General features: G+C 62.0%; 56 protein-coding genes and 1 tRNA gene (1 of these 57 cut by a window edge). 28 read left to right on the plus strand and 29 right to left on the minus strand.

Features of this window, described 5'->3' with window-relative positions; translation table 11 throughout:
* Positions 1–289 precede the first annotated feature (289 nt).
* The 12 genes from KUG85_RS04895 (at position 290) to KUG85_RS04950 (ending at position 8472) form a co-directional block, all read left to right on the plus strand.
* Entirely contained in the window at positions 290–1144 is an 855-nt protein-coding gene (locus KUG85_RS04895; RefSeq protein ID WP_223004333.1) for a S24 family peptidase, read from the plus strand.
* A gap of 1014 nt (positions 1145–2158) precedes the next feature.
* Complete coding sequence (locus KUG85_RS04900; protein ID WP_223004334.1) at positions 2159–2473, plus strand: hypothetical protein; 315 nt, start codon at positions 2159–2161, stop codon at positions 2471–2473.
* Entirely contained in the window at positions 2473–2655 is a 183-nt protein-coding gene (locus KUG85_RS04905; protein ID WP_223004335.1) for a hypothetical protein, read from the plus strand. Before KUG85_RS04900 ends, KUG85_RS04905 begins: the two co-directional genes overlap by 1 nt.
* A complete protein-coding gene (locus KUG85_RS04910; protein ID WP_223004336.1) occupies positions 2655–2870 on the plus strand; it encodes a hypothetical protein in 216 nt (71 codons plus the stop codon). Before KUG85_RS04905 ends, KUG85_RS04910 begins: the two co-directional genes overlap by 1 nt.
* Positions 2867–3268 carry a zinc-finger-containing protein gene (locus KUG85_RS04915; RefSeq protein WP_223004337.1) on the plus strand — a complete coding sequence of 134 codons (402 nt, stop codon included), beginning with the start codon at positions 2867–2869 and terminating at the stop codon, positions 3266–3268. The genes KUG85_RS04910 and KUG85_RS04915 overlap by 4 nt, the downstream gene beginning before the upstream one ends.
* Before the next feature lie 116 nt (positions 3269–3384).
* Positions 3385–4434 carry a PD-(D/E)XK nuclease-like domain-containing protein gene (locus KUG85_RS04920; RefSeq protein ID WP_223004338.1) on the plus strand — a complete coding sequence of 350 codons (1050 nt, stop codon included), beginning with the start codon at positions 3385–3387 and terminating at the stop codon, positions 4432–4434.
* Positions 4434–5552, plus strand: coding sequence for a recombinase family protein (locus tag KUG85_RS04925; protein WP_223004339.1), 1119 nt, complete (start codon positions 4434–4436; stop codon positions 5550–5552). The genes KUG85_RS04920 and KUG85_RS04925 overlap by 1 nt, the downstream gene beginning before the upstream one ends.
* On the plus strand, positions 5549–5737 hold the full coding sequence (locus KUG85_RS04930; protein WP_223004340.1) for a hypothetical protein: 189 nt from the start codon (positions 5549–5551) through the stop codon (positions 5735–5737). Before KUG85_RS04925 ends, KUG85_RS04930 begins: the two co-directional genes overlap by 4 nt.
* Complete coding sequence (locus KUG85_RS04935) at positions 5737–6204, plus strand: hypothetical protein (RefSeq protein ID WP_223004341.1); 468 nt, start codon at positions 5737–5739, stop codon at positions 6202–6204. The genes KUG85_RS04930 and KUG85_RS04935 overlap by 1 nt, the downstream gene beginning before the upstream one ends.
* 11 nt (positions 6205–6215) lie before the next feature.
* Positions 6216–6743, plus strand: a complete 528-nt coding sequence (locus KUG85_RS21220; RefSeq protein WP_223004342.1) for an HNH endonuclease signature motif containing protein — start codon at positions 6216–6218, stop codon at positions 6741–6743.
* Entirely contained in the window at positions 6740–7051 is a 312-nt protein-coding gene (locus tag KUG85_RS04945; RefSeq protein WP_223004343.1) for an HNH endonuclease, read from the plus strand. The genes KUG85_RS21220 and KUG85_RS04945 overlap by 4 nt, the downstream gene beginning before the upstream one ends.
* 383 nt (positions 7052–7434) lie before the next feature.
* Positions 7435–8472: a tyrosine-type recombinase/integrase gene (locus tag KUG85_RS04950; protein ID WP_223004344.1), complete on the plus strand. Its 1038-nt coding sequence runs from the start codon at positions 7435–7437 to the stop codon at positions 8470–8472.
* A 79-nt stretch (positions 8473–8551) separates the two neighbouring features.
* Here KUG85_RS04950 and KUG85_RS04955 read toward each other — a convergent pair.
* The 7 genes from KUG85_RS04955 to KUG85_RS04985 form a co-directional block, all read right to left on the minus strand.
* Positions 8552–8628, minus strand: a tRNA-Pro gene (locus tag KUG85_RS04955).
* A 122-nt stretch (positions 8629–8750) separates the two neighbouring features.
* Positions 8751–9272, minus strand: coding sequence for a MerR family transcriptional regulator (locus KUG85_RS04960; protein ID WP_007007937.1), 522 nt, complete (start codon positions 9270–9272; stop codon positions 8751–8753).
* 266 nt (positions 9273–9538) lie between these two features.
* Entirely contained in the window at positions 9539–9862 is a 324-nt protein-coding gene (locus KUG85_RS04965; protein ID WP_065817701.1) for an integration host factor subunit alpha, read from the minus strand.
* Between the two features lie 108 nt (positions 9863–9970).
* Entirely contained in the window at positions 9971–10942 is a 972-nt protein-coding gene (locus KUG85_RS04970; protein ID WP_223004345.1) for a beta-ketoacyl-ACP synthase III, read from the minus strand.
* A 9-nt stretch (positions 10943–10951) separates the two neighbouring features.
* Entirely contained in the window at positions 10952–12007 is a 1056-nt protein-coding gene (gene plsX, locus KUG85_RS04975; RefSeq protein ID WP_065817703.1) for a phosphate acyltransferase PlsX, read from the minus strand.
* A gap of 110 nt (positions 12008–12117) precedes the next feature.
* The gene (locus KUG85_RS04980) at positions 12118–12669 is read right to left on the minus strand and encodes a YceD family protein (RefSeq protein ID WP_223004346.1); all 552 of its coding nucleotides are present in this window, start codon (positions 12667–12669) and stop codon (positions 12118–12120) included.
* Between the two features lie 3 nt (positions 12670–12672).
* Positions 12673–13221 carry a ubiquinol-cytochrome C chaperone family protein gene (locus tag KUG85_RS04985; protein ID WP_223004347.1) on the minus strand — a complete coding sequence of 183 codons (549 nt, stop codon included), beginning with the start codon at positions 13219–13221 and terminating at the stop codon, positions 12673–12675.
* A gap of 125 nt (positions 13222–13346) precedes the next feature.
* On the opposite strand from KUG85_RS04985, the gene KUG85_RS04990 reads away from it, so the two are divergent.
* Complete coding sequence (locus tag KUG85_RS04990; protein ID WP_223004348.1) at positions 13347–13868, plus strand: outer membrane protein assembly factor BamE; 522 nt, start codon at positions 13347–13349, stop codon at positions 13866–13868.
* A 105-nt stretch (positions 13869–13973) separates the two neighbouring features.
* Here the strand turns inward: KUG85_RS04990 and KUG85_RS04995 are convergent, their stop codons facing one another.
* From KUG85_RS04995 to KUG85_RS05050, 12 genes are all read right to left on the minus strand, one after another.
* A complete protein-coding gene (locus KUG85_RS04995; protein ID WP_223004349.1) occupies positions 13974–16106 on the minus strand; it encodes a sodium-translocating pyrophosphatase in 2133 nt (710 codons plus the stop codon).
* A gap of 204 nt (positions 16107–16310) precedes the next feature.
* Positions 16311–17528, minus strand: a complete 1218-nt coding sequence (locus KUG85_RS05000) for an MFS transporter (RefSeq protein WP_223004350.1) — start codon at positions 17526–17528, stop codon at positions 16311–16313.
* The gene (nusB, locus tag KUG85_RS05005) at positions 17525–18016 is read right to left on the minus strand and encodes a transcription antitermination factor NusB (RefSeq protein ID WP_065817708.1); all 492 of its coding nucleotides are present in this window, start codon (positions 18014–18016) and stop codon (positions 17525–17527) included. Before nusB ends, KUG85_RS05000 begins: the two co-directional genes overlap by 4 nt.
* 1 nt (position 18017) lies before the next feature.
* Positions 18018–18485, minus strand: coding sequence for a 6,7-dimethyl-8-ribityllumazine synthase (gene ribH / locus KUG85_RS05010; RefSeq protein WP_223004351.1), 468 nt, complete (start codon positions 18483–18485; stop codon positions 18018–18020).
* A gap of 44 nt (positions 18486–18529) precedes the next feature.
* Positions 18530–19144, minus strand: coding sequence for a riboflavin synthase (locus tag KUG85_RS05015; protein ID WP_223004352.1), 615 nt, complete (start codon positions 19142–19144; stop codon positions 18530–18532).
* A complete protein-coding gene (gene ribD / locus KUG85_RS05020; RefSeq protein ID WP_065817710.1) occupies positions 19144–20247 on the minus strand; it encodes a bifunctional diaminohydroxyphosphoribosylaminopyrimidine deaminase/5-amino-6-(5-phosphoribosylamino)uracil reductase RibD in 1104 nt (367 codons plus the stop codon). Before ribD ends, KUG85_RS05015 begins: the two co-directional genes overlap by 1 nt.
* 2 nt (positions 20248–20249) lie before the next feature.
* Positions 20250–20708, minus strand: coding sequence for a transcriptional regulator NrdR (gene nrdR / locus KUG85_RS05025; RefSeq protein WP_025031595.1), 459 nt, complete (start codon positions 20706–20708; stop codon positions 20250–20252).
* Positions 20709–20743: 35 nt separating this feature from the next.
* Positions 20744–22060: a serine hydroxymethyltransferase gene (gene glyA, locus KUG85_RS05030; protein WP_223004353.1), complete on the minus strand. Its 1317-nt coding sequence runs from the start codon at positions 22058–22060 to the stop codon at positions 20744–20746.
* A gap of 158 nt (positions 22061–22218) precedes the next feature.
* Positions 22219–23472: a L,D-transpeptidase family protein gene (locus KUG85_RS05035; protein WP_223004354.1), complete on the minus strand. Its 1254-nt coding sequence runs from the start codon at positions 23470–23472 to the stop codon at positions 22219–22221.
* Positions 23473–23754: 282 nt separating this feature from the next.
* Positions 23755–24270 carry a transcriptional regulator LdtR gene (gene ldtR, locus KUG85_RS05040; protein ID WP_007007954.1) on the minus strand — a complete coding sequence of 172 codons (516 nt, stop codon included), beginning with the start codon at positions 24268–24270 and terminating at the stop codon, positions 23755–23757.
* A 218-nt stretch (positions 24271–24488) separates the two neighbouring features.
* Positions 24489–24914 carry a DUF6163 family protein gene (locus tag KUG85_RS05045; RefSeq protein WP_088941568.1) on the minus strand — a complete coding sequence of 142 codons (426 nt, stop codon included), beginning with the start codon at positions 24912–24914 and terminating at the stop codon, positions 24489–24491.
* Positions 24911–25960: an enoyl-CoA hydratase/isomerase family protein gene (locus tag KUG85_RS05050; protein WP_223004355.1), complete on the minus strand. Its 1050-nt coding sequence runs from the start codon at positions 25958–25960 to the stop codon at positions 24911–24913. The genes KUG85_RS05045 and KUG85_RS05050 overlap by 4 nt, the downstream gene beginning before the upstream one ends.
* Positions 25961–26118: 158 nt before the next feature.
* On the opposite strand from KUG85_RS05050, the gene hemB reads away from it, so the two are divergent.
* From hemB to KUG85_RS05080, 6 genes are all read left to right on the plus strand, one after another.
* Positions 26119–27150 carry a porphobilinogen synthase gene (gene hemB, locus KUG85_RS05055; protein ID WP_223004356.1) on the plus strand — a complete coding sequence of 344 codons (1032 nt, stop codon included), beginning with the start codon at positions 26119–26121 and terminating at the stop codon, positions 27148–27150.
* Positions 27151–27224: 74 nt separating this feature from the next.
* Positions 27225–27692 carry an RDD family protein gene (locus tag KUG85_RS05060; RefSeq protein WP_065817716.1) on the plus strand — a complete coding sequence of 156 codons (468 nt, stop codon included), beginning with the start codon at positions 27225–27227 and terminating at the stop codon, positions 27690–27692.
* 112 nt (positions 27693–27804) lie between these two features.
* Positions 27805–28383, plus strand: coding sequence for an RDD family protein (locus KUG85_RS05065; protein WP_065817717.1), 579 nt, complete (start codon positions 27805–27807; stop codon positions 28381–28383).
* 190 nt (positions 28384–28573) lie between these two features.
* Positions 28574–30370 (plus strand): SLC13 family permease, encoded by a 1797-nt coding sequence (locus KUG85_RS05070; RefSeq protein ID WP_223004357.1) that lies wholly within the window; start codon positions 28574–28576, stop codon positions 30368–30370.
* Positions 30371–30394: 24 nt separating this feature from the next.
* The gene (locus KUG85_RS05075; protein ID WP_223004358.1) at positions 30395–31141 is read left to right on the plus strand and encodes an arginyltransferase; all 747 of its coding nucleotides are present in this window, start codon (positions 30395–30397) and stop codon (positions 31139–31141) included.
* A gap of 56 nt (positions 31142–31197) precedes the next feature.
* Positions 31198–32103: a DMT family transporter gene (locus KUG85_RS05080; RefSeq protein ID WP_223004359.1), complete on the plus strand. Its 906-nt coding sequence runs from the start codon at positions 31198–31200 to the stop codon at positions 32101–32103.
* Between the two features lie 21 nt (positions 32104–32124).
* Here KUG85_RS05080 and KUG85_RS05085 read toward each other — a convergent pair whose 3' ends face one another.
* From KUG85_RS05085 to KUG85_RS05100, 4 genes are all read right to left on the minus strand, one after another.
* A complete protein-coding gene (locus KUG85_RS05085; protein WP_223004360.1) occupies positions 32125–34461 on the minus strand; it encodes a Tex family protein in 2337 nt (778 codons plus the stop codon).
* A gap of 509 nt (positions 34462–34970) precedes the next feature.
* Positions 34971–36125 (minus strand): D-alanyl-D-alanine-carboxypeptidase/endopeptidase AmpH, encoded by a 1155-nt coding sequence (ampH, locus tag KUG85_RS05090; RefSeq protein WP_223004361.1) that lies wholly within the window; start codon positions 36123–36125, stop codon positions 34971–34973.
* Between the two features lie 50 nt (positions 36126–36175).
* Positions 36176–38434 carry a DNA topoisomerase IV subunit A gene (parC, locus tag KUG85_RS05095; RefSeq protein ID WP_223004362.1) on the minus strand — a complete coding sequence of 753 codons (2259 nt, stop codon included), beginning with the start codon at positions 38432–38434 and terminating at the stop codon, positions 36176–36178.
* A gap of 197 nt (positions 38435–38631) precedes the next feature.
* Entirely contained in the window at positions 38632–39498 is an 867-nt protein-coding gene (locus KUG85_RS05100; protein WP_025030817.1) for an alpha/beta hydrolase, read from the minus strand.
* Between the two features lie 155 nt (positions 39499–39653).
* Between KUG85_RS05100 and KUG85_RS05105 the strand changes: the two genes are divergently transcribed.
* Complete coding sequence (locus KUG85_RS05105; protein WP_223004363.1) at positions 39654–40844, plus strand: hypothetical protein; 1191 nt, start codon at positions 39654–39656, stop codon at positions 40842–40844.
* Positions 40845–40993: 149 nt separating this feature from the next.
* Here KUG85_RS05105 and aspS read toward each other — a convergent pair whose 3' ends face one another.
* A complete protein-coding gene (gene aspS / locus KUG85_RS05110; RefSeq protein WP_223004364.1) occupies positions 40994–42781 on the minus strand; it encodes an aspartate--tRNA ligase in 1788 nt (595 codons plus the stop codon).
* A 134-nt stretch (positions 42782–42915) separates the two neighbouring features.
* Positions 42916–43257 (minus strand): winged helix-turn-helix transcriptional regulator, encoded by a 342-nt coding sequence (locus KUG85_RS05115; RefSeq protein ID WP_223004365.1) that lies wholly within the window; start codon positions 43255–43257, stop codon positions 42916–42918.
* A gap of 115 nt (positions 43258–43372) precedes the next feature.
* On the opposite strand from KUG85_RS05115, the gene KUG85_RS05120 reads away from it, so the two are divergent.
* On the plus strand, positions 43373–44077 hold the full coding sequence (locus tag KUG85_RS05120) for a glutathione S-transferase family protein (RefSeq protein ID WP_223004366.1): 705 nt from the start codon (positions 43373–43375) through the stop codon (positions 44075–44077).
* Positions 44078–44125: 48 nt separating this feature from the next.
* Here the strand turns inward: KUG85_RS05120 and KUG85_RS05125 are convergent, their stop codons facing one another.
* Positions 44126–44830 carry a TetR/AcrR family transcriptional regulator gene (locus tag KUG85_RS05125; RefSeq protein ID WP_223004367.1) on the minus strand — a complete coding sequence of 235 codons (705 nt, stop codon included), beginning with the start codon at positions 44828–44830 and terminating at the stop codon, positions 44126–44128.
* A gap of 110 nt (positions 44831–44940) precedes the next feature.
* Between KUG85_RS05125 and KUG85_RS05130 the strand changes: the two genes are divergently transcribed.
* The 5 genes from KUG85_RS05130 to rnd all read left to right on the plus strand — a co-directional run bounded on the left by KUG85_RS05130 (position 44941) and on the right by rnd (position 50582).
* A complete protein-coding gene (locus KUG85_RS05130; RefSeq protein ID WP_255612939.1) occupies positions 44941–45942 on the plus strand; it encodes an efflux RND transporter periplasmic adaptor subunit in 1002 nt (333 codons plus the stop codon).
* A 1-nt stretch (position 45943) separates the two neighbouring features.
* Entirely contained in the window at positions 45944–47185 is a 1242-nt protein-coding gene (locus KUG85_RS05135) for an ABC transporter permease (protein WP_223004369.1), read from the plus strand.
* A complete protein-coding gene (locus KUG85_RS05140; protein WP_025030812.1) occupies positions 47182–47868 on the plus strand; it encodes an ABC transporter ATP-binding protein in 687 nt (228 codons plus the stop codon). The genes KUG85_RS05135 and KUG85_RS05140 overlap by 4 nt, the downstream gene beginning before the upstream one ends.
* Before the next feature lie 234 nt (positions 47869–48102).
* Positions 48103–49347 carry an MFS transporter gene (locus tag KUG85_RS05145; protein WP_007010388.1) on the plus strand — a complete coding sequence of 415 codons (1245 nt, stop codon included), beginning with the start codon at positions 48103–48105 and terminating at the stop codon, positions 49345–49347.
* 56 nt (positions 49348–49403) lie between these two features.
* Positions 49404–50582, plus strand: coding sequence for a ribonuclease D (gene rnd / locus KUG85_RS05150; RefSeq protein ID WP_065817730.1), 1179 nt, complete (start codon positions 49404–49406; stop codon positions 50580–50582).
* 98 nt (positions 50583–50680) lie between these two features.
* On the opposite strand, the gene ppx is transcribed toward rnd, so the two are convergent.
* Entirely contained in the window at positions 50681–52198 is a 1518-nt protein-coding gene (gene ppx, locus KUG85_RS05155) for an exopolyphosphatase (RefSeq protein ID WP_065817731.1), read from the minus strand.
* A 12-nt stretch (positions 52199–52210) separates the two neighbouring features.
* Complete coding sequence (locus tag KUG85_RS05160) at positions 52211–54430, minus strand: RNA degradosome polyphosphate kinase (protein ID WP_223004370.1); 2220 nt, start codon at positions 54428–54430, stop codon at positions 52211–52213.
* 159 nt (positions 54431–54589) lie between these two features.
* On the opposite strand from KUG85_RS05160, the gene KUG85_RS05165 reads away from it, so the two are divergent.
* Positions 54590–54832 carry a zinc-finger domain-containing protein gene (locus KUG85_RS05165; RefSeq protein ID WP_025030809.1) on the plus strand — a complete coding sequence of 81 codons (243 nt, stop codon included), beginning with the start codon at positions 54590–54592 and terminating at the stop codon, positions 54830–54832.
* 16 nt (positions 54833–54848) lie between these two features.
* Positions 54849–56072 (plus strand): FAD-dependent monooxygenase, encoded by a 1224-nt coding sequence (locus KUG85_RS05170; protein WP_223004371.1) that lies wholly within the window; start codon positions 54849–54851, stop codon positions 56070–56072.
* A gap of 90 nt (positions 56073–56162) precedes the next feature.
* On the opposite strand, the gene KUG85_RS05175 is transcribed toward KUG85_RS05170, so the two are convergent.
* On the minus strand, positions 56163–56739 hold the 3' portion of the coding sequence (locus KUG85_RS05175) for an amino acid ABC transporter ATP-binding protein (RefSeq protein WP_272491819.1). 227 nt of this gene lie beyond the right edge of the window; 577 of the gene's 804 nt are visible here — the last part of the coding sequence; the start codon falls outside the window, past its right edge — the gene reads right to left on this strand; it ends in the stop codon at positions 56163–56165.

Here is a 56739-nt window from a genome sequence, read left to right on the forward strand (position 1 = left end):
CCAAACTGATCCATGAAGGCCGCCGGAGAGGATGCGGGAGGAGTTGCACCCTCCCCGGCATTCGCCGCGCGGGGGTGGGAGGGGACGCGGCGTTCTGGTGTCTGGTGGGAGGTCATGCGGCACCCCGCGCAGGAGTATCGGTAGATGGGAGCGCGAAAAAATCAGCCGGAGTAAGCTCGATGCCCTTTTTCTGTGCGTGCCGCAGGAGCAGCGGCGCATCTCCTTGTGGGATGTGCCCACCGGTCCCACCCCGTTGTTTCGGATACATCCAGCGGTACACGCGGGAGACGTGCTTCCCGGTGATCTTCGCAACGGCATCCACACCGCCAAGTTTGGCGATAACGGTACGGGCTGGTTCAAGGTGATCTTCACTCATGGCGACAATGTTTGCGATTATCGCGAGTTTCTGTCAAGTGATTTTTGCGAACTTCGCGATAGGAAATTTTGCGAAAGTCGCGATCATGCCGCTATGAGCGATCCGCAGCATGAAATCCGGCTCTGGATGCAAGAGCAGTTAAACCAGAGCCCACACGGCACCAAAGGCCGCTTGGCAAAGCACCTGGGCGTTCGCCCAGACGCTATTACGCGTATGGCAAATACCGACCCCAAGAAAGAAACCCGAGAGATCAGAGCTCATGAGCTGGATCTAATGCGGGCATTCTTTTCGCAAGCCGAAGGCGCACCGCAGGATGATGACGGCATGGAAGTGCCCGTTATGGGCCATGTCGGCGCAGGATCGGAGGTCATGCCAGACTTTGAGCAGGTGCCGCCGGAAGGCATCGACCAGGTTCATGTACCGTTTCATGTTCCGGATGATCTGATCGCCTTCACAGTCCGGGGCACTTCGATGCTCCCCTACATGCGCGAAGGCACGATCATCATCGTCTACCGGGAGCAGCAGAAGCCAATCGAGGCGTTTTACGGCCTTCAGGCAGCCGTAAGGACGGCAGACGGGAAACGGTTCATCAAAACCATTACACGCGGCAGCAACGGCGGCGTGAACCTGATCTCATGGAATGCCGAAGAGATGTACGACGTGCACCTCGAATGGATCGGAGAAATCTTCGCAATCCTACCGCCTTCCGCTACCCGAAAGGTCGAGCGCCAAGGAGGCATTCAGGGGCAGTTGAAGCTTAGGGCATAGAGGGGGAACTGATGCGCCAGAGGATTGCAGCAATCATCCTGACCGGGGCTCTTGCTGGGTGCAACACCACTTCTGACGATTGGGAGCGCTCGGGCAGCGGCAACAGCGCCGCGTTCGAGCGCGCCAAACAGATATGCCAAGGTAGAGCGGCCGGGAACTTCGGACAGACCCGGGGCGGACTACTTGTCCGAGCCGTGACGTCTGATGCAGTGTTTAAAGGGTGCATGGCCGAGCAGGGCTACATTGGAAAGGCTCCCTAGTTCCAAGGGGCATCATGCAGCACTCTTCCCTCCTGCGCTTGAGAGGTAGATACACCCCTCCCCTTTCAAGACGGTCCTTCACCACCACGCTAGGCGACTCTCCATCTAGAACCGGCGGCCATATGTCGGGCCGGTGAACACCATCAAGTCTCAATATCCGCAGGTGCCTTTGTTCTACCGGGGCCATCCGGTCTCCACCCCACATCCCATACTTGGCTGGTCAGGCCGGGAACTCTGTGGTCACCATTCAATCGGCGGCGGTGCTTCGATCCCTGCGTTTACTCCTCAAGCCATGTTCAAGCCATTCGGACGGCGTCTACCCGTCGAGACAATCCGATTCAGCCTGGGAACCGGCAACCGCTTGGTTTCATGGGCCGGATGATCGGCAGACAGCGGGACAAACCGTCGAAAGACCGCCGCTTCATGCGCTCCATCCACTCCATCTTGGCGGGAACCTCCGGGCAGACCCAAGATATTGCGAATTTCTGCGCCTTCGAGCGGCGATGACGGTTGCATAATCATTCCTTATCGTGCATAACCGTTGCGATAAATCAGCCTTCTCGAAGCCCCGGTCGGATCACCCCGCCGGGGCTTTTCTTTTCGCGCAATCGCAAAAGCCTGTCAAATAATTTTGCGATTATCGCGATTTGTTACTTGACAGATTTTGCGATTATCGCGAATATCCTCTCGCACACCGAGCACGAAGAAGCGCTTCCGCGCCGATCTGCCGGACACGATGGAGAGGAAGATAACGATGAGCCGATACGACTTCTGCCATACGATCCAAGACGAGAAGCTTGGCATTGGCGTCGTCTACGATCTGGAATGCGAAGTTGAGCTTTCCGTCGAACTGGATGCGGGCGTCCCGATGATCTCGGTGGATGCCGTCTATGTGGGCGGAAAGAACCTGTTTGACGGCTCCGCTTTGACGAAGTCCATCGCTGCCGAAATTGCGAACGCGGCCGAGAACGACGAGGCTTTGAAGGCGCTCGCAGTTTCCGACGAGGGGTTCACCTACCGCGGCCTCGGCGGAAACGACCCTGACGGCCGGTTTGTGAGGGCGCTCTGATGCCCTCCTTCGAATTCTTCCGCCAGCGAGCCGATCTGGAGCACGAATACCGCAAGGCCATGCGCCGCGCCCTCGTGCTGATCGATGCCGGCGAACTCTCCCATGCAGAAGGGCAGATCAAGGCCGCGAACGACTTCCGGGCAGCGATCAATGCGCTTGAAACCGAAAGGAAGGCCGCGTGATGGACCCCCGCGAATTTCACAACGCCCTGCGGATCATGTGGAACCTCGACCGTCACGAACTGGTCGAAGCCGGAGTGATCGACGCTGATCAAGAGGGTCACTGGCTGGCCTTCCGGGATCACCCTCACGCAACTGCAGTCCGAATGAACGACAAGCGCTTCGACCGGCTCTGCAAGCTGGTCGAGAGCCGCCAGCCGAAAAGGAGCGCGGCATGAGCAAGAAGCGGGACATCTTTTGTTGCGGCTGTGGCGAAACGGTTTCCGCGCGCTTTACGGATGGTGGTGAGGTCTACCCTCACAGGAAAGACCTGAAAGCCCTTCCGTTCTGGAAGTGCGATGCTTGCGGCAATTTCGTGGGGTGCCACCACAAGACCAAGAACCGCACCAAGCCGCTTGGCGTCATTCCCACACCGGAACTTAAGAAGGCGCGCCAGCATATTCACCGCATCCTTGACCCGCTTTGGAAGAGCGGGCGGTTCGATCGTCGCGAACTCTATTCAATGATCGCCCATGCCCTCGACATTGAGGAATACCACACTGCCGATATTCGCAGCATCGAGGAAGCCCGCAACGTGTACCGCACAGTCAAGGAACTGGAGGCCTCGCATGCATAGCGCCCTCCACTTCCACCTCCCATTCCAAAACCACCCGACCACCCGCGTGGCAATCATGATCGTCATCGGCGCGGTGTTCATCGGTTTTTTTGAAACGCCCCACTGAGGATTGAACCATGACCGATCTCGACACAGACGCAATGCAGTCCATCGGTGACCTTGCCTCGCGGATCGTTGGGAGCCTTTCCCAGGAAAGACAGTGGAACGGCAAGACGATCACCGAACCGGGCGTTTATTCCGGCATCACGCTCGACCAGTATCACCAGAAGCGCGATTTGCTGGATGGACCGTCGGTCTCAAAGTCAGCGTTGAAATGGCTTTTGCCAGCTTACGGTGGGTCTCCCAAAGCATTCTGGGGCCGCTGGGCATGGAACCCCGGCCACATCGAGCAGGAAGCCACGACAGCGCTCGACTTCGGCAAGGCCGCACATGCGCTTCTGCTTGGCGACGAGGTGTTTTCAGAGAAGTTCGCCGTTCGGCCGGATTACCGGCCCGAAGATGGCGAGTTACCACCCGTAGAGCGCAGGAAGTGGAGCGGCAACGCGAACGACTGCAAGGCATGGCTGGAGAATGCGTCCGAGAACAATCTGACGGTCATCACCGCTGAACAGATCGAGCGCATCAAGCGCATTGCCGAAGATGCATCGACATACCCGCTCATTCAAATGGGTGTCCTCAACGGCCGCGTTGAGCGCTCGATGTTCTGGAAGGACGAGGAAACCGGCATCTGGCTGCGTAGTCGCCCCGATGCGATGCCGAACGCAGATGGTGTGTTCGCGGACCTAAAGACCGCATCAAAATTCGATGAGGACTTTCTGGAGCGCCAGATCTTCGACGCAGGCTATTTTCTCCAGGCAGCCATGACGCGGATGATCTGCCGTTCGCTCGGTATCCCCTTTGAGACGTTCGTCCTGGTCTATGTGCTGAACGACGACGTTCCGGACACGGCACATGTCGAAATCTCAGCCCATGACATCGACCGTGGCGAGCGCGTCATCCGTTGGTGCCTGAACACTATCCGTCATTGCCTTGATGCCGATGACTGGCCGGGCGCGCGTCCGTTCTCAGGCGGCGAGCGGCATATCCAGATGAAGCCGTGGGCAAAATCCCGGCTCGACGACTTCCTCGACCATCAAGACCAGATCGCCCAGCAGGAGGCCGCATAATGAACCAGCTTGTCTCGCAGCAGAATACCTCAATCAACCAGGTTGGCATCGCTTCTGGGAATGGCTCTAAGATCGCCCCGCAGACACTCGGCGAGGTCGTCCGCTTCGCAGAGGTCATGTGCAAAGCAGACATTGCACTGCCGAAACACCTACGAGGTAACGCCGGGGCGTGCATGGCCGTGGCGCTTCAAGCTCTTGAATGGGAGATGAGCCCGTTCGCTGTTGCTTCGAAGTCCTATTCGGTCAACGGCCAGATTGCATATGAAGCCCAGCTCATCATGGCTGTTATCAACACACGATCCGGCATCGAAGGACGCTTGAAGTTCCGCTTTGAGGGCGAAGGTCCGGAACGGGTCTGCATCGCCTTTGGTAAAATTGATGGCGAAGAGCTCGAGGTTCGGTCTCCGAAGTTCAAGGACATCACCCCGAAGAACTCCCCGCTCTGGAAGTCCGATCCCGATCAGCAGCACTGCTACTACACCGCTCGGGCGTGGGGCCGGCGACACACGCCAGAGGTGATCCTTGGCGTCTACGACCGGGACGAAGCAGAGCAGTTCCGCGGGCCTGGCAACGCCAAGGACGTAACGCCTCCGTCGCTCATGTCACGCTTGCAGGCTCAGAAACCGTCTGGGGACATGCAGGAGGCGCGCGAAGGTTTCGACATGGCCAACGTGACGCGCGAGACCGAAGGGTTCTTCAGCGGTCAGGAAATCCACCAGGAATACAGTTCACCGGCAGAAAGCCCCACCGGTGACGGCAGTGGACCACTCGCCGCCTCTCCATCAGAGCGGTCCACTGCCGACAATTCACCCGCCACGGCGGATGAGGCCGGCTCGCAAGACATGGGAGAGAGCGAAAGCGGGCCGGCTTCCGTCGATCCGGATTGGCTCAAGACGTTCGCCAAAGCGATCATCGGCGCCATCGGTGAGGATGAGGTTGTCGTCGTCAATCAATCCAAGGGGCTCTTTGTCGAAGGCCTGAGCGACGAGGTTCGGGCCAAGGCGAAGTCGATCACCAATTACGCCCGCGCCTGCTGCCGGAATGAAATTGAGCTTGATGACTGCCGGGCAACGATTGCCGGCGTTGTCGGGTGCGAGGAGAAGGATCTGGTGGCATGACCATCTCAGCCGACACCCTCGCCGAGGTTGCGCGCTCATTTCCGAAGGGCAGCCGTGGCGCTCGGGCTATTGCCAGAAAGACGCTCGACCTGCGCACCGATGAGCTTCGCATTGACGTGATGTGCCTCGAACTGGCGCGTCTGGTTGAAGCAGAGGTCTCGGAGCATCAACGGAGGGCGCGCTGATGTCCTACGCATCAACGACAAACGTCTCGGTCAGCAAGACCAAGGGCGAGATCGACGGTCTGCTGAGGAAACACAAGGCCGCAGGCTTCGGCGTGTTCGAGGAACAGACACGCGCGATGCTGGTCTTTGAGATGTCAGAGCGCAGGATTGTCTTTCACCTTCCGCTCCCCGACCAGCTCGATAAGGAATTCGTCTTAACCGCCCGTGGCAAAGCCCGGTCTGCCGACGCTGCCCTTGCAGCATGGGAACAGGCCTGCCGCTCCAGGTGGCGGGCATTGTTCCTCTGTATCAAAGCGAAGCTCGAAAGCATCGAAAGCGACATTGAGAGCTTCGAGGATGCGTTTCTCGCACAAATCCAGATGCCGGACGGCCATTCGGTGTCTGAGCATGTCAAACCGCGGATCGCTCAGGCCTATGAGACCGGCACAATGCAGCCGCTCTTACCGGCGCCGAAAGGTGGTGCGTGATGGCAGTGCCCATGATCGACAATCCACTTGGCGGCCGCAGTGTCGAGGAATACCGTCAAGAGAGACGGTCGGCAGGCGCACCGATTACTCTTGCCTATTTTGAAGAGCGTTCGATCCCTGAGCCGAATTCTGGATGTTGGATATGGCTTGGTGCTCTACATAAGCGGCATGGCTATGGTGCTGTCAGGGCCTACGGCTCAACGACTCGCGCTCATCGACTTTGCTTCGAGGTCACATCGGGGCAGAAATTACCGTCGTCTATAGACGTTTGCCACACATGCGATGTGCGATGCTGTGTCAATCCAGATCATCTTTTTATGGGAACGCGAACCGACAACATGCAGGACTGCTCTGCGAAGGGTCGCATTGTTGTTCCTGAACTTCGCGGTGAAAGCTGTCCCGCAGCGAAACTGACCGAAGCACAGGTGCTTGCAATTCGTGCCGACCCCAGGTCGCAGCGCGCCATTGCTATCGCCTATGGGGTCGATAAAGGGACCATTGCTCACATTAAGCACAGGAAGACATGGAGGCACATATGAGCCGCTATGAATTCACTCGAAGGCAGCGCCTTGAAATCTGGCAGCGCGCCGACGGTCACTGCGAGAAGTGCAGGGCCAAGCTCAAGGTTGGCGAAGGCGAATACGATCACGTCATTGCGCAGGGCTACGGAGGTGAAAATACCGTCGAGAACGGTCAGCTTCTATGCCGCCCATGCCACAAGGGCAAGACAGCGGTTGACAAAGGTATCACCGAAAAAACGAAACGCATCAGGGACAAGCACTTGGGCGTGTATCCGAAGTCCAAGGCGAAGATCGCCGGGCGCGGCTTCCAGAAGACGCGAGGATGAGATGACACGCGAACAAATCAACAAGGCGCTGGAATGCGAAGGCGTTGACGACCCCGAAGAGCGTTGCCCACGCCATCCGAGCAAATGCGTTTGCTGGAGGCGAGAAGTGCAGATGGCTTACAGGGTCCGTGTTCTCACGGCAGTTTACGAGCGCGAGGGGATATTCGACAACCAGGCAAGGAGGCGCTGAAGGATGACAAAGCCCCTCCGTCACCGTCGATGCGAGATCGAGAACGCCGGTCGCGTAGCCCGCGATATGGGCCTGACCGTGCGCCTTGAGGTCGATGGAGCGATCACGCTTATCCCCGATACTCACAATGACCGATTTGACAGCGCGCCTCTGAATGGCGGCAATTCCCTCCGCGCATGGAGGGACAGACACAGTGCGGGTAAATCTCGTGGGCGTTCATAGCGTCAAAAAGCGACTGGCCGACGGATCGGTCAAAACCTACCACTATGCGTGGCGAGGCGGCCCGGCCATCAAGGCCGACCCAGAAACCGAGCATCGAAAATTCACCGAGGAATACCTGCGGCTGACGCGCGACAGAGAAGATGCGCCGTATCAGGGCTGCATGGCCGAAATCGTTCGCGGCTATCTCAAATCCCCACACTACAAAGACCTGAAACCCAGCACCCGCGAAGGCTATGATCTGGCGATCCGTGCCATTGAAGGCGAGTTCTACGACATGACGGCCGAGCGCATTTCCGGGGCCGGCAGTCGAACCCTTTTTCTCGAATGGCGCGACGAGATGGCGGAGACGCATCCCCGCAAGGCCGATCTCTACATGAGCGTTCTGCAGCGTCTGTTCTGGTTCGCCTTAGACCGGGAGATGATTGAGCGACACCCGTTGGAGCGGATCACCAAGGTAAGCGATGGCACCAGACGGGACATCATCTGGACAGATGCCGATATGAAGGCTTTCACGGAGAACGCGCGCGAGCCGCTTGTGCGAGCGATGATGCTCGCCGCATGGACCGGACAACGGCAAGGTGATCTACTCTCCCTCACCTGGTCAGCCTACGACGGGAACGCTATCAGGCTCCGGCAGTCCAAGACCGGCGCCCATGTCGCCGTGAAGGTGTCTGCCGAGCTTCGCGCCATTCTGGATGCAGCCAGGGCCGAGAACGCCAAACGAGAAACACCTGCAGCGACGATCCTCACGAATCGCAGCGGCAAGCCTTGGACCTCCGGTTTCAAGTCTTCGTGGAGGAAAGCGGTTGCGGCTGCCGGCATCAAGGGAAAGACATTTCACGATCTGCGCGGGACGTTTGTCACCCTCGCTTATCGAAATGGCGCTTCGATTCGTGAGATTGCCGAGATCACCGGTCATGCGGAAAAGGACGCTGAAGGCATCATTCGCAAGCACTATCTGGTGTCGAGCGCGGCTGTGGAAAAGATCGAAACAGGAACGCGCCCGTAAACTAGCCGGAAATCTGTAAACCGATAGGCCACGGCTCCAAATAGAGAGCCGTCCAAACAACTGAAATAAAAGAGAAAAATGGTCGGAGCGGCGGGATTCGAACCCACGACCCCTTGACCCCCAGTCAAGTGCGCTACCGGGCTGCGCTACGCTCCGAACCGGCGCAAGGGATATAGTTTCCGCATCGCACGCGCAAGGCCTAAAAACAATTCAATGGTAAAAAGCCGGCACGAGCGCTGACTTTCAACAAGCCCCTCTTCCGACCCGGCAAGAACGGCTTAACGCACCTGGTCGAGCAGCCTCTTGCATTCCAGAAGATCGAACAGCGCCTCCTGCAGAAGCGCCCTGTTGTCGCGTGAAAGGCTTGCCGCATCGGCGGTGACAGGCCCCTCCTGCTCGCCACGGCCGAGGCCGAAAAAGCGCTTGCTTGGCCTCGCCTTCGGCGTTCCCACCAGAACCTCCTCTTCGGAGGCAGTCTTCTCGGCCTCAGCCTGGTGGCTCTGCGCAATGGCCTCAACGGCGGCCACATCGCCCCGGCCGATCGCCACGACGAACTGGTTGCCATTCTCACGCAGGAGTTTCTGCACGCCTTTGATCGTGTATCCCTGGTCATAGAGCATGTGGCGGATGCCCTTGATCAGGTCGATGTCCTGCGGCCGGTAATAGCGGCGGCCGCCGCCCCGTTTCAGCGGCTTGATCTGCGAAAACCGGGTCTCCCAGAAGCGCAGCACATGCTGCGGCAGGTCCAGCTCTTCAGCCGCTTCGCTGATTGTGCGGAAGGCGTCGGGGCTCTTGTCCATGATCGTGCATCTCCTGCAGGCCGGCGCACTACGCCGTCACCCGTTCGAACCGGGCGACCTGCGCACGGCATAAGCCGCGTGAGGCAACGCCCATCGATTCGTGAGTGTAAACCACTTCGCGGTTCAGAAAAAACCGTTCAGCCCTGCTCCAGACCTCCAGAGTGCTTCACCGTTTCACGGAAACGCCGCTCCGCTCTATCTGCCTGACTTCCTGCATTTGTGCTGACGTCAGGTGATTCCACCTGACTGCAAAATGCGCTGGGCGTTCAGGCGCTCTTGCGCATGCGCCTTGCCTGGTGCGCCTTGAGAATGCGGTCCTTGAGAACGTTCGAGGCCTTGAAGGTCATCACCCGGCGCGGAGAGATCGGCACTTCCTCGCCGGTCTTGGGGTTGCGGCCGATGCGCTCGTTCTTGTCGCGCACCTGGAAGGTGGCAAAAGAGGAAAGCTTCACCGTTTCGCCGCGAACCACCGCGTCGCAGACTTCCTGCAGAACCATTTCGACAAGCTGAGCGGATTCGGTTCGTGACAGTCCGACCTTCCGATAGACGGCCTCAGCCAGCTCGGCACGCGTCAGTGTCTTTCCCCCCATAGGGCTACCCATCCAGATCTTGAAAATGCTTGTGATTTCAATACGCGGCGCTGACGTTACAAAAAATGCTTTGCAACGGTCAAGGACGATACACGTGATTTGCTTCCACTACCAGCGCACCAGCACCGCGCCCCAGGTAAAACCGCCGCCCATGGCCTCGAGAAGCACCAGGTCGCCCTTCTTGATCTGGCCACGCTCGACAGCCACCGACAGCGCCAGCGGCACCGAGGCGGCAGACGTGTTGCCATGCAGGTCCACCGTCACCACGACCTTCTCCTCGGCAATGCCGAGTTTTTTGGCCGAAGCGTCGATAATGCGCCGGTTGGCCTGGTGGGGGACAAACCAGTCGATGTCCTCGGCGGTGATGCCGGCCTTGGCGAAAACGTCCTCGATCACGTCGGTGATCATGCCGACGGCATGTTTGAAGACTTCACGCCCCTGCATGCGCAGGTGCCCCACCGTGCAGGTGGTCGACGGGCCGCCATCGACGTAGAGCTTGTCGCGCTGGCTGCCGTCGGAACGCAGCGACGAGGCGATGACACCGCGCTGATCCAGCGCCGCTTCGCCATCCTGCGCCTCCAGAACCACCGCGCCGGCCCCGTCGCCGAAGAGCACGCAGGTGGTGCGGTCGGTCCAGTCGAGAATGCGCGAAAAGGTTTCGGAGCCGATCACCAGCATCCGCTTTGCCTGACCGCCGCGAATATAGAGATCGGCGGTGGTGACGGCGTAGACGAAGCCGCTGCACACGGCCTGCATATCGAAGGCGAAGCCACCGGACATGCCGAGCCGCTCCTGGATTTCGACTGCGGTCGCAGGAAAGGTGTTGTTGGGCGTCGAAGTCGCCAGAATGATCATGTCGATATCCGCCGGCGTCAGGCCGGCGCTGTCGAGAGCCGCGCGTGCTGCCGCCTCACCCAGCGATGCCGTCGTCTCGTCCTCCGAGGCGATGTGGCGCTGGCGAATGCCGGTCCGCTGAACGATCCACTCGTCGGTTGTATCGACCAGTTTCTCGAACTCCGCGTTCTTCATGATGCGGCGCGGCAGAGCAGAGCCAATGCCACGCACGACGGATCTAGTCATTACAGCGTCCTATTCATTCACGGCTGCAGCGCCGGCAGCCACCTGCGGCTTGCGGGCGTGATAAAGGTCCAGGGTAGCACGCGTCCTGTCGAGCAGGTGACTGCGCGCCATTTCATATCCAAGCTCGACGGCGGCAGCAAAACCTTCCGCATCCGCCCCGCCATGGCTTTTGACAACGATGCCGTTGAGGCCGAGAAAGACGCCGCCATTCGCCTTGCGCACGTCCATCTTCTCGCCAAGGCGCTGGAATGCGCCGCGTGCGAAGAGATAGCCGATGCGCGCCATCAGCGTACGGCTCATGGCTTCGCGGAGATAGCCGGCAATCTGTCGCGCCGTGCCCTCGGCGGTTTTCAGCGCGATGTTGCCGGCAAAGCCCTCCGAGACCACCACGTCGACGGTGCCCTTGCCGATGTCGTCGCCCTCCACGAACCCCTCATAGCGCATCGTGTTGAGCGCGGCCTCGCGCAGCATGCGCCCGGCCTCCTTGACCTCTTCCTGGCCCTTGATTTCCTCGACCCCCACATTCAGAAGGCCGACCGTCGGTCGGTCGAGATCGAACAGCGCATTGGCCATGGCGGCGCCAAGGATGGCGAAATCAACAAGCTGCTGGGCGTCGGCGCCGATCGTCGCGCCCACATCCAGAACGATGCTTTCGCTGCGCAGGGTCGGCCAGATCGCGGCGATCGCCGGCCGCTCGATATCGGCCATGGTGCGCAGGCAGAATTTCGACATCGCCATCAGCGCGCCGGTGTTGCCGGCGGAGACGCAGGCATCCGCCTCGCCGTTTTTCACCGCTTCAATGGCTTTCCACATGGACGACTTCCAGCGGCCCTGGCGCAGGGCCTGGCTCGGCTTGTCGTCCATCCGCACTGCAACCTCGCAATGCGTGAACTCGCTCACATCCCTGAGGACGGGTAAGCCGTCGAGCACCGGCAGAACGGTGTCTTCACGGCCATAGATCAGGAAACGGGCGTCAGGACGCCGTTCGATGACCTTGGTCAGGCCACGCAGCGTGACCTCGGGACCATGATCCCCACCCATAGCGTCAATCGAAATGCGTACCACGCGTGATGTGCCTCAATGGTTGATCGGGCGCCGGTATCGGCTCAAATGTGCGGCGAAAATAGCGTTTTTGGCCGGTGGCACAACCTCGTTTCGCGCCTTCTTCGTGCAATTCAGGACTTTTGTCCGAGCTTTCGCAGGCCCTCATAGAGGGGCCCGGCCTCTTTTGGGGCATCCTCGTGCTGTTCGGCAGCCTCCATAACAGCCCCGGGCCTGCGCGGATAGGGGTCAATGCCGAGCGTGAAGAACTCCACCGCCAGCACACCGACGTCGATGATGCTGCCATGAAACGTGTCCGGCATATCCGGGCCTTCCGCGTCCAGCACGAACTCGCCGCCCTCCACCTCGTTGCGCGCAAGCCGCGACCCTTCCGGCACCAGCGTCGCCGACACATCTTCCTCGATGTGGCTTGAGACCGGCTCCAGCGTCACCACACAGGACTGGGTGATGTCGGCCTCAACCGTGCCGGTGATGCGCACGCCATCGGCTTTCCAGGGCCGCACCGTGAGCTCCGCCGCAAAACGCTCGACGGAAAGGAGATCGTGCTCTTCCGCCAGCGCCCTGCGCTCGGCCTCGTCTGCCTTGATGGAGACCGTCATTCCCTTGCGCGCAAGACGATGGACGTTCACCTCGTGCGAGATCGGCGTTTTCTTCTTTTCAGGCATGGCTCAATTCTCCCTTTCCGCATCAGGGAATGCAATATCGGCCGCGATCAGGCGCTCCGTCTGCTGGCTTTCGAGCCAGGTCGCAGCGGCAAGCGCGTATCGCGCAATCGGTTCGGCACCCGTCCAGCCCTCGGCGTCCGGGCGGATGTTGCGGCGCAGGGCTGCAGCCAGCGCTTCCACATCGCCCGCGTCAATCGCTTCGCCATAGGCGGCAGCGCGGCCGTAAAACATGCGCGCCAGCTTCTTGATCCGCTTGGGCACACCCAGATCGCCGATCCCCAGCTCGCGAATCGCATGCTCCACATCGGCGAAGAACACATCGGTGACCTCCTGCGCCACCTCGCGGACGACTGCGCTCTCCTCGTCGCGCACCCGGCGCAGAAACAGAATCATGTTGAGGGCGATCATCTCGAAGCGACCGAGCGGCGTGTCGGGCACCTCCCAGCGTGCATAAAAGACAGGCTGCCGCGAGGCCGCCACGATTCGTTCATACAAGCCGTCGATGACCACACGGCGCGAACGCTGCCCAAAGCCAAACAGCTTCTGGAACATGAGAAATGCCCTCCCTCGGGGCTGGTTTGGGACAGGATCAGGTTGCATCGGCGCTTAAGCTGGTTTACCCGTTTTGCCGGCGGGGACAAGGGCTTTCGCTCGAAAGCCTTCGCGCCGGGGACGCTATGGAGATGTCGTTGCAGGTGAAGAAAATCAACAGTTATCCTGTCGGACGCACAATTTTGGCTGCCGGTCTTGCCGGCGCAGCGGCTGTGTTGTCCGGCTGCAATGTCGCCAACACGCTCGATGCGCGCGAAACGCTCACCCAGGGTTACGTCATCGACGAGCAGGCGCTGGAACTCGTTCCCGTCGGGTCGAGCCGTGAACAGGTGCTTCTGGCACTTGGTTCGCCGTCGACAACGGCGACCTTCGACAACGAAGCCTTCTATTACATCTCCCAGAAACGTGTGCGCGGGGCCGCCTTCATGCGTCCGCGTCTCGTCGAGCAGCAGGTTCTCGCCGTCTATTTCGGCGATGACGAGCGTGTCTCGAAGATCGCCCATTACGGGATGGAAGACGGCAAGGTGTTCGATTTCATTTCACGCACCACGCCGACAGGCGGCAAGGAACAGACCTTTATCGGCCAGATTCTCGCCGGCGCCTCGAAGGGTGGCCCACCCTCGGGCCTCTTTGGCGGCGGCGGCTGACCGATCACAAATCTCAGGCAACACCTAAAAGCCCGCGAGCGATGCTCGCGGGCTTTTTTCATTGCTGATATGACGGAGCCGCTATGGCAGGCAAAGCCTGCCCTGTCAGTGCGCCAGAACGGCCAGAAGCAGAAGCGCGATGATGTTGGTGATCTTGATCATCGGGTTCACCGCCGGGCCGGCCGTGTCCTTGTAGGGATCGCCCACCGTATCACCAGTCACGGAAGCCTTGTGCGCCTCCGAACCCTTTTCGTGCTTCGTGCCGTCTGCGTCCACAAAACCATCCTCGAACGATTTCTTGGCATTGTCCCAGGCGCCGCCACCGGCGGTCATGGAGATTGCCACGAACAGACCTGTCACGATGACACCGAGGAGCATCGCACCGAGGGCCGAGAAGGCCTCGCTCTTTCCGGCAATGGCGTAGACGACCGCAAACGCCACCAGCGGCGATAGCACCGGCAGGAGCGAAGGCACGATCATTTCCTTGATCGCCGCCTTGGTCAGAAGATCGACCGCAGTGCCGTAGTCGGGCTTTTCCTTGCCTTCCATGATGCCCGGCTTCTCGCGGAACTGCCGGCGCACTTCCTGCACGATCGCACCGCCTGCGCGGCCGACCGCCGTCATGGAGAGCCCGCCAAACAGGAACGGCAACAGACCACCGAAGAGAAGACCGACAACCACATAGGGGTTGGAGAGCGAGAAATCGACGCTCACGCCTTCAAAGAAGGTGCCCGGCTCCGCATTCGCGGCAAAGAACTTCAGGTCTTCGGTATAGGCAGCAAAGAGCACCAACGCGCCGAGACCGGCAGACCCGATGGCATAGCCCTTGGTCACTGCCTTGGTAGTGTTGCCGACCGCATCGAGCGCATCGGTCGTCTGGCGCACCTCGCTCGGCAGATCCGACATTTCGGCGATGCCGCCGGCATTGTCCGTCACCGGACCGAACGCATCGAGCGCCACCACCATGCCGGCCAGTGCCAGCATGGTCGTCACCGCGATGGCGATGCCGAACAGGCCTGCCAGATTGAACGACAGGATGATGCCGGCGATGATGACGATGGCTGGAAGCGCCGTCGCCTCAAGCGAGACGGCAAGGCCCTGGATGACATTGGTGCCATGACCGGTCACCGATGCCTGGCTGATGGAACGCACCGGCCGGTAGCCGACACCGGTATAATATTCGGTGATCCAGATGATAAGGCCGGTCACGCCGAGCCCCACAACGCCGCACCAGAAGAGCGACGTTCCGGTAAACTCGGAACCATTGCTTGCCGAGAAGGCGGTCGAACCGCCGAGCCAGCCCCAGACAATGCCGCCAAGTGCGACGACCGAAAGTGCGGCAGTTGCCCAAAACCCCTTGTAGAGCGCGCCCATGATGGAGTTGTTGGAGCCGAGCTTGACGAAAAACGTCCCGATGATCGACGTCACCACGCAGGCAGCGCCGATGACCAGCGGGAAGAGCATGAGCGTCAACGCCACCTCGCCGGTGAAGAAGATCGAGGCGAGCACCATGGTGGCGACGACGGTCACCACATAGGTTTCGAACAGATCGGCGGCCATGCCAGCGCAATCGCCGACATTGTCGCCCACATTGTCGGCGATGGTGGCCGGGTTGCGCGGATCGTCCTCGGGGATGCCCGCCTCCACCTTGCCCACCAGATCGCCGCCGACATCCGCACCCTTGGTGAAAATGCCGCCGCCCAGACGCGCGAAGATGGAAATCAGCGAGGCGCCGAAGCCGAGCGCCACCAGTGCGTCGATGACGATGCGGTCCGTTGGCGCATGGCCGAGCGGCCCGGTGAGAATCCAGAAATAGACTGACACGCCCAGCAGCGCGAGCCCCGCCACCAGCAAGCCGGTGATCGCACCGGACTTGAAGGCGATGTCGAGGCCGGCGGCGAGGCTGTTGGATGCCGCCTGCGCCGTGCGCACATTGGCGCGCACCGAAACGTGCATGCCGATGAAGCCGGCAGCAGCCGATAGCACCGCACCGATGAGGAAGCCGATGGCCGCCACGGAGGTCAGAAGCCACCATGCGAGAATGAAGACCACGACGCCAACAATGGCGACAGTGGTGTACTGCCTTGTCAAATAAGCCTGCGCCCCCTCCCGGATGGCACCGGCGATTTCCTGCATGCGTGCATTGCCCTGATCGGCGGCCAGCACCGACCGGGTTGCCCAGATGGCATAGAGTATGGAAAGCACACCGCAGGCGATGACCACGTAAAGCATGTTCATTGCCAATCTATCCCTTGATTTCGACCCGCGACTGGAACCCCCTCCCGGGTCACGCTGAAAAGGCCGGCGGCATTCGCGCCCCTCCCGGCCCAATGCGCGCAGCTTGGGCGAAGCCGCGCGGACACGTCAAGCTTGTGCAGGGATAATTTGTCGCAGGGATGCGCCGGCACGGCCGCCGACGCCCTGTTCTCAAGGGGTTGCGTGTCAGGCTGCCTGCCTGGACCGGCGGCTGAGTGCCATGACACCCAGCGCAAGAAGGCATGAACCGGCGACGGGAATCACGATCCAGGCGAGCATGTTCCAGCCGAACGCATTGTAGATCTGGCCCGACATCAGCGAGGCAAAGGCCGTGGTCGAGAAAAGCAGAAAATCGTGCACACCCTGCACACTGTTCTTTTCCGATGGCCGGTAGCACTCGGCCACCATCGCCGTTGCGCCGATAAAGCCAAAGTTCCAGCCGATGCCAAGCAGGATCAGCGCTGTCCAGAACTGCCATAGCTCGATGCCCGATAACGCCACGATGGCGCAGGCAATGAGCGTCACAAGCCCCGTAGCCACAATGGTTTCCTTGCCGAAGCGCGCGATCAGCCGGCCGGTGATGAAACTCGGCGCGAACATCGCCATCACATGCCAGGAAATGCCGAGCGTCGCCTCGTCAGGCGTGAATCCGCAACCCACCATGGCGAGTGGCGCACCCGTCATGACGAAGCTCATCAGGGCGTAGGAGGCGACGCCGCAAAAGAGCGAAACCAGAAAACGCGGCTGCAGGAGAATCTGAGACAGCGGCCGGGCCGGCTCGTGACTGTCGAGCGCTGCTGAGGGGGCTTCCTTTGGCAGGCGAAGGAAGGAGAGGATGAAAGACCCCAACAGGCCGAGCACCACCAGAGCGGCGAAAGCCCCGGCAAACTGGATCGGTGCGAACAGGTCACGCGTGTAGATCACGGTCTGCGGGCCAATGATCGCGGCGAAGACGCCGCCGCCCAGCACCCAGGATATGGCTCTGGGCTTGAAATCGGAGGGTGCATTGTCGGCTGCCGCAAAACGGTATTGCTGCAGGAACGCATTGCCGATGCCTGCCAGCAGGAGACCAAAGGCGAAAAGCCAGAAACTGTTCTGGAAAAGGGCTGACGCAGCAACGAAACCGCCGCTCGCCGTCACCAGACCGCCGGCCATGAAGCCGTTGCGGCGGCCGACAGCCCGCATCAGGGCGGCAGCGGGAAGCGCGCCAAGCGCGATGCCGACATTGAAACCCGTTACGGGTGCCGTTGCGAGCGACTTGTCGCTGCCGAGCAGATAGAAACCGGCGAGACCGCCCATGGAGATGGCGATCGGGGCAGCGGAGCCGACGATGGCCTGTGCGGAGGCAAGAATCAGAGCGGTGCGTTTTGCCTCGCGGTACAGGTCATCGCGCGTTCCGGTCATTCGGGGTCTTTCCCCCTGCCCTCATTGCGGCTGCGCCGGGCAACCCGGTCGAGCACGGCATTGACGAGCTTCGGCTCGTCCTCGGTGTAGAACGCCTTGGCGATGTCCACATATTCCGAAACGATCACGGCCACCGGCACATCCTTGCGCCGTGTAAGCTCGTAGACACCGGCGCGCAGGATGGCACGCAGCGTCGAATCGAGACGCGAGAGCGGCCAGTCCTCCGTCAGCGCCTTGCGGATCACCGGGTCGATCGTCTTCTGGTCTTCGACAACGCCAGACAGAATGGCACGGAACCACTGCGGATCGGCATCGCGGTAAAGCTCGCCGTCGATCTCCTTGCCAAGGCGGAAAAGCTCGTATTCCGCCGTGGTCTCGAGCAGGCCGGTGCCTGCAACGTCCATCTGATAAAGCGCCTGAACGGCTGCAAGGCGGGCTGAACCCCGTTTGTTGGCCGGGCGAAAGCCGTCTGCGGTCGGTTCGGTCACATCAAGCTCCCATGCGCTGTTTGAGCGCAATCATCGTCAGTGCCGCTTCTGCGGCGAAATATCCCTTGCCCATGCTTTCGCCGCTGGTGCCCTCGCTCTTCTCGATGCGGGCAAGCGCCTGGGCTTCGTTCTCGACGGTCAGGATGCCATTGCCGATGGCGAGATTCTTCTGCACGGCGAGGTCCATCAGCGCGCGGCTCGATTCATTGGCCACCACATCGAAATGATAGGTCTCGCCGCGGATAACGCAGCCGAGCGCCACGTAACCATGATAAAGCGGACCGCCATTGCCCGACGCCGCAAAGGCAATCGCTGCGGGCACTTCGAGCGCTCCGGGAACCGTTACCACATCATAGGCAGCCCCGGCGGCATCCAGTGCTGCCTTTGCACCTTCAAGAAGACCATCGGCCAGATGGTCGTAAAAACGGGCTTCGACGATCAGCAGCCTCAGGGGGCGCGCATCGGCCATGGACATTCTCCACACGGCATAAACTCTAAAATGAGAGCGCTGCCTTAAGCCTCTTTGGCGGCATCCGCAAGACGTGCGGCGTATCGCGCCATCGTATCGACCTCGATATTCACCCGGTCGCCCACCTTTCGCTCTCCCCAGGTGGTGACGGAAAGCGAGTGGTGAATGAGCAGAACATCGAACCGCGCGCCGTCAACGCGGTTGACCGTGAGCGACGTGCCGTCCAGCGCCACCGAGCCTTTCGGCGCAATGAACTTCGTCAGTTCCTTCGGCGCTTCGAGCACGAAGCGAACGGCCTCGCCTTCATCCCTGCGCTCGACGATTTCCGCCATGCCGTCCACGTGACCCGAGACGATATGTCCCCCCAGTTCGTCGCCCACCTTTAGCGCGCGTTCCAGATTGATGCGCTGTCCCTGCTGCCAGTCGGAAACCGTGGTCAGCCGCAGGGCCTCTTCCCACGCCTCCACCTCGAACCAGCGCGTATTCGCGCCCGCTTCTGGCAGTTTCACCACGGTGAGGCACACACCCGAACAGGCAATGGACGCACCGATATCGATGGTCTCGGGATCGAAATTGGTCTCGATGCGCAACAGCACCCCTTCGTCGCGCGGGGTGACGGACTGCACCACGCCTATGTCCGTGACAATGCCGGTGAACATCAGTCGCCTTTCACATATTCCAGGTACACATCGTCGCCGAACCGCGCCTCGCGCAGCAGGCGAAAACCCTCCGGGATATGGTCGCAATCGACCGGTGCGGCAATCCCGCCAGGGCCGATTTTCGATGGCCCAGTAAAGAGTGCGAGCCGGTCAACCAGCCCTTCCTCAAGGAACATGCGGGCGGTGAAGGCTCCCCCCTCCACCATCAGGGTGAGGACTCCGCGCGCCGCCAGATCTTCCAGGAACTCCGGCAGCGCAATCTCGCCGTCATGGAGCTCGACACCGAGAAAGTCGACGCCCGCCTCGGCCAGTGCCTTTCGGCGCTCCGGCTGGCAGTCTTCCGCCGCTGTCACCAGAACCGGCACATCGCGTGCTGTCCGTGCCAGAACGGACTGCACGGGCAGTCTGGTCGCCCGGTCGAGCACGACGCGCAGCGGCGAGCGATGTTCAAGCCCCGGCAGCCGGCAGGTCAGCGACGGATCGTCCGCCAGCGCCGTCCCGATACCGACGAGAATCGCGTCGCTCTCGGCGCGCATCATGTGCACCTGCCGGCGCGACGCGGGGCCGGTGATCGCGACCTGCCCCTCGCCTGTCCGCCCGATCATGCCATCGGCGGATATGGCAAGCTTGAGAATCACTTCTGGCCGTTTCTTCTCGGATCGCGTGAGATATCCACGCAGCATGTCGGCCGCCTCTTGGGCCAGCACACCCTCGACCACCTCGATGCCCGCTTCGCGCAGGATGGCGTAGCCCCTGCCGCTCACGCGCGGATCGGGATCGCTCGCCGCCCCCACCACACGGGTAACGCCGGCGGACACCAGCGCATTGGCGCAAGGGGGTGTGCGGCCGTGATGGGCGCAGGGTTCGAGCGTCACATAGGCCGTTGCGCCACGCGCCGCCTCGCCGGCTTCCGCCAGCGCCTGCGGCTCGGCGTGCGGGCGCCCGCCAATCGCGGTGACGCCCCTGCCGACGATGCGTCCATCGCGCACGATCAGCGTTCCAACGGAGGGATTGGTGCCGGTCAGACCGAGATTGCGGCGCGACAGCCGGATCGCAGCCGCCATGAACCGCCGGTCGAGCTCGCTTGCCGGCCCGCTCTCCATCCTCAGTCCTCTTTGCCCTTCAGCTCGCCCAGCACGTCCTGAAAATCCTTGGCTTCGCGGAAATTGCGGTAGACCGAGGCAAAACGCACATAGGCCACGTCATCCAGCGCCTTCAGCGCATCGATGACAAGCAGGCCGATGTCGTCGGAGGGGATCTCCGTCTCGCCCGAGCTTTCCAGCTGGCGCACGATGCCGGTGACCGCGCGTTCCACGCGCTCCGGCTCCACATTGCGCTTTCTAAGTGCGATGTCGAAGGAGCGCATCAGCTTGTCGCGGTCGAACGGCACCTTGCGGCCCGACCGCTTGACCACCACCAGATCGCGCAGCTGAATGCGCTCAAAAGTGGTGAAACGCCCGCCGCAATCGGGACAGGCACGCCGTCGCCGGATCGCCGCCCCGTCTTCGGCGGGGCGGGAATCCTTCACCTGTGTGTCTTCCGACTGACAGTACGGACAGCGCATATCGGGCCCTTGTTCACGAATCCATTCGTGACTGCTTACCCCAGATAGGGGTAGAGCGGGAAGCGCTCGGTCAGTGCGATCACCTTGTCCTTCACAGCCTGCTCGACCTGGGCGTTGCCCTCATCCGAGTTCGCCGCCTTGAGACCGTCGAGCACCTCGGCAATCAGATGGCCGATTTCGCGGAACTCGGCCGTGCCGAAGCCGCGCGTGGTGCCCGCCGGCGTGCCGAGACGGATGCCCGACGTCACGAAAGGCTTTTCGGGATCGAACGGAATGCCGTTCTTGTTGCAGGTGATGTTGGCGCGGCCAAGGGCAGCCTCGGCGCGCTTTCCGGTGGCGTTCTTGGGGCGCAGGTCCACGAGCATCAAATGGTTGTCGGTGCCGCCCGACACGATGTCGAGGCCGGTTTCCTTCAGGCTCTCGGCCAGTGCGCGGGCATTCGCCACCACATCGCGCGCATAGGTCTTGAATTCCGGCTGAAGCGCCTCGCCCAGCGCAACCGCCTTGGCGGCAATCACATGCATGAGCGGACCGCCCTGAAGACCGGGGAACACGGCCGAATTGAACTTTTTCGCCAATGCTTCGTCATTGGTCAGGATCATGCCGCCGCGCGGACCGCGCAGAGATTTGTGCGTCGTGGTGGTGACCACATGGGCGTGCGGCAGCGGCGACGGGTGCTGGCCACCGGCAACGAGACCGGCGATGTGGGCCATGTCGACCATCAGATAAGCGCCGATCTCGTCGGCGATCTCGCGGAAACGCTTCCAGTCCCACACCCGCGAATAGGCAGTGCCGCCAGCCAGAATAAGCTTCGGCCTGTGCTCCTTCGCCAAACGCTCCACCTCGTCCATGTCGAGAAGATGATCGTCCTCGCGCACGCCATAAGAGATGGGGTTGAACCACTTGCCGGACATGTTGACCGGCGAACCGTGCGTCAGATGACCGCCCGAATTCAGGTCAAGGCCCATGAAGCTGTCGCCGGGCTGAAGGAGCGCCAGGAACACGGCCTGGTTCATCTGCGAACCGGAATTGGGCTGCACATTGGCGAACTCGCAGCCGAACAGTTTCTTGGCGCGCTCGATGGCCAGTTCCTCGACAATGTCGACATACTGACAACCGCCATAATACCGCTTGCCCGGATACCCTTCCGCATATTTGTTGGTCAGGACCGTGCCCTGCGCCTCCATCACGGCGCGCGAGACGATGTTTTCCGAGGCGATCAGCTCAATCTCATGACGCTGGCGGCCAAGTTCCTGACGGATTGCGGAGAAGATGTCCTGGTCGCTGTCTTCGAGCGGTCGGGTGAAGAATGCGTCGGTCTCGCTGGAAGCGGCGGCGGTCGCAATTGCCATGGCGGTGTGTCCCCTTCGATGATGGATCAAATGCGGAAGTGGCGCATCTAGCATTTTTCCCCCGCCCTCACCACGCCTGACGGCGAAAATTTATCCTCCAGAAACGAAGCAGCCGCCCGTTTCCGGGCGGCTGCGGCAATTCACCATGGGTGGACGGATCAGAGCGCCGTCGAAATCTGCAATTCGCTCGCCCCGTCCCGTCCATAAATGTCGTCGCGCAGGTGCACGGCACCGTCGCCAGTCGACCAGGCGGAGATATAGGTGAAATACACTGGAACAGGATTGTTGAGCGAAACCCGGACATCCTCGTCGTTCTGGATCGTCTGCTCAATGCGCCGGCGGTCCCAGCCATCGGTCTCACGAAGGAGCCAGGTTACGAGGTCGCGCACGTTCTGAACGCGCACGCAGCCCGACGAATAAAACCGGTCGAGATCGCGGAACAGACCCTGCTGCGGTGTGTCGTGCATATAGACCGCATGCGGGTTCGGGAAATTGATCTTGATCGACGCCATGGCGTTGATCCGGCCCGGATCCTGGCGGAACCGGTATTTGGCCGCATCGTCCGTCGACCAGTCCACGGTCAGCGGATCCACTTCGCTGCCGTCCGGCGCGATCAGGCGGATATTGTTGTCGGTCAGGTAGTTCGGGTTCTTGCGCATCAGCGGGATGATGTCCTTGCGGACGATCGAAACGGGCGCATTCCAGTAGGGATTGATGATGATTTCGTTGATCTTGGAATTCAGGATCGGCGTCTGGCGGTCGACCTTGCCGACAATCGCCGTATGGCGCAGCATCACGCGGCCATTGTCCACCGCTTCGATTTCGGCAGCGGGAATGTTCACCACCACATAACGGTCGCCCAGGAAGCCGGACATGGAGCGCAGCCGAACGAGATTGGTTTCGAGCTGGCCAAGGCGGATTGCTGCAGGAACGTTGAGAGCGGCAAAGGTATGACGCCCCGTCACACCGTCGGCCGGCAGGCCGTGGCGGGCCTGAAAGCGCTTCACGGCAGCATCCACATAGGAATCGAACGATTGCGACATGCCCGCGCGCTGCGAAAGATCGCCCGAGATCATCAGCCGGCGGCGCAGGATCTCCACATTGGGATCGACCACGCCCAGCTCCAGCTTCTTGTCATCGGGAACGCGCGGCCAGCCACCCTGCGCGGCAATGCTGGAATACTCCATGATCGCGCGCTCGACATAGGACACCGTTTCCTGGCTGAAGATGGGGAGGTTGGACGCCACCTTGCCGCCACTGCTCGCCCGCGCATCGAACTGATCGTTCCAGGCGCCGCGCCGCGGCGAACGGATGATCGCCTCGATCAGGTCCTGGGCACTGGCGGCTCCGGTCATCGCTGCCGTTGCGGCTGCACCGGCAGCGGTTAAAAACATGCGGCGGTTCGTCTTCATACGCGTATCCGTGCTCTCTTGGCTCGTCAGCCCCTTCCAGGGTACTGCATGCAGTCCTGCAGCCATACATGTCGCGACTGCGTTAAGAATCCGCGAACCCTGATCAGAAATCGGCGCAAGACGCACCGCGCGGCCTCCATCAGGCTGCATCCCACCGGATTATGACCTTAACGTGACCGTGCGTCACTTTGAGCGCGATAACAAACGCGTGAAGGCCGGCGTCCCGCCACGCCGGCCTTCATTGGCTGCACACCGGCGCGCAGCCAGGTGATCAAGGTGAGACTACATACGGTATGCGATCGAGTCGTTCCAGAAGCGGTCCAGCCGCTGCAGGGCACGATTCATCTGGCTGAACTCGTCGGGGCTAATCCCGCCGACCTGCTCGATGGAGCCGATGTGGCGGTTGTAGAGCCCCTCGACCACCTTGGCGACCTGGGCGCCCTTGGGCGTCAGGCTGATGCGCACCGAACGACGGTCGACGCGCGAGCGCTGGTGGTTGACGAAGCCGAGATCAACCAGCTTCTTGAGGTTGTAGGAGACGTTGGAGCCGAGATAGTAGCCGCGCGAGCGCAGCTCGCCAGCCGTCAGTTCGGTGTCACCGATATTGAAGAGCAGCAATGCCTGGATGGCGTTGATGTCGCTGCGTCCGTTGCGCTCGAACTCGTCCTTGATCACGTCGAGCAGACGGCGGTGCAGTCGCTCCACGAGTTGAAGAGATTCAAGATAAAGAGAACGCAGTGCATCTTTGCGTTCGTCATTCGTAGCGGCAGGTTTCGCCGCGGGTCGCGAAGTATTCATAACTAAAGCCTCTCGTTTGACGCCGGTGATTTTTGTTTTTTGTCTCACCTTGGCCTGACCCTATCGAATGCTTCTAAAATTCGACTTAAACACTAGCCTTAACAACGCCTTACAAAAGCCGACCCTGCAAACACGGCTAACAGCCGGTAAACCGGGCTGCGGGCATTCGATGAAAGCTTGAGAGAAGCAGCGGCTGTGGGTGCGGAAACGAAACGGGGCTACTGCATTGCCCTGCGTCTGCTCCGGTAACGGGCGAAGCGCAGGACCGCATAGACAACGGCCACCACAAGATGAAAGCCGATCAGCGGGTAGTTGTGTCCGAAAAGATCAGGCAATACGCCAAACATCACCACTTCCGCGCCCGCGCACAAAAACCAGATGACCGCGCCCCACGGCGCGACCAGCCAGAGGCCAACCGAAGCAAAGGGATAGATGACCGCGAGAATGACGCTTGCGACCTGCCAGTGGACCGGCATGAGGTCGAACCGCCACATAAGACCGGGATAGAAGCCCAGAAGCCGGACCCAGTAGAAAAGCCCCATGATCAGGCAGGCGATCGCGATCAGCCGGTGAAACCCGAAATAGAGACTGTCGAGTTGAGACGGCCGGCTGGACGTTATGCCCGACAGGGTTTCACCATTCACAGCGTCAGTTCCCCGTCGGTCAGCGGTGCGAAATAGGCGTCGATGTCCTCTTCCCGAACGTCGCCCAGCTTTTCAGGCTTCCAGCGGGGCGTGCTGCCCTTTTCAACAAGGACGGCGCGAATGCCCTCATAAAAGTCATGCCCGGCGAGCATCCGGTTAAGGATGCGGAACTCCATCTTCATGCACTCGTCCATCTCCAGCATCGCGCCCGCACGCACCTGGCGGAACGCGACATGAAGGCTGGTGGGCGAGCGTTTTTCGATCGTGGCGAGAGTGTCTTGTGCCCATTCGTCCTGGTCGTCGGCAAGCGATTCCAGAATTTCGGGCAGGCTGCCAAAGGAGAAATGGCGCGCGATCGCATGCCCAGTGCCCTCGTCCATCTGCGGTTCTGCCGCACCATCGAACACGGAGAGCGTCCCATCCACGCTATCGCTCTCGCACAATGCCTGCATGAGCGCCGGCAGTTGCCCGGCATCGACCGAATGGGTCGCCAGCCCCGCCGCACAGGCATCACCACGGCGAATGCGATTGCCGGTCAGGGCCAGATACATGCCGAACTCGCCCGGCAGGCGCGACAGAAGATGGCTGCCGCCCACATCGGGAAAGAAACCGATCCCCACTTCGGGCATTGCGAAAACCGCATTCTCCGTCATCACGCGATGGGAGCCGTGACAGGAGACACCGACGCCGCCACCCATCACGATACCGTCGATCAGCGCGACATAGGGTTTTGGAAAACGGGCAATCGCGGCATTGAGCCGATATTCGTCGGCGAAGAAATCAGGACTGGCCCGGCCTTCGAGGCCGGCCCGGTAGACATCCAGAATGTCCCCCCCTGCCGAGAAGGCACGACCTTCTCCCCGGATAATGACACGCTCGACCGCGCTGTCCGCCTCCCAGGCAGAAAGCGCCCGCGCAAGCGCGCTGATCATGCGATGATTGATCGCATTCAACGATGCGGGCCGGGAAAGGGTCACGATGCCGGCACGCCCGACCTGTTCAAACAGGATATCTCCAGCGCCACCGAAATCGACGTCCACGGGCACCCCCCAAATCGTTGCAGAAACAGCAAGCCTCACTAGGTGATTATTCGCCGCTACCCGGGCCGTCAATGCTATAAGCGGATGCGACCACAGGACGCCGGACGTACACTTGGACCCGTTTCGCCTGCGTGATAGAGAGGCGCCACACTGGAGTCGAAGCCGTGAACAAGTTTTCCCGCACCATGAACAGCCCCGCCACACGCCGCAGCGTCGATGAGATTACCGGCAGCCGCCGCCTGCGTCGCACCCGCAAGGCCGACTGGTCGCGCCGGCTGGTGCGCGAGAACCATCTGACGGTTGATGACCTCATCTGGCCGCTGTTTCTCATGGAGGGAGAGAACCGGCAGGAACCGCTCGAGGCCATGCCCGGCGTCATGCGGCATACGGTCGATCACGCGGTGAGGCAGGCTGAGCGCGCGGCAAGGCTCGGCATTCCCGCGATCGCCACCTTCCCCAATATCGATCCTGCGCGCAGGGATGAAACCGGCTCCCACAGCCTCGATCCGGACAATCTGATCAACCGGGCTACCCGCGCCATCAAGGAGGCGGTGCCGGAGATCGGCATCATCACCGATGTTGCACTCGATCCCTTCACCAGCCACGGCCATGACGGCATCCTGCGCGATGGCGAGATCGTCAACGACGAGACGGTCGCCCAGATCGCGGTGGCCGCCGTCGGTCAGGCCGCGGCCGGTGCCGACATCATCGCGCCCTCCGACATGATGGACGGCCGTATCGGCGCGATCCGCGATGCACTCGACCAGAACGGCTTCCAGAACGTCGCGATCATGTCCTATGCGACCAAATTCGCTTCCGCCTTCTACGGCCCGTACCGCGAAGCCATCGGGACGGGCGGGCTGCTGAAGGGAGACAAGAAGACCTACTACATCGACCCCGCCAACAGTGACGAAGCGTTGCGGGAAGCCGAGCAGGATCTTCTGGAAGGGGCGGACATGCTGATCGTGAAGCCCGGGCTTCCCTATCTCGACATCGTCCACCGCCTGAAGGACACGTTCGCCGTTCCGACCTTCGCCTATCAGGTCTCCGGCGAGTATGCGATGATCAAGGCCGCGGCGGCCAATGGCTGGATCGACGGCGAGAGAGCGATGGTGGAAAGCCTCCTCGCCTTCAAACGCGCCGGTTGTGACGGAATTCTCACCTATTTCGCGCCCGAAATGGCTGAATTGTTGTGATTTCGCGCTGGAAAGCTTGAAGCGCGCGCCAGGTTCCCCATCTCTGTCATGAAACAATCGAAAGAGGATCGTTCATGACAGCCCGGCCACTCGACGGCGAAATTCTCGATAATGCACAGGACGACGGTTATCTTTACCGCGGTGTTCGTACGCGCCGTATCCTCGCGTTTTTCATAGACTATCTGCTGATCGGATTGATGATGATCCCCGTTGCGATCATCGTTGCGCTGCTCGGCGTCATGACGCTGGGACTCGGCTGGCTTCTGTTCGGCATTCTCGCGCCCTTGACCGCCCTCCTCTATGTCGCGGCGACGCTCGGCGGGCGCAGTCAGGCGACGCTTGGCATGCAGTTCATGGATATCCGGCTTGCGCGCCTTGATGGCGGGCGTGTCGATTCGCTGCTTGCGGTGGTTCACACGGTTCTTTTCTGGGCCGGCAACGCAATTCTGACCCCGCTTATCCTTCTGGCAAGCCTGTTTCTCGACCACAAGCGCACGGTCCACGACCTGCTCCTCGGCACCGTCGTCGTCCGTTCCAGCTAAATACATTTAAAAGTTGTATCGTTAACAGCGCTATCGACTTTAGATTTATCCGGTCGTGATATCCCGATATCGTGATGTCTTTCAGGGCATCAACGATATTGTGAGCGATTTCATGACCGACAGATTTGCAGAATACCATCCAGACGAAACGCTCCCTGACAGCCGGGCAATGGACATTTCCCTGCGTCAGGGACGATGGCTCCACGTCCGGCGCGTGCTGGCATTCTTCATCGACTACGCGCTTTACGCGGCGTTGGCCCTCATGTTGACCGTTGTCACGAGGATGCTGATGGAAAACCTGACCGGGATAGCGGGGCCCAATGGAGGCCTGGCGCACGGTTTTTCGCAGCAGAGCGTCGATGCGTTCTACACGCTTTCTACGGGCCTTGCCTCGCTGGCCACGCTGGCGATTGTCATCGTCTATGTGTTCGTGACGCTGGGCGGGCGCCGCCAGGCAACACTCGGCATGCGCGCGCTCGGGCTACGGCTTGAACGGCTCGACAACGGTAAAATCACCGGGCGTTACGGGATTGCTCATCTCCTTCTCTTCCTGGCGACCTTTACCGTGTTCACACCACTCATCCTGTTTGCCCCCTTTGTCCTGTCCAACCGGCAGATGCTCCACGACCGGCTGCTCGACATCGTCATACAGGGGTCAGCCGAAAACCTGCTTCCCGCCGCGAAACCCTGACTGCAAGCGGGCCGCATCCAGCAAGCAAAATTCTTTCGCTGGCGGTGTACCCTGCCCTTCTCATTTGCCCGCCTTTTGTCGGCGTGAGACAAATCCATGCTTGCGGCGCGCCTGCCCGTGCTTATTCTCCTCAACGATGAGCAGGCGCAGACCGTCGCCTGCGGGGACAGTCTCAAGCAGCGGGACCTGAATGGCCGATTTCCATCTCTGGGCGACCTACGCGATCATTCTCGCAACCGTCGCCGCCTATGTCAGCGAGCGCTTTACGCTGGAGATCGTCGCTCTTGGCAGTCTGGTCGCCTTTCTGGCACTCTTCGCTTTCATCCCCTATGAGGCGTCCGGAGGCCTGCCGCCCGAAGAGCTCCTGTCGGGCTTCGCCAATCCCGCGCTGGCAACGGTCCTGGCACTCCTGATTGTCGGGCAGGGCCTGTTTGCCACCGACGCGCTCGACAAGCCGGCCCGCATTCTCGCAAAATCCGCCGGCAGTTCGAGCACGCGAACCATCATCATCACACTCGTCACGGCGGCGATGCTGAGCGCGATCCTCAACAACACACCGGTGGTGGTCATCTTCATTCCGGTGCTGATCGTCTTCGCCGCGCAGCGCAACTTCCCGGTTTCCAAGGCGCTGATGCCGCTTTCCTTCATGACCATTCTGGGCGGCATGACGACGCTGATCGGCTCCTCGACCAATCTTCTGGTGGCCGGGGTCGCCGGCAAGGCGGGCCTGACGATCGGTTTCTTCGACATCACCATGCCCGGCCTGCTTCTGGCGGCGGCGGGTGCGCTCTATGTCTTTTTCGTCATGCCGCGCATCCTGCGCGATTCAAGCAGCGAAAAGACCTTCCGGCAGATGCAGTCCGGCACGCAGTTCATCGGTGAGATTCGCATCGTGCCGGGTCATCCCTTCATTGGTAAGGAATCGAAAGCCGGACTGTTCCAGGGGCTCGGCGACCTGACGCCGCGCCTTATCGTCCGGCGCGGGATGAGCTTTCACCCTCCCTTCGAGAATGTGGTTCTGTCGGAAGGCGACCGTCTCATGGTGACGGCCACCCGCCGCGCCTTCACGCAGGCGCTTTCGCACGGGGCGGCGGGACACATCGCCGAAGCGGAGACGGCAACGGTCGGTCCCGATTATCACATTGCCGAGGCCGTCATACCGCCAGGTTCGCGCCACGCCGGGCGCACGATCCGCAACGCCGGTATCGAGACCGAACACAGTGTCCACATGCTCGGTGTGCAGCGCAAAAGCCGGATGGGACGCACGCCGGTCTCCGATATCCGGCTGGAACCCGGCGACACCATTCTCGTGGGAGGCACCGACCGCGCCTTCGAGGACCTGCGCGAGAGCCACGATCTTCTTGTCCTTGAATGGTCTGCCGAACCGGTTCCCCAGCGCCGCAAGGCCTGGATCGCTTTTGTCATTTTCGCCGGGATCGTCGTCACCGCAGCGCTCGACATTGCGCCCATCGTCGCCACGGCCGTTGCCGGCGCCTTCGCCATGATTGCCACGGGCTGCCTGACGCTTGCCCAGGCGGGCCGTGCCTTTGACCGGCAGATTTTCCTTCTGGTGGGCTCGGCCATCGCCGCCGCCACAGCGCTGGAACGCACCGGCGGTGCACAGCTCATCGCCGACGGAGCGGTGGCGGCACTTCAGGGCCAGTCCCCCGCAATCATCCTGTCGGGCTATTTCGCGGTGGTCGCCGTCCTAACCAATTTTCTCTCCAACAATGCCACCGCCGTCTTGTTCACCCCCATCGCCCTGGGAATCTCCTCGGCCATCGGTGTGCCTCCGGAGGCGTTCATCGCCGCGACGATCTTTGCCGCCAACTGCTCCTTCGCGACGCCGATCGGTTACCAGACAAACCTGATGGTCATGGGCCCCGGCCACTATTCCTTCCGCGATTTCATAAAGGCGGGCATGCCGCTGGTGGCGATAATTTGGTTGACGTTTTCGTTTGTCGGGCCATGGTATTATGGGCTTTAGGATCAGGAGTGACGCCCTACCGACATGACGCAGCAACCCGCCCAATCGCCGCAGTTCTTTCTAACCGCGCCTTCACCCTGCCCTTATCTGGAAGGGCAGTTCGAGCGGAAGGTCTTCACCCATCTGGTCGGTGACAAGGCACCCGAACTGAACGATTTGCTGACCCAGGGCGGTTTCCGCCGCTCGCAGAACATCGCCTACCGCCCCGCCTGCGAAACCTGCCGCGCCTGCGTTTCCGTACGCATCCTCGCGCAGGAATTCCAGCCGACGAAGAACATGAAACGCATCCTCCGGCAGAATGCCGACCTCATCGGCACCGCCCATGATGCGGAACCTTCCACCGAACAGTACACGCTGTTCCGGTCCTACCTCGACGCCCGCCACAAGAAAGGCGGCATGTCGGACATGACCGTGCTCGACTATGCGATGATGGTGGAAGACACCCATGTGAGCACGCAGGTGATCGAATATCGCCGCCGCGGACCCGACAGTTTCATCACCGGCAAGGGCGAAGGCGAGCTGATGGCCGTGGCCCTCACCGATACGATGGGAGACGGGCTGTCGATGGTCTATTCCTTCTTCAATCCGGAGCTTACCGACCGTTCGCTCGGCACCTTCATGATCCTCGACCATATCAACCGTGCAATCGCCGCCGGCCTGCCGCATGTCTATCTCGGCTACTGGGTCAATGGCTCGCGCAAAATGGCCTATAAGGTGCGCTTCAAGCCACAGGAGCACCTGGGCCCGCAGGGGTGGGAACGCGTCGACTGAAGGTCGCATCCACCGCACCCGCCTGCATCCGACACGCCGTCCCGGAAGGGTCCTTCATGCCCACTCCCTCGCCATCTTCCCACGCCAAGGGCCTTGCGCTGACCGCCTTTGGCGGCATGGCGCTCACCATCGACATTCCGCTGATCCGGCTGGCCGATGGCGACCCCTGGCCGATCCTGATGGTGCGCAGCGCCTTGACGGTCGCGGTGGCGCTTATCGTATGGTTCGTGTGGCGGCTTTTTACGCGTAATGTCCCGCCGCTCGTCCCCGGTCGGGTGGGTCTTGTGGTCGCCGCCCTTTATGCGCTTTCGGCACTCTGCTTCATCACCGCCGTCTACAACACCTCCACCGCAAATCTTGTGTTCATTCTTGCCTTCAACTCCATGTTTGCCGCGCTTCTCTCATGGTTGTTTCTCAAGGAAAGACCAAGACCCGCCACGCTGATAGCCATGGGGGTCATGCTGATCGGTGTCTTGATCATCGTCGGCGGCGGCATCGGGGCCGGCAATCTGTTCGGTGACGTGATGGCGCTGAGCGGCGCATTCCTGCTGGCCACCGCGATCACCATCACGCGCGGCAGCGGGCGCGATATGGGGTTTGCCGCACTCGTGGCGGTGGCGCTTCCCTGCCTTGTGGCCGCAATCATGACAGCCAGAACCGGCTATCGCATCGAAGCTCCCTGGTGGATCATCCTCAACGGCGCGGTGATCATGCCGATCTCGTTCTTCTGCCTGTCCAACGGCCCCAAATACATTTCAGGCCCGGAAGTGGCGATGTTCTATCTACTCGAAACGGTACTGGCGCCAGTCTGGGTGTGGCTGATCTTTTCCGAGGTACCGAGCCGTGCCACCCTCATCGGCGGCACGATCCTCATCGTCACACTGGTCGCGCACTCGCTGTGGCAACTCCATTCAGGCCGCAAGCGGCGATTGGCGCAAGGCGTGGTACGTCACCCGCTGTGAGGGCGGAATGACGAACGCCCCTTATTTCTTCTTCATGGCCTGAGCCAGCGCTGCGGCCAGCGCGCCCTGCGGTTCACTGCCACGCCCACCCGGCTTGCCGCCACCATTGCGAGGCATCGCGGCACGGGCGGGCTTGCCCTGATCGCGCGGCCGACCGGCACCGCTTCCTGCGCCGGCCCCAGCTGCGCTGCCGCCATCCCTGCGCATGGAAAGGCTGATGCGCTTGCGCTTGATGTCCACCTCAAGCACCCGCACCTTCACCACATCGCCGGCCTTCACCACCTCATGAGCGTCCTTCACAAAGCGGTCGGCAAGCTGCGAGACATGCACAAGCCCGTCCTGATGCACGCCAATGTCGACGAAGGCTCCGAAGGCGGCGACATTGGTCACGGTGCCCTCAAGGCTCATGCCCGGCTTCAGATCCTTGATGTCGTCGATGCCTTCCGCAAATGTGGCCGTGCGGAAGGCCGGGCGCGGGTCGCGGCCGGGTTTCTCAAGCTCGGAAATGATGTCACGCACAGTCGGCAGACCGAAGCGATCATCCACGAAAACACGTGGATCGAGCGCCTTGAGCGCACCGGCGTCGCCCATCAGCGCGCGCACGTCGCGGCCGCATGAGGCGACGATCTTGCGGGCAACGCCATAGGCTTCCGGGTGGACTGACGACGCGTCGAGCGGCTCGGAGCCGTTCTGGATGCGCAGGAAGCCGGCGCATTGCTCGAAGGTGCGCTGTCCGAGCCGCGCCACTTCCAGAAGCTCCCTGCGGCTGGAGAACGCGCCATTGGCATCACGATGCGCGACAATCGCCTCGGCGATCGATTCACCAAGGCCGGAAACCCGCGCCAGAAGCGATTTGGAAGCCGTGTTCAGATCGACCCCGACCGCGTTCACCGCGTCTTCCACCACCGCATCGAGCGCCCTGGCCAGACGATACTGGTCCACATCGTGCTGATACTGGCCGACGCCGATGGATTTGGGTTCGATCTTCACCAGTTCCGCCAGCGGGTCCTGCAGGCGGCGCGCGATGGAGACCGCCCCGCGCAGCGACACATCGAGATTGGGGAACTCGGCAGCCGCCATGGGCGAAGCCGAATAGACCGAGGCCCCCGCCTCCGACACCACGACCTTGAGCGGCTTGGGTGCCGGCATGTCGGAGAGCATGTCGGCGACCATCTTCTCCGTTTCGCGGCTGGCCGTGCCGTTGCCGATGGCGATGAGTTCGATGCCATGCTTGCGGATCAATGCCGAAAGCACCGCCTGGCTGCCGCGCAGATCGTTGCGCGGCGGGAACGGGTAGACCGTTTCCGTGTCGAGCAGCTTGCCCGTGGCATCCACCACCGCCACCTTGACGCCGGTGCGGATGCCGGGATCGAGCCCCATGGTAGCGCGCGTGCCGGCAGGGGCTGCCAGAAGCAGGTCCTTCAGATTGCGGGCGAACACGTTGATCGCCTCTTCCTCGGCCCGCTCGCGCAGATCGCGCATCAGGTCGAGGGTGAGATGCAGGAAGAGTTTTACACGCCATGTCCAGCCGGCCACCTCCATCAGCCACCGATCGCCCGGGAGCGTTCCGCCGATCTCATAGGCTGCCGCGATCATGCGCACCGCCGGTTTCAACGGGCTGGTGTCGTCCGTATCCACTTCCAGGTCGAGCGCCAGAACGTCCTCATTGCGGCCCCGCAGCATGGCAAGCGCGCGGTGGCTCGGCACGCCGGCCCAGCGTTCGGAATGGTCAAAATAATCGGAAAACTTCGCGCCCGCCTCTTCCTTGCCCTCGACAACCCGGGCGCGCAGCACGGCGCGTTCCTTCATGTGATTGCGCAACTGCCCGACCAGATCGGCGTTTTCGGCAAACTGTTCGGCCAGAATGTCGCGCGCACCTTCAAGCGCTGCCTTTTCATCCGGCACTTCTTCGCCCAGATAGTCCTTTGCGCGGTCGGCCGGCACCTTTGAGCGGTCGGCCAGAATGGCCTCTGCCAGCGGCCCCAGCCCGCGCTCACGCGCGATCTGCGCCTTGGTGCGCCGTTTGGGTTTGTAGGGAAGATAGATGTCTTCAAGCTCTGCCTTGGTGCTGGCTGCGGCGATCTTCGTCTCCAGCTCCGGCGTCAGCTTGCCCTGCTCGCGGATGGACCCGAGGATCGTGTCGCGCCGCTGATCGAGCTCGCGCAGATAGGAGAGCCGCTCGGAGAGCGTGCGAAGCTGCGTATCGTCGAGCCCTCCGGTCACCTCCTTGCGGTAGCGCGCGATGAACGGAACGGTCGCCCCCTCATCGAGGAGGCCGATGGCAGCCTCGGCCTGCTCCGGGCGGGCGCTGATCTCGGTGGCGATGAGGGTGGCAATGCGTTTGGCGTCTGCGGACATGGAATTTCCTGAATCGATTGGTGCGGCGAAGATAGTGTCATTCGCCGCAGCCTGCCGCTCACAAGAAGCGCTTTTCCACAATCGCGGACGTGAAGGGACAAGGTGCGCTGAGAGGGCGTGCGTCCTTCGACAAGCTCAGGATGAGGGAGGATGGAGCTCGACCTCTTTGAAAAGGAGGAAGAGCTCGACTTCTCTGACCGAAGGAGGAAGTGCTCGCAACGTCTACCTTGATGGCGCGCTCCATCCTCCCTCATCCTGAGCCTGTCGAAGGGCGCAACAGCCGCGCCCCTCGCCTGCGCCATGCGCTCACATCCCTCATCCTGAGCCTCTCGAAGGACGCAACAGCCAGCGCCCCTCGCCTCTGCGCCATCCTCTCACATCCCTCATCCTGAGCCTGTCGAAGGACGCAACAGCCGCGCCCCTCGCCTGCGCCATGCTCTCACATCCCTCATCCTGAGCCTGTCGAAGGACGCACGAAGCCCATGCCGGCGATCATACCGGCGCGCGCCTCAACGCGGAGCGAGGTCGGAAATCAGGCCGTTCACCACCTCCGCCATCAGCATGGAGGCAGAAAAATCGAACTCGTTGATCGCCACAAACACGCCCACCCCGCGCGTCGGGGCAAAGGCGTGATAGACGAACATGCCCTGCAGGCCGCCCGCCTTCTGCAGGATCAGCGGACGATCGCCCTCCGGCTGCATCACGATCCAGCCAAGGCCCATCGCGTCCATGTGGCCGGATTCGTCAAACCCATAGGTGGGATCGAGCGCATCGCGCTGCACATAGGCCGCGTGGTCGAGAAACCGCATCTCCGCCATTTCCGGCGAAAAACGGTCGAGATGCCATTTTAGCCACTTCACCATGTCGTTGGCGGTTGAATAGAGCCCACTCGCCCCGGACATGACCGGCGTGTTGGGCACATCTGGCAGTGGCGAGCCATCGAAATTATGCCCCTGCATCAACCGGTCACGATCCCCCTCGGACGGTGCAAAAGTCGTGTCTGTCATGCCGAGCGGCTCCAGAACACGCTCTGCAAGCAGCGCATCATAGGGCTTGCCTGCGGCAGAGCCGAGAGCAGCGGCCAGCATGTCAAAGCCGAAATTGGAATAGAGCCCGCCGGTTCCCGCCGGAAAGAGCTGCACGCCCTCTGCCAGCGCCTTCTCATAGGTCTCTTTCGTCAGCGTGGAGAAAGGATCATTCTCCGGCCCCGGCTCCCGGTCGACTTCGCGTGGCAGGCCCGAGGTGTGCGTTGCCAGATCGATCAGGCGGATCGGCTTGTCGTCCATCGCCGGAACGGTCACGTTCCAGCCGAGGCGGTCCTGCAGATGATCGGTGAATTTCACCGAGCCATCGGCGACAAGGTCCGCCAGAACGGCACCGGTGAAAACCTTGGTCACGGAGCCGACGCGCATCAGCGTGTCGCCGTCGGGCGTCTTGCCGCTTCCTTTCGCCGTTTCGCCAAATCCGAACACCGCGGTTTCGCCATTGCGCACCGCGCCGATCACGAGACCGGGCACGTCGGTCTGCAGGTAGAGCACCTGGCCGGAGAAATCGACCGCCTCGCTCAGCACCCTGTCCTCTGCGAAAGAGGACTGCGCCAGGCCGATCGATCCAGCCAGCGCAAACGCGACAGCCCGAAGACCCCTTCCGTTCCAGTGCAGCATCTCACCCCTCCTCTTTCTGCGCGATGTGGTTCCGGCCCGGCTAACAATCCTCAGCCGAATTTACCGGTGCGCGGAAATCCTTTCGGCGCCATGCGGCCGGCGGCAGCGCGGTTGCCCATCCATTCGGTGAGCTCCTCGCGTGTCTTGACGAAGGTCCGGTCGGCCGAATCCTTCCATGAAAGCCCCTCTTCCATGGCGAAGGTCTTGATGTCGGAAACACCACCATCCTTGTAGCGCTGCAGGCGCACGCCCTTGCCGCGCGACATCTCCGGCACTTCGGAAAGCGGGAAAACGAGCAGCTTGCGGTTCTGGCCGACGACCGCCACATGATCGCCCGAAACCGGCAGGCAGAGCTTGGCCTCGTCCGGTGCCTTCACATTCATCACCTGCTTGCCCTTGCGGGTGTTGGCGATGATCTCCTTCTCGGAAACGACAAAGCCGTTGCCCGCGTGCGATGCAACGAGAAGCTTCCTTTCGGGATCATGCGCAAAAGCAGTCACGATGGCCTGATCGTTCTCCATGTCGACCATGATGCGCACCGGCTCGCCATGACCGCGCCCGCCGGGCAGACGGTCGGCACCGATGGTGAAGACCTTGCCGCCCGTGGTGAAGAGCAGGATCTTGTCGGTCGTCTGCGCATGGAAGGCAATCTTGAGGCTGTCGCCCTCCTTGAAGGAGAGCGAAGAGAAATCCGCCAGATGCCCCTTCATGGCGCGCAGCCAGCCTTTTTCGGACAGCACAACGGTGATCGGCTCCCGCTCGATCAGCGCCTCGTGCACCTCTTCCAGATCGTGCTCCGGCGCATCGGCAAAGGTGGTGCGGCGCTTGCCCAGACCCGGGTTCTTCTCCGGGTCGAAGGTCTGGCGCACCTTGGCCACCTCCCAGCGCACCGTCTTCCACTGGCGTGCGGTGGAGGCCAGCAGCGCCTCGATGCCGTCCTTTTCTTCGGAAAGCTTCTCGAATTCCTTGCGGATCTCGAATTCCTCGAGCTTGCGCAGGGCGCGCAGGCGCATGTTGAGAATCGCCTCGGCCTGCGTGTCGGTCAGTTCGAACCGCGCGATCATCACCTTTTTGGGCTCATCCTCCTCGCGGATGATGCGGATGACCTCGTCAATGTTGAGATAGGCGACCAGATAGCCGGCCAGAATTTCCAGCCGCTTCTCGATTTCGGCCAGTCTGTGGCGCGAACGGCGCAGAAGCACCTCACGCCGATGGTCGAGCCATTCACGCAACACCTGTTTGAGCGAGAGCACGCCCGGCACCTTGCCGCGCGAAAGCACGTTCATGTTGAGCGGGAAGCGGCTTTCCAGATCGGTCAGCTTGAAAACCGATTCCATGAGCAGCTCCGCAGCCACAGTGCGGCTCTTGGGCACCAGAACGATGCGGATGTCTTCCGCGCTCTCGTCGCGGATGTCTTCCAGAAGCGGCAGCCGGCGCGAGATGATCAGCTCGGCGATCTTCTCGATCAGCCGCGACTTCTGCACGCCATAGGGAATCTCGGTGACCACGGCCGTCCACATGCCGCGCCCCTGGTCCTCCTTGTGCCAGCGCGCCCGCACGCGGAACCCGCCGCGTCCGGTCGCATAGGCTTCGCGGATCGAGGCCTGATCCTCGACGATGATGCCGCCGGTCGGGAAATCCGGTCCCTTGACGAAGTCGAGAAGGCGGTCGGGGTCGATATCCGGATCGTCGATGACGGCGAGCGCCGCATCGCAGACCTCGGCCGCATTGTGCGGCGGGATCGAGGTGGCCATGCCCACGGCAATGCCCGACGAACCGTTGCACAACAGGTTCGGAAAGGCGCCAGGGAGCACGGTGGGCTCCTCATCTTCCTCATTGTAGGTCAGGCGAAAATCAACCGCATCCTCGGTGATGCCGGTCAGGATTTCCGAGGCGACCTCGGTCATGCGCGCTTCGGTGTAGCGCATGGCGGCCGCGTTATCGCCGTCGATATTGCCGAAATTGCCCTGCCCGTCGACCAGCGGGTAACGCATGGCAAAGGGCTGCGCCAGACGCACCAGCGCGTCATAGATCGACTGGTCGCCGTGCGGATGGAACTTGCCCATCACGTCGCCGACGATGCGGGCGCATTTGGCAAAGCCCTGATCGGGGCTCAGACGCAGAAGCCGCATCGTGTGGACGATGCGCCGATGCACGGGCTTCAGCCCGTCACGCACATCCGGCAGCGCGCGGTGCATGATCGTCGACAGCGCATAGGCGAGATAGCGCTCTTCAAGCGCCTTTTTCAGATCGACCGGCTCGACGGCATCACCGCCGTCGCCACCGGGCGGAAGCAAATCTTTTCCCATGGTTTCGGGTTAGACCAGCGGGCGATTCGCGGCAAGGGGAGAGTAGCGAGTAGCGAGTAGCGAGTAGCGAGTAGCGAGTAGCGAGTAGCGAGTAGCGAGTAGCGAGTAGCGAGTAGCGAGTATGGATTGCCTCAGGCGACACAGGTGTCCAGCCCTATTCGCTATTCGCTATTCGCTCTTTTCACCATTCGCTCGCTTCACCTCGTCACCTGCGCCAGAAACCGCTCAATGGTCGCCGTCGCGGGGTCGCCCGGTTGGCCAAGCTTGCGGGCGATGGAGCCATGCGTGTAGCGCCCGCCATCGAAGACTGCCGCACGCGCGCCCCGTGCTTTCAGGAGATTGGCATAGCCATTGGTCAGCGCCTTGCGGCGCGCGCCGTTGGAGCCCGAATGCAGGAAGAGATGCGGCGGGAAGCCGGAGCCACGCCGCGCATAGGTGACGGGCGACCAGCGCACCCAGTCATTGGGGTCAGAGCCAAACGCATTGATATAGGGATAGCCGAGCGAGCCGCGCATGCCAGCATAGGCGACCATGTCATAGGCCTGCACATCGTTGGGGATGACCCCGCGCACGGAGCCCGCAACATTGCGCGCTGCCGCCATCGCCACCAGGTGCGCGCCGGCCGAATGCCCCATGAGCACGATGCGCGAGGGGTCGCCGCCATAGCGCGAAATGTTGGAGCGCACCCAGGATATCGCCGCCGAAAGATCATTCACCTGACCGTCAATGGTGGTCTGCGGAACCTTGCGATAGTCGATCGCCACCAGCACATAGCCGCGCGCGGTGAGCCATTCGGGCAGCGAATAGACTTTCTTGCGCGATCCCTTCACCCATCCGCCCCCATGGGCGTAAATCACCACGGGCGCCCTGCGGCCGCCGAAGGAGAACAGATTCATGCGCACCACGCCCGCCTGTGCCGTCCGGCCGGGGCGGTCGGGCGCGTGAATATCCAGTTTCAGGCCGCTCCGGTATGTGATGCCTTCGTGAAGCTCCACCGCCCGGGCGGCAAAGGACAGAAGAATCAGCAGAAAAATCCCGGCTCCAAATCGCCCCAGTGCCCGCATTCCTCACCTCTCCCAGAGATATCTTGATGGCGCATAAACCATTTGAACGCCCGCAAAATTGACACAGGATTGCCCTCAGGTCATCCTCAGACCGCATTTCCCGGCGACCAAGCCGTTGGATGACTGTTACCTTACGCAATTTCAAGGAAATTCCCATGCTCAGCCCTGTGACCAAGCTGAAGTCCCTTTCGCTCGCTGCCCTTCTTTCGGCCACGGCGCTGCAGCCCGCCTGGGCCTGGGAGGCGGAAGAGGTCGCCGCCCGCTACAAGACCCTGCTTGGGGATCAGGGGCTGACGGCAGAATGGACCGGCGTACGCCAGGAAGGCGATTCGATCATTCTCGAGGGCGCATCGCTTGGCCTCGTCGACGTCAAAGCGAAGGTTGAGCTCGGCGATTTTCTGCTGGAGAATGTAAGCGAGACCGACAGCGTCTATGAGATCGGCCGGATCGCGATCGACAGTTTCGAACAGTCGGAAGAAGGTTTTGACATCGCACTGACCGGGCTTTCCGTCGAAGGACTCATCCTGCCGAAGGAGGGCGAGAACGCGCCCTATGGCGGGCTGATGCAGTATCGTCGCTTTGCCGTCGACGAAGCGCGCGTGGGCAAGGATGAAGACCCCGTCTTCACCCTCGAATCGCTCAGCGCCGACACCACGCTCGGTGACGGAACCGGTGAATTGTCCTTCGTCGGCGCCGTCGAGAATTTCTGGGTGGATGTCGCAGCACTCGCCGACAACAGCGCCGCGCGCAGCAAGCTCGGTGAATACAGCTATGAGGAGCTTTCGGGCCGCGTCGACATGGCCGGCAGCTGGGCTCTGGAAGACGGCCGCATGAAGATCACTCGCTACGACGTCAAGGTCGAGAACGCCGGCACCCTGGCGATCACGGCGGACATCAGCGGCTACACGCCGGAGTTCATCCGCACCCTGCAGGAAATGCAGAAGCAGATGGAAAGCGCCACGGAAGAACAGAAGCAGGCGCAGGGGCTTGCCATGCTCGGCCTCATGCAGCAGCTCAGCCTGCACGGTGCGTCGATCCGCTTCTCAGACGCTTCCCTGACAGGCAAGGTGCTCGCCTATGCGGCGGAGCAGCAGGGCGTCAAGCCGGAAGACGTGGCCAATCAGGCCAAGGCGATCGTGCCCCTCATGGCCGGTCAGTATCTCGGCCCGGACCTCACGCAGAGCCTGTCCAAGGCCGTCACGGCCTATCTCGACAACCCGCGCAACATCACGATCAGCGTTGCACCGGAGGAAGGCATTCCGTTCGCCGTTCTGATGGGCACCGCGATGGGCTCCCCCGAGGCACTGGCAAAGCAGGTGGGGCTTTCGATTACGGCGAATGAGTGAGTGGTGAGTAGCGAATAGTGAGTAGCGAATAGCGAATAGCTGGTCGCAAAAAGAAAGGGGTTGCAGGCCTTGCACAGCCTGCAACCCTTTTTTCGCTATTCGCTATTCGCTATTCGCTATTCGCTACTCACTACTCACTATTCGCTCACTCAGTCCTTCTTGACCGGCGCGAGCCGCAGATTCAATTCGCGAAGCTGTGCGGGGCTCGCCTCCGAGGGGGCGCCCATCAGGAGGTCCTGTGCCTGCTGGTTCATCGGGAACATGGTGATCTCGCGCAGGTTCTTCGCGCCAAGCAGCAGCATCACGATGCGATCGATGCCGGCCGCCATGCCGCCATGGGGCGGTGCGCCATACTGGAATGCGCGGTAGAGGCCGCCGAAACGCTCTTCCACGTCCTTTTGCGTGAAGCCGACCTTCTCGAACGCCTTGACCATAACCTCGGGCAGATGGTTGCGGATGCCGCCCGACGCGATTTCGAAGCCGTTGCAGACAAGGTCGTACTGGTAAGCCTTGAGCGCCAGCGGATCCTCGCCCTCAAGCCCTTCCAGACCGCCCTGCGGCATGGTGAAGGGGTTGTGGCCGAAATCGATCTTCTTCTCGTCCTCGTTCCACTCGTAGAAGGGGAAGTCGACAATCCAGGCGAGCTTGAACTGATCGCGGTCGACCAGATCGAGCTCCTCGCCCGCCCGCGTGCGGGCGGCGCCGGCAAAGGCGGCGAACTTTTTCGGATCGCCGGCGGCGAAGAAGCAGGCATCGCCGTCCTCAAGGCCAAGCTGGGTGCGGATCGCCTCGGTGCGCTCCGGGCCGATGTTCTTGGCGATGGGACCGGCGCCCTCAAGGCTTTCGCCTTCCTTGCGCCAGAAGATATAGCCGAGCCCCGGCTGGCCCTCGCCCTGTGCCCAGGAATTCATGCGGTCGCAGAAAGCTCTGGAGCCACCAGTCTTTGCCGGAATGGCCCACACTTCGGCCTTCTCGTCATTGGCGAGAATGTTGGCGAAAACCTTGAAGCCCGAACCACGGAAGTGCTCGGAGACGTCTTCCATCTCAATGGGGTTGCGCAGATCCGGCTTGTCGGAACCGTATTTGCGCATCGCCTCGTCATAGGGTATGCGCGGGAAGACATCCGTCACCGGCTTGCCATCGGCGAACTTTTCGAAGATGCCGCGCATGACCGGTTCCATCGTCTGGAACACGTCCTCCTGCTCGACGAAGCTCATTTCGAGGTCAAGCTGGTAGAATTCTCCCGGCAGACGGTCGGCGCGCGGGTCCTCGTCGCGGAAGCAGGGCGCGATCTGGAAATAACGGTCGAAGCCCGACACCATGATCAACTGCTTGTAGATCTGCGGCGCCTGCGGCAGCGCGTAGAACTTTCCTTCATGAAGACGCGACGGAACCAGAAAGTCGCGCGCGCCTTCTGGCGAGGAAGCCGTCAGGATCGGCGTCGAATACTCGGTAAAGCCCGCCTCGCCCATGGCGCGGCGCATCTCGGCGATGATCTTCGTGCGCTGGACGATGTTCTTGTGCAGCGTGTCACGACGCAGGTCGAGGAAGCGGTATTTGAGGCGAATGTCTTCAGGATAATCCGGCTCGCCGAACACCGGCAGCGGCAGTTCCTTCGCCTCGGACAACACTTCGATCGCGCGGGCGAAAATCTCCACCTCACCGGTCGGCAGGTTCTTGTTGATCGTCTCGTCGGTGCGCGCCTTTACCTCACCATCAACACGGATCACCCATTCGCCACGAACGCTCTCAGCCGTCTTGAACGACGGAGAATCGGGATCGGCGACGATCTGCGTCACGCCGTGATGATCGCGCAGATCGATGAACAGGAGGCCGCCATGGTCGCGCACGCGATGCACCCAGCCGGACAGGCGCACATTCGTGCCCACGTCGGATTTTCTGAGTTCGGCGCAGGAATGGCTGCGATAGCGATGCATGGTCATATCATCCGTGTCTTGGAATTCGTGCTCGGGAGAGGCCGGAACCGTCCCGGAAGGTCGGCGCGAAAAGCGCATGAGAGGTACGATTTGTCAAGGTGTGGGACCGGAAGCGCCCGGGACCGTCTCCACCGTCAGGCGTTTTCGCCCGGAACGAGCGCGCGCGTGTCATCGGTTTCGGTCCACCAGTCGCCAAGCGCATCGATCAGCGGCACGAGATCGAGCCCCGCCCTGGTCAGATCGTACTCGACCCGCAGCGGGTAGCCGTCGAACACCGTGCGCTCAACGATGCCGGCCTGTTCGAGCTTGCGCAGTTCCAGCGAAAGCATCCGGTGGGACACGGTCGGGTTGTCGCGCTGCAACTCGCTGAACCGCTTCGTGCCCTCCTTCAGATAGTAGATGAGCAGCGTCGGCCATCGGCCGCTGAGCACGCGCATCACCTCTTCGATGGGACAGCGCGAAACCAGATCTTTCATGGCGAGGGTCCAGTCCGGGGTTACAAAAAAGTGCGTAATTTACATGGGGGCACAAGCCGCTAGGTTCCAGCCTCGCTGCGCAGCGTGATCACCGAGAAATCACGGAGAACGACAAATGGAACCGATTCTTGTCTATGGCTTCCCGGCGGGAAGCTCCATGGGGCTTGTGGCCGCGCTGGAATGGCTTGGCAAACCTTACAGGCTCTGCCGGGTCGATATGCTCGGCGAGATGCGCGAGCCTTCCTATGCGCGGATCAACGCCCGGCATGAGACCCCGGTGCTCATCACCGATACGGGGGCGCCACTGAGCGAAACCATGACCATCGCCGCGTGGCTGGAAGCGCGCGATGACGAACGCCGCATCAGCTTCGCGCCGCGCTCAGCCGAGGCAGACCGCATGCACCAGATCATGGCCTATGTGAATACGGGCTTCACCTCGGCTTTCGGCCCCCTGTGGGCCGCCATGGAGATGGAAGAGCTCGCCCCGCAGACCAAGGAAGCCCTGCGCGCCTTCGGCCGTGACGCCGTCATCGAACGTCACGACAGGCTCGAGGCGATGGTCGGCGACGGGCCGTTTCTCGTTGGAGAGCGCCCTTCGCTCGCCGACGGTGTTCTCGTCGGTGTCGCCCGCTGGCTGGATTTCCACGAGGTGGCGTCCACGGAACGCTGGCCGAAGCTTGCCGAAATCCGCCGCCGGATCGAGGCAGAGCCCGCCGTCGCCTATGCGCTCGCGCTCGAAAGCGGAGAGGATGCCGGCGGCTCCGGTGCCTGTCTTGGGCACGTACCGCTGCACGAGGTGATCGAACGGTACGGAAAATAGGACGCACGCGGGCAGCGACACGCTGAACTGGTCGCTGCCCGCTTCACGTCAATCCCGTCTCGTGGAGCGCAGATAGCGCTCCACCGCTTCACCCAGGCCGAGTTCGCGCAGGAGCCGGATGAAATAGTCCCGCAATCCCGCTTCGCTCTTCGCGCCGGGCTTCAGAAGCAGTTCATGCATGAGCGCACCGCTGAACATGTCCTGAAACATGTCGGCGTCCGTCTTCGGGGAAAGCGCGCCTTCGCTCCTTGCGCGCTCGAGAATGACGTTGAAGGCGGCGCGGCGCGGCGCGATGTGAACCTCCCAGTAGATCTCGAGCAGGTCCGGCGCGTCCGGCACCGAGCCTATGATGCGCGCCAGAAGACGGCGGGCGTCGAGCTCCACCCAGGCTCTGGGTCCGTGATCGATCATCATGCCGATCAGCGTTTCGAGCGGCAGTTGCTCCCACGGGCCGAAATCCTGCTCGGCATTCTCCTTCAAACGCCCGAGCGCATCGGCAATAAGCGTTTCGCGGGACGACCAGCGGCGATAGATGGTGGCGCGCGTCACCCCTGCCTCGCGGGCGATCTTCTCGAAGCTCGTCCCGTCCAGCCCGCTGGCCACGAAAAGCTTTAGGGCAGCGTCGAGTATGGCCGCGTCCGTCCGCGGGTCGCGTGGTCGTCCGCGTCCGCGCGCCTTCTGCACCTTGTTCCTGCCCGCCTCAGTCAGCGCCTTCTCCTTCACCAGTCGCAGTCGCCGGTTGCGCCAGATCAATGCGGGGCACGGGCGCGCTGCGACAAGGTTATTGTACAGGCAGAATTATTTATATACAATTCTGTATCGTATTTATAATGCCGCATCGGGCGGCTGTCCGGGAGAGTGATGTGAAGCCCCTCCGCCTCCTTTTCACGGCCGCCGTGCTGGCTGCCGCCGCCGGCGCCGCCTTCTGGTATTACGGAAGGCCCGAAGCGGTTTCCGTCATACGGCCTGAGCGAGGCAGTGCCGCCGAGATCGTCTTCGCCTCGGGCGTGGTGGAGCCACGCAACTGGGCCAAGGTCACCTCGCTGGTGCGCGAGCGGATCGTCGAGGTCTGCAACTGCGAGGGAGCCCGCGTGGCGAAGGGCGACGTGCTGGCGCGTCTCGACGCCAGCGAAGCCGAGGCCACGCTCACCGAGCTCAGGGCGCGGCAGAAACTTGCCGTCGACGAGCGCGACCGCCTGACACTTCTGGTCGAACGCAACGTCACCAGCGTCACCGCCCTGGAGCGCGCCCGCGCCGAGGTGAGCCAGGTGGAAGCGCTGATCGCCGGCCAGACCGCACGTCTCGAAAACTACGAACTGCGCGCCCCCGGCGACGGCCTCATACTGCGTCAGGATGCCGAGGTGGGTGAGATCGCGGAGCCGGGCAACGTTCTGTTCTGGGTCGGGCGGCCGCACCCGCGCATCGTCATCGCCGAGGTCAATGAAGAGGACATTCCGCGTGTCGAAGCCGGCCAGCGCGTTTTGATCCGGTCCGATGCCTTTCCGCGCAGCGAACTTGAAGCAACGGTGGACAGCATCACCCCCAAGGGCGACCCCGTCACACGCACCTACCGGGTGCGGCTTGCCCTGCCGGAGGACACGCCGCTGATGATCGGCATGTCGGTCGACGCCAACATCGTCACCCGTGTGGTCGAGGACGCTCTTCTGGTGCCCGCGCTCGTGCTTGACGGCGACACGCTGTTTATCGTTGAAGATGACGTCGCGCGCAGGCGGACCGTGGAAACCGGCATACGCGGCACGGAGCGGATCGAAATTCTCTCCGGCATCGATGCCGGCGCGCAGATCATCAGCCCCTACCCTGTCGGGCTCGAAGACGGCGCCCGCGTCTCCGTCGAGAGCCGCTGACATGCGTCTCATCCTCGACATCGCCGTCACCCACATTCTCGGGCGTGGCCGCCAGACACTGGTGGCGGTGATCGGTGTGGCCGTCGGGGTCGGCTTTTCCATCGCCATGGCGGCTCTGATGCAGGGCGGGCAGGACGATTTCGTCGAACAGCTTATCGACACCATGCCCCATGTGCAGATCACCGACGAGCAGCGCAGCACGCGGCGCCAGCCGGCCGAGACCGAGTTTGACGCCGCCGCGATCTCCGGCATCCGTCCGCCCGACGACCGGCGCGGCATCATCAACCCCACCGCGGCCATGGCATGGCTCAGCGGCTGGGTGCCCGGCGATCTCGCGCAAAGCCTCAGAACCCAGGGCGTGGTGCGCTATCAGGGCCGCGAGGCCGGGGCGGCTTTCGTCGGCGTCGAACCCGAGATGGAGCGCGCAATCTCGCCGATCGTCGAGGATTTTACGGCAGGCAGCTTTGCCGCGCTTTCGCAGGGCGGCAACAATCTGGTCGTCGGCGACCGCATGGCCGAGAAACTGGGCGCGGGGCTCGGCGACACCGTCACCGCCGTCTCGTCGTCCGGCCTGTCGCGGAATTTCCGCATTACCGGCCTGTTCCACACCGGCACCACCGCACGTGACGAGGGCGAAGCCTACCTGCTCCTGAAGAATGCGCAGATCCTTTCCGAGCGCCCCAACGCCATCAACGACATCCGCATCAAGCTCCACGATCCCTATGCGGCCCGCGAGGCTGCGCGGCGCATCGAGGCAGAACTCGGCTACAAGGCGGTTTCCTGGCAGGAGGCCAATGAATCGATCATGGAAGCCTTCGTGGTGCGGAACGTGATCATGTATGCGGTCGTTGCCGCCATCCTGCTCGTCGCCGGGTTCGGCATTTTCAACATCGTCTCCACCATCACCCATGAGAAGGCGCGCGACATCGCCATCATGAAATCCCTGGGGTTCAGCCGCAGCGACATGCAGCGCATGTTCGTCATCGAAGGCATCGCCATCGGCGCGGCAGGCTCCCTTCTTGGCTGGGGGCTCGGCTTTGCCCTCACCTATGCGCTCGCCTCCATCCGCTTCGAGCTCGACGCCGGCGGGCAGGAAATAACCGAACTCCCCATCGCCTGGAGCGCGCTGCACTATGCCATCGCCTCCGGATTCGCGCTCGGCTCGGCTGCCGTGGCAGGCTACCTGCCGGCCCGCAAGGCAGCGCGCCTCAATCCGGTCGATATCATCCGGGGCGCCACATGAGCGTGTTGCTTGAAGCCGAAAACCTGACGCGCATCCTGCCCGAAACCATCCCGGTCACGCTGGTCAGGGATGTATCGCTTACGATTGCCGAGCGCGAATTCGTGGCCATCACCGGCCCGTCCGGGTCCGGCAAATCCTCGCTCCTCTATCTTCTGGGCCTGCTCGACCGTCCAACGGGCGGCACGCTCACCATCGAGGGGCGCGACACGGCACCGATGAGCGATGGCGAACTCGCACGCACGCGGCTCGAAATGCTCGGCTTCGTCTTCCAGTTTCACTTCCTTCTGCCGGAATTCAGCGCCCGTCAGAATGTGGAAATTCCCATGCGCAAGCTTGGCCGGCTTTCGCGCAGGCAGATGCGCGATCGCGCCGGCGAGCTTCTCGCCATGCTCGGCCTTGAAGATCACTGCGAGAAGAAACCTTACCAGCTTTCGGGCGGTCAGAGGCAGCGTGTCGCCGTCGCCCGCGCGCTCGCAAACGATCCGCCCATGGTCTTTGCCGACGAGCCGACGGGCAGCCTCGATTCGAAAAGCTCCGAACAGGTGTTCCAGACCCTGCGCGATCTCGTCACCGAACGCGGCAAGACGGTGGTCGCCGTCACGCACGATCTCGACATGGCTGCGCGCATGGACCGGCGCATTCACCTGGTGGACGGTATGCTGGCCGACGCCGTTGACGATTGACCCTAATGCATGTCGCTTTCAAATGAATTCATTTGAAAGACAACGAACATGCATCATTTGAAAGTGTTACAGCGTCCTTTGCGCATCTTATAAGACGCGCGGCGCTGTAGCGGGGCCTGCACCGAACTGGGACCATCGGCCCGCCCCTCTGGCCCAAGAGAATTGGCACAGAGCGACCTATAGCTCGATGATGAACGGTGCGACCTGCCGCGCCTCCCAGCCCGGGCCTCCACCATGTCCAGCCTTCGCCCGCTGATCCCGCTTCTCATCGCCGCTGGCATCCTGTTGGCCGGCAACGGGCTTCAGGGCACGCTGATCGCGCTTCGCGGCGCCGCGGAGGGCTTTTCCGAAACCACGATCGGCCTGATGGGCAGCGCCTATTTCGCGGGCTTTCTGATCGGCTGTCTCTATGTGCCGCGTCTTCTGCGCGCGGTGGGACATATCCGTGCCTTTGCGGCCCTTGCGGCGCTGGGCGCCGCCGGCGCGCTGCTGCTCGTGCTCTTCGTCGATCCACTCGCCTGGATCGCCGTGCGCTTTCTCTCGGGCATCTGCTTTTCGAGCCTGTTCACCACCATCGAAAGCTGGCTCAACTCGGCTGCGCAGAACACCAACCGCGCCCGCGTTCTGGCCGTCTACCGCATCATCGACATCGCCGCCGTCACCGGTTCGCAATACATGCTCCCGGCACTCGGCATCGAAGGCTTCGTCACCTTCGCCGTCATGGCCATGATGATCACCCTGTCGCTGGTGCCGGTCTCCATGGCTGACCGGTCCAACCCCCGCCCGCCGGCCGAGCTGCGCCTTGATCTTGCCGCCGTCTGGCGCATCTCACCGCTGGCCGCCTTCGGCTGTTTCGCCGTCGGCCTCACCAACAGCGCTTTCCGCATAGTCGGGCCGATCTACGGCCAGTCCATCGGCCTCAGCGTTTCCGAGATCGCCACCTTCATGAGCGCCGGCATCGTCGGCGGTGCGGTGATGCAATATCCACTGGGTGCGCTCTCAGACCGACACGACCGCCGCAAGGTTCTTCTGGGCACTACGATCGGCGCGCTCGTCGCGGCCCTTGCCATCGTCTGGTTCGCCGGCGACAGCCGCAGCGCCAACATGCTGCTCGTCTTCCTGTTCGGCGCTTTCGCCATGTCGCTCTATTCGCTGTCAGTCGCCCACGCCAACGACCACGCCGAGAAAGACCAGTTCGTGCAGCTCGCAGCCGGTCTCCTGTTCTTTTATTCGCTGGGTGCGATGGCGGGGCCCCTGCTCGCCTCTCTGCTCATGCAGCGCTTCGGCCCGCATGCCCTCTTTTCCTACACATCCATCGTCTATGCCGTGCTGATCGGCGTCACGCTCTATCGCATGAGCGTGCGGCCCTCGGTTCCCGCTGCCCGCCGCCGCCGCTTTGCCGCACTTCTGCGCACCTCGCCCGTCTTCATGCGCATGGCGCGCCGCAGCCGCAATCATCGCTCCGCGGGCGATACCTAGGCGCAGCGGATAACCGATTTCTTTCCTTTTTCTCCCGCATGACCTAAAGAAAAAGAATGGACCTGATCACCAAGCAACAAGACCTAGAAGCGGCGATTGCCGCATTCCAAAAATCCGATTTTGTCACCGTCGATACCGAGTTCATTCGCGAATCGACCTTCTGGCCCGAGCTGTGCCTGATCCAGATGGCCGCGCCCGGCGTGACCGCGCTCATCGATCCGCTGGCCGACGGGATCGATCTGAAGCCGTTCTTCGCGCTCATGGCCGATGAGAACATCGTCAAGGTGTTCCACGCAGCGCGGCAGGATGTCGAGATCGTCTACAATCTCGGCAGGCTTATTCCTCATCCACTGTTCGATACCCAGGTGGCGGCATCCGTCTGCGGTTTCGGCGACAGTGTCTCCTACGACCAGCTCGTCTCCAAAATCACCGGCGCGCGCATCGACAAGTCGTCGCGGTTTACCGACTGGCGCCGCCGCCCGCTTTCCGACAAGCAGCTAAGCTACGCGCTTGCCGACGTGACGCATCTGATCGACGTCTACCAGCATCTCAAGACCGAGCTGGAACGCGAGGGCCGCGCGCACTGGCTCAATGAGGAAATGGCGGTTCTGACAGCACGCGAGACCTATGACCCGCATCCCGACGATGCGTGGAAGCGGCTCAAGCTCCGGGTCAAGAAGCCTCTCGATTTCGCCATTCTCCAGCATGTCGCCGCCTGGCGCGAACGCGAGGCGCGCGAACGCAATGTGCCGCGCGGCCGCGTCATTAAGGACGACGCGATCTATGAAGTGGCACAGCAGCACCCGCGCGACAGCGAGGCGCTGGGGCGGCTTCGCACCATTCCCAAGGGATGGGAGCGTTCCGGTGCCGCCGCCGGGCTGCTCGGCGCCGTCGCCAGAGCCATGGCGCTGCCCAAGGAAGATCTGCCGCGCCTGCCGCGCCCACCCCATGCACCCGAAGGTGCGGCCGCTGCCGCCGAACTGCTCAAGGTGCTCTTGAAGCTGGTGGCCGACAGGCAGGGCGTTGCACCGAAGATGCTTGCCTCGAGCGACGACATCGACCGCATCGCGGCCGATGGCGCGGATGCGGATGTCCCCGCCATGTCCGGCTGGCGGCGTGAGGTCTTCGGCAAGGAAGCGGTGAAACTGATAGAGGGCGAGCTTGCCCTTCGTTTCAACAATCGGAAGATCGAGGTTTTCGAGCCCGCCGACGCCCGCAGCGAGGCTGCGGAATAGGGGCACGGGTTGCGCCTATCGGCGAAGACACCCACACTTCGGTCTGAGCCACCTTCTCCCCGCACGCGGTGAGAAGGTGGTTTTCTATACAAGCCGGCCTATTCCTTTGCCACTTCCAGCGCCAGGTTCAGACCCGTCACTTTCGCAAGATGGGCCATGCGACCGACCGGGCGCTCGCCCATCAGGGCTTCGTGCGATTTCGGGATCAGGAGAACCGTCGTGCCGTCTTCGCGCTTTTCCCATCTGAGCTTGGGAATGATGCCCGGCATCGAAGCCGTCAGCAGGTAGACCACGCGCAGAAGCCCGCCCAGTATCCGCGCCCGCTCGACATAACGCGGCGTTGCAAGCTGGCGCATGCGCGGCGAGAGCGCATCGTTGAACAGGCCCTCATGGCGGAAAAGATTCGCAAGCGCGATGAAGGCGCGGCCCGGATGATCGATGCCGATGAAGGAGCCATGGGCGATGATGTTCAGCGATTGGGTGCCGCGATATTCGGGATGCGCGCGCCAGCCGATATCGGCCAGCAGACACGCCGCCCTGCGGTAGCGCGCTTCTTCTTCCGTCTCTTCGATGCCGAGCGCCTCCAGGGCCGGCCCGCTCCATTCGGCCAGTTCACGCGCATGGGTCACCGAGCGCGAACGCAGCACGGCCAGTTCCTGCGCGGCCGAAAGCAGTGGATCGCGCCTGCGGTCTTCTTCTTCCAGAAGCGAGTAGAGATAGCCCTCACGCACACCGAGCGCCGAGAAGATGATTTTGGACGGGTTCGACGCCTTGATGATCTCCTGCAGCACCGTTGCGCCATAAGGCAGAAGCGTGCGGCGATTCTTGGAGATGTGGCTGATGCCTGCGAAACGATCGACACCACCGGCGACGCGCTTCAGAAAATCCACCGACTGCTCGATGTCCATCTCATAGTGGTGCATCACCTCGAGCGGATAGCCGGTTTCCAGCATGTGCAGGCGGGCGAGGTTTCGCCACGTGCCGCCCACGCAGTAGAAGGGGCGCCCGGCCCCGTCCTTCATCCACGGGGCGCGGGCCAGTTCATCGCGGGCGATGCGCGCCGCCCTGGTGACGGAATTCTTCGCCATCTCCTTCAGCCTCAGGCCACCGAGCGGCAGGGTGATGCCGTCGCCCATGTCGTAACCCTCGACCTCGACGAGTTCGAGACTGCCGCCGCCAAGGTCACCGACAATGCCGTTCGGCTTGTGGAAGCCGGACATGATGCCGAAGGCGGAGTATTTCGCCTCCTCGCGGCCGGAAAGCACGCGAATGTCCGTGCCCAGAATCTCTTCGGCTCGATGGATGAAGTCCGGACCGTTTTTCGCCTCGCGCGCAGCGGCGGTCGCAAGCACATGGAGCGATTCAGCCCCCGCCTGCTCCGACAGCGCACGGAAGCGGCGGAACTCCTCCACCGCACGCGTCACGCCTTCGGGGTCGAGCTCACCCGTGGTGACGATGCTCTTGCCGAGGCCGGCCAGCATTTTTTCGTTGAACAACACGCTCGGAGAGCGCGCGACCCCCTCGTAGATCACGAGGCGAATCGAGTTTGACCCGATATCGATGACCGAAACGGGACGCCGGTCCTGAAGCCGGCCCTGAGATTCAGCTATGCCCAAAAGATGTGTCCGTCAGTCCGTTGGTGAAACGGCTTCGGCATCCACCTTCTTGCGCTTTTTGAAAGCGGCGATCCGCTTCGGCGCATGAGACTTCAAGGCATTGCCGCGACCGGATAGGCTCGGATTCGTCATGAAATATTCCTGAGCGTTGAACGGTTCTTCTCCCTCATCGGGCATAATGCGCCGAGAGGTGCCGTCGGGCAATACTTCAAAGCTCTGCTGGTTGTCCATGATGTTTCCGAGCATAATCTGCCCGAGAACCTGTTCATGCACCGTGGGGTTGGTGATCGGCACCATGGTTTCCACGCGCCTGTCGAGATTGCGCGGCATGATGTCGGCGGATGAGATGTAAACCACCGCTTCGTCGGACGGCAGGCCGTGGCCATTGCCGAAACAGTAGATCCGGCTGTGCTCCAGGAAACGGCCAACGATGGATTTCACGCGAATGCGCTCGGAGAGCCCCGGCACCTGCGGACGCAGGCAGCAGATGCCGCGCACGACGAGGTCGATCTCTACACCCGCCTGCCCCGCCTCGTAGAGCGCGTCGATCACCAGCGGATCGACCAGCGAATTCATCTTCATCCAGATCTGGCCCGGCCGCCCCGCCTTCACATGCTCGATCTCGGCGCGGATATGGTCGAGCAGCCGGTTGCGCAGCGAAAAGGGCGACACCGCGATCCGCATTTCGCCATCGGGCTCGGCATAACCGGTGATAAAATTGAACACCTGCGCCACGTCGCGCGCGATCTCGGGATCGTCCGTGAAATAGGACAGATCGGTGTAAATCCGTGCCGTGATCGGGTGGTAGTTGCCCGTTCCCAGATGGCAGTAATTGCGCAGCTTGCCTTCCTCGCGGCGCACCACGAGCGACATCTTCGCATGGGTCTTCAATTCGATGAAGCCGAACACCACCTGCACGCCCGCCCGCTCCAGATCGCGCGCCCAGCGGATGTTCGCTTCCTCGTCGAAGCGCGCTTTCAGTTCCACCAGCGCCGTGACCGACTTGCCCGCCTCGGACGCCTCGATAAGCGCCCGCACGATCGGGCTGTCGTTCGAGGTTCGGTAAAGCGTCTGCTTGATCGCCACCACTTCCGGGTCCTGCGAGGCCTGGCGCAGGAACTGCACCACCACGTCGAAGGATTCATAAGGGTGATGGACGATCAGGTCCTTCTCGCGGATCGCCGCGAAACAATCGCCATTGTGTTCGCGGATGCGTTCTGGAAAGCGCGGATTGTAGGGCTGGAACAGAAGGTCCTCACGCGGCACCTTCACAATCTCGGAAATCTGGTTGATGGCTAGAGGCCGCTCCAGAACGGTGATGCGATTTTCGGCAACACCCAGCTCGCTTGCGACAAAGTCGCGTAAGCCTTCCGGCATCTCATTGTCGAACTCGATGCGGATCACGGAGCCCCGGCGGCGGCGCTTCAGGGCCGATTCGAACAGACGCACAAGGTCCTCGGCCTCTTCCTCAACCTCAATATCGCTGTCGCGGATGATGCGGAACGTGCCGGAGCCAATCACCTGATAACGCGGGAAGAGCTTGCCGATGAACAGGCTGACGACATCTTCGAGCGTGATGAAACGGACCGTGCCGCTGCGATCGGGCAACTGGATGAATCGCTTGAGCGCAACGGGCAGGCGCAAAAGTGCCGTCATCGGCTCCAGTTCCCCTTCGTGCTGCAGTTCGAGCGCGATGGAGAAACCGAGATTGGGAATGAAGGGAAACGGATGCGCCGGGTCGATGGAAAGCGGGGTCAGAACCGGAAAAATCGCTTCCATGAAATGGTCTTCCAGCCATTTCATGTCAGATTGATTCAAGGCGTCGGCACGAACGAGCTCGATCCCCTCTCCGCCCAGGAGCGCCAGAAGCGCATTCAGGCTGTCATGCTGGTCGATCTGCAGCCGCGCCACCTCGTGCAGCACATGTTCAAGCTGCTCTTCGGGGGTGCGGCCATCGGCGCTGCGCGTGGCGATGTGCTCGCGCACCTGACCGGCGAGACCGGCAACGCGCACCATGAAGAACTCGTCCAGATTGTCGGCAGAGATCGACAGGAAGCGCAGACGCTCCAGAAGGGGATGGTTTTCGTTCTGTGCCTCGTCCAGAACCCGCCTGTTGAACTGGAGCCAGGAAAATTCACGGTTGACGAAACGGTCCGGGCTGGCGCCGGCGATTTCATCGGCAGCGCCCGTCTCCAGAGAAAACTCGTTCCGAACCGGCTTCAGTTCATTCATGATATCACTCACGCTTTTCCAGCCACATGACGCAATTCGCTTGCCGCCAGACTATCTGGTGACATGGTTTTGCGACAGTTTCATATCACAGGCTTGCAAAGATGCAGTTTATGCTACAAACGCAGGCAAGTTCCAACGCATTCCAGGCGGGAGACGATGATGGCCGGATCAGCCATTCCCCATTTCCAGAACACCAGCGGACACGAGGCAATCGAAATCGGCGTGAAGGAATTCATGTGCGTCGGCGCCAATCCGCCCTTCGATCATCCGCATGTGTTCATCGACATGGGCGACGAAAACGAGCGGGTCTGCCCCTATTGCTCGACGCTTTATCGCTACAATCCGGCACTGAAGGCTTCCGACACGAAGCCCGAGGGCTGCCTCTTCGACGAAGCGGCCTGATCGGCCCAACAGGCCGATGACGGACGCTCCCCGCGCAATCATCGTCGGGGCCGGCATTGCCGGCCTGACGGCTGCGCTCGCCATGGCGCGACGGGGATTGCCCGTACGCATTTACGAGCGCGCGCCTGAACTGACCGCGGTCGGTGCAGGCCTGCAGCTTTCTCCCAACGCGACACGCCTCCTTGCGCGCCTCGGCGTGCTCGACGCACTTGGCGACCGCGCCGTGCGCCCGCAGGCCGTGGAGCTCAAAAAGGTCGATGGCCTTTCCCCCCTCGCCCGCATCCCTCTGGGTGCTGAGGCCGAGACGCGCTGGGGCGCGCCCTATCTGGTGGCGCATCGCGCGGACCTGCAGAGCGCGCTTCTTCAGCGCGCGCAGAGCGAATCGCTGATCGAGATCGTCACCGGAGCCTTCGCCGAAAAAGCCGAGTTCCATAAGGATGGCGGCGTGCGCCTCCGTGTAGAGCGGAACGGCGCTGCCGAGGAGATCCACACGCCGCTTCTGATCGCCGGCGATGGCGTATGGTCGCATCTGCGCCGCCTCGTTCGCACTGCGGTGCGCAGCCGTTTCACCGGCTATATTGCCTGGCGCGCGACACTTCCCGTCGAACAGGCGCTGGTGGCCGGCAACGGCGCGCTTGAGGCTGACAGGGTGACCGCCTTCATGCATCCGGCGTTTCATCTCGTCGCCTACCCGATCAGTGGCGGGGCCGCGATCAACCTCGTTGCCATTCTCCCGGGCGAAGTGCCGCTCAATGCCTGGGCGCAGGATGCGGATGATGCACCGCTGAAAAAGGTTCTAGCCAGGGCCAGTCCCGCTCTCGGCCGGCTTGCGGCAGCAGATGGTGCCTCCTGGACGGTCTGGCCGGTTCACGCGGTCAACCCCGCCGATGCCTGGACCAGCCCGCAGGGGCTTGCGCTGATCGGCGATGCGGCGCACGCGGTTCCCCCCTTTGCCGCGCAAGGGGCCGGTATGGCCATCGAGGATGCGGTGGTGCTCGCCAATTTTCTGGCCCTCCACCGGGACAATCCCGCCTCGGCCCTTGCCGCCTATGAAGCGATCCGCAAGCCGCGCGTGACCCGGGTTGCCCGCCGCGGCGCCTTCAACCGCTTCACATGGCACGCGGGCGGCCCCGTCGCATTTGCGCGTGACATGATCCTGAAGGCGCGTAGCGAGGACGCCCTGATGGCGGATTTCGACTGGCTCTACGGTTTCGACGCAGACGCTCCCGAGAACCTCTGAACAGCCAGCACCACCGTTTCGTATCAGAAATGAAAGACGCCGCGCCTCCACAGGGAGACGCGGCGTTGTGTTTCGATCTTTGCTGCGTGATCAGTGCAGAATCTGCGAGAGGAACAGTTTGGTGCGCTCGTGCTGCGGATTGTCGAAGAACTCCGCCGGTGTGTTCTGCTCCACGATCTGGCCCTGATCCATGAAGATCACCCGATTGGCCACCTGGCGGGCAAAGCCCATCTCGTGGGTGACGCAGATCATGGTCATCCCCTCTTCGGCGAGATCCACCATGGTATCGAGCACTTCCTTGATCATCTCCGGATCAAGCGCCGAGGTCGGCTCGTCGAAGAGCATGATGCGCGGGTTCATGCACAGCGCGCGGGCAATCGCCACACGCTGCTGCTGACCGCCCGAAAGCTGGCCGGGATACTTGTTCGCCTGCTCCGGGATCTTCACCCGCTCCAGGAAATGCATCGCGGTCGCCTCGGCTTCCTTCTTGGGCGTCTTGCGCACCCAGATCGGGGCCAGCGTGCAGTTCTCCAGAATTGTCAGATGCGGGAACAGATTGAAGTGCTGGAACACCATGCCGACTTCACGCCGCACCTCGTCGATCTTCTTCAGATCGTTGGTGAGTTCGATGCCGTCAACGACGATCTTGCCCTTCTGGTGCTCCTCC

Origin of the sequence: Nitratireductor rhodophyticola (assembly GCF_019891355.1) — a bacterium.
In the GTDB taxonomy this organism is placed as follows: domain Bacteria; phylum Pseudomonadota; class Alphaproteobacteria; order Rhizobiales; family Rhizobiaceae; genus Nitratireductor; species Nitratireductor rhodophyticola.

What these genes read in the sequence shown, in the direction of transcription:
- KUG85_RS05105 (WP_223004363.1), top strand. Translation starts at nt 39,654, where the DNA reads ATGCTCAGCCCTGTGACCAAGCTGAAGTCCCTTTCGCTCGCTGCCCTT.
- rnd (WP_065817730.1), top strand. Translation starts at nt 49,404, where the DNA reads ATGGACCTGATCACCAAGCAACAAGACCTAGAAGCGGCGATTGCCGCA.
- KUG85_RS04965 (WP_065817701.1), bottom strand. Translation starts at nt 9,862, where the DNA reads ATGGGGGGAAAGACACTGACGCGTGCCGAGCTGGCTGAGGCCGTCTAT.
- ldtR (WP_007007954.1), bottom strand. Translation starts at nt 24,270, where the DNA reads ATGAATACTTCGCGACCCGCGGCGAAACCTGCCGCTACGAATGACGAA.
- KUG85_RS04925 (WP_223004339.1), top strand. Translation starts at nt 4,434, where the DNA reads ATGAACCAGCTTGTCTCGCAGCAGAATACCTCAATCAACCAGGTTGGC.
- KUG85_RS21220 (WP_223004342.1), top strand. Translation starts at nt 6,216, where the DNA reads ATGATCGACAATCCACTTGGCGGCCGCAGTGTCGAGGAATACCGTCAA.
- parC (WP_223004362.1), bottom strand. Translation starts at nt 38,434, where the DNA reads ATGGGAAAAGATTTGCTTCCGCCCGGTGGCGACGGCGGTGATGCCGTC.
- KUG85_RS05100 (WP_025030817.1), bottom strand. Translation starts at nt 39,498, where the DNA reads ATGCGGGCACTGGGGCGATTTGGAGCCGGGATTTTTCTGCTGATTCTT.
- nrdR (WP_025031595.1), bottom strand. Translation starts at nt 20,708, where the DNA reads ATGCGCTGTCCGTACTGTCAGTCGGAAGACACACAGGTGAAGGATTCC.
- KUG85_RS04930 (WP_223004340.1), top strand. Translation starts at nt 5,549, where the DNA reads ATGACCATCTCAGCCGACACCCTCGCCGAGGTTGCGCGCTCATTTCCG.
- KUG85_RS04920 (WP_223004338.1), top strand. Translation starts at nt 3,385, where the DNA reads ATGACCGATCTCGACACAGACGCAATGCAGTCCATCGGTGACCTTGCC.
- KUG85_RS05035 (WP_223004354.1), bottom strand. Translation starts at nt 23,472, where the DNA reads ATGAAGACGAACCGCCGCATGTTTTTAACCGCTGCCGGTGCAGCCGCA.
- ribH (WP_223004351.1), bottom strand. Translation starts at nt 18,485, where the DNA reads ATGGCCGATGCGCGCCCCCTGAGGCTGCTGATCGTCGAAGCCCGTTTT.
- KUG85_RS05135 (WP_223004369.1), top strand. Translation starts at nt 45,944, where the DNA reads ATGCGTCTCATCCTCGACATCGCCGTCACCCACATTCTCGGGCGTGGC.
- KUG85_RS05160 (WP_223004370.1), bottom strand. Translation starts at nt 54,430, where the DNA reads ATGAATGAACTGAAGCCGGTTCGGAACGAGTTTTCTCTGGAGACGGGC.
- KUG85_RS05000 (WP_223004350.1), bottom strand. Translation starts at nt 17,528, where the DNA reads ATGACCGGAACGCGCGATGACCTGTACCGCGAGGCAAAACGCACCGCT.
- KUG85_RS04985 (WP_223004347.1), bottom strand. Translation starts at nt 13,221, where the DNA reads ATGTTCCAGAAGCTGTTTGGCTTTGGGCAGCGTTCGCGCCGTGTGGTC.
- KUG85_RS04905 (WP_223004335.1), top strand. Translation starts at nt 2,473, where the DNA reads ATGCCCTCCTTCGAATTCTTCCGCCAGCGAGCCGATCTGGAGCACGAA.
- KUG85_RS05075 (WP_223004358.1), top strand. Translation starts at nt 30,395, where the DNA reads ATGACGCAGCAACCCGCCCAATCGCCGCAGTTCTTTCTAACCGCGCCT.
- KUG85_RS05060 (WP_065817716.1), top strand. Translation starts at nt 27,225, where the DNA reads ATGACAGCCCGGCCACTCGACGGCGAAATTCTCGATAATGCACAGGAC.
- ribD (WP_065817710.1), bottom strand. Translation starts at nt 20,247, where the DNA reads ATGGAGAGCGGGCCGGCAAGCGAGCTCGACCGGCGGTTCATGGCGGCT.
- KUG85_RS04945 (WP_223004343.1), top strand. Translation starts at nt 6,740, where the DNA reads ATGAGCCGCTATGAATTCACTCGAAGGCAGCGCCTTGAAATCTGGCAG.
- KUG85_RS04915 (WP_223004337.1), top strand. Translation starts at nt 2,867, where the DNA reads ATGAGCAAGAAGCGGGACATCTTTTGTTGCGGCTGTGGCGAAACGGTT.
- KUG85_RS05120 (WP_223004366.1), top strand. Translation starts at nt 43,373, where the DNA reads ATGGAACCGATTCTTGTCTATGGCTTCCCGGCGGGAAGCTCCATGGGG.
- KUG85_RS05170 (WP_223004371.1), top strand. Translation starts at nt 54,849, where the DNA reads ATGACGGACGCTCCCCGCGCAATCATCGTCGGGGCCGGCATTGCCGGC.
- KUG85_RS05140 (WP_025030812.1), top strand. Translation starts at nt 47,182, where the DNA reads ATGAGCGTGTTGCTTGAAGCCGAAAACCTGACGCGCATCCTGCCCGAA.
- KUG85_RS05165 (WP_025030809.1), top strand. Translation starts at nt 54,590, where the DNA reads ATGGCCGGATCAGCCATTCCCCATTTCCAGAACACCAGCGGACACGAG.
- KUG85_RS04935 (WP_223004341.1), top strand. Translation starts at nt 5,737, where the DNA reads ATGTCCTACGCATCAACGACAAACGTCTCGGTCAGCAAGACCAAGGGC.
- KUG85_RS05015 (WP_223004352.1), bottom strand. Translation starts at nt 19,144, where the DNA reads ATGTTCACCGGCATTGTCACGGACATAGGCGTGGTGCAGTCCGTCACC.
- KUG85_RS04990 (WP_223004348.1), top strand. Translation starts at nt 13,347, where the DNA reads ATGGAGATGTCGTTGCAGGTGAAGAAAATCAACAGTTATCCTGTCGGA.
- KUG85_RS04960 (WP_007007937.1), bottom strand. Translation starts at nt 9,272, where the DNA reads ATGGACAAGAGCCCCGACGCCTTCCGCACAATCAGCGAAGCGGCTGAA.
- KUG85_RS04900 (WP_223004334.1), top strand. Translation starts at nt 2,159, where the DNA reads ATGAGCCGATACGACTTCTGCCATACGATCCAAGACGAGAAGCTTGGC.
- KUG85_RS05085 (WP_223004360.1), bottom strand. Translation starts at nt 34,461, where the DNA reads ATGTCCGCAGACGCCAAACGCATTGCCACCCTCATCGCCACCGAGATC.
- aspS (WP_223004364.1), bottom strand. Translation starts at nt 42,781, where the DNA reads ATGCATCGCTATCGCAGCCATTCCTGCGCCGAACTCAGAAAATCCGAC.
- KUG85_RS05070 (WP_223004357.1), top strand. Translation starts at nt 28,574, where the DNA reads ATGGCCGATTTCCATCTCTGGGCGACCTACGCGATCATTCTCGCAACC.
- KUG85_RS05080 (WP_223004359.1), top strand. Translation starts at nt 31,198, where the DNA reads ATGCCCACTCCCTCGCCATCTTCCCACGCCAAGGGCCTTGCGCTGACC.
- KUG85_RS04995 (WP_223004349.1), bottom strand. Translation starts at nt 16,106, where the DNA reads ATGAACATGCTTTACGTGGTCATCGCCTGCGGTGTGCTTTCCATACTC.
- ampH (WP_223004361.1), bottom strand. Translation starts at nt 36,125, where the DNA reads ATGCTGCACTGGAACGGAAGGGGTCTTCGGGCTGTCGCGTTTGCGCTG.
- KUG85_RS05115 (WP_223004365.1), bottom strand. Translation starts at nt 43,257, where the DNA reads ATGAAAGATCTGGTTTCGCGCTGTCCCATCGAAGAGGTGATGCGCGTG.
- KUG85_RS04980 (WP_223004346.1), bottom strand. Translation starts at nt 12,669, where the DNA reads ATGCCTGAAAAGAAGAAAACGCCGATCTCGCACGAGGTGAACGTCCAT.
- KUG85_RS04910 (WP_223004336.1), top strand. Translation starts at nt 2,655, where the DNA reads ATGGACCCCCGCGAATTTCACAACGCCCTGCGGATCATGTGGAACCTC.
- KUG85_RS05145 (WP_007010388.1), top strand. Translation starts at nt 48,103, where the DNA reads ATGTCCAGCCTTCGCCCGCTGATCCCGCTTCTCATCGCCGCTGGCATC.
- glyA (WP_223004353.1), bottom strand. Translation starts at nt 22,060, where the DNA reads ATGGCAATTGCGACCGCCGCCGCTTCCAGCGAGACCGACGCATTCTTC.
- KUG85_RS05065 (WP_065817717.1), top strand. Translation starts at nt 27,805, where the DNA reads ATGACCGACAGATTTGCAGAATACCATCCAGACGAAACGCTCCCTGAC.
- KUG85_RS04970 (WP_223004345.1), bottom strand. Translation starts at nt 10,942, where the DNA reads ATGACTAGATCCGTCGTGCGTGGCATTGGCTCTGCTCTGCCGCGCCGC.